The 56374-nt window shown below is 59.0% G+C and carries 55 protein-coding genes (2 of these 55 running past the window's edge); 17 read left to right on the top strand and 38 right to left on the bottom strand.

The genetic code is table 11. From position 1 onward, the window contains the following. Positions 1 to 389, bottom strand: partial view of a carbohydrate ABC transporter permease gene (locus tag G6L97_RS14920; RefSeq protein ID WP_003517909.1) — the 5' portion only. Its footprint begins 493 nt before the window's first position; only the first 389 of its 882 coding nucleotides appear in the window; the start codon lies at positions 387 to 389; its stop codon lies off the left edge, out of view. Between the two features lie 211 nt (positions 390 to 600). Between G6L97_RS14920 and G6L97_RS14925 the strand changes: the two genes are divergently transcribed. Then, on the top strand, positions 601 to 1527 hold the full coding sequence (locus tag G6L97_RS14925; RefSeq protein WP_019566472.1) for an AraC family transcriptional regulator: 927 nt from the start codon (positions 601 to 603) through the stop codon (positions 1525 to 1527). A 29-nt stretch (positions 1528 to 1556) separates the two neighbouring features. Here G6L97_RS14925 and G6L97_RS14930 read toward each other — a convergent pair whose 3' ends face one another. The 8 genes from G6L97_RS14930 to kduI form a co-directional block, all read right to left on the bottom strand. Beyond that, positions 1557 to 2837 carry a TRAP transporter large permease gene (locus G6L97_RS14930; RefSeq protein WP_097100252.1) on the bottom strand — a complete coding sequence of 427 codons (1281 nt, stop codon included), beginning with the start codon at positions 2835 to 2837 and terminating at the stop codon, positions 1557 to 1559. Further along, positions 2838 to 3359 (bottom strand): TRAP transporter small permease, encoded by a 522-nt coding sequence (locus G6L97_RS14935; RefSeq protein ID WP_013761414.1) that lies wholly within the window; start codon positions 3357 to 3359, stop codon positions 2838 to 2840. It lies immediately after the preceding gene. 77 nt (positions 3360 to 3436) lie between these two features. Next, positions 3437 to 4414, bottom strand: a complete 978-nt coding sequence (locus G6L97_RS14940) for a TRAP transporter substrate-binding protein (RefSeq protein WP_174003205.1) — start codon at positions 4412 to 4414, stop codon at positions 3437 to 3439. Positions 4415 to 4560: 146 nt separating this feature from the next. Beyond that, positions 4561 to 5439 (bottom strand): amidohydrolase family protein, encoded by an 879-nt coding sequence (locus tag G6L97_RS14945; RefSeq protein ID WP_174003208.1) that lies wholly within the window; start codon positions 5437 to 5439, stop codon positions 4561 to 4563. Further along, positions 5436 to 6572 carry a D-galactarolactone cycloisomerase gene (locus G6L97_RS14950; RefSeq protein ID WP_111842051.1) on the bottom strand — a complete coding sequence of 379 codons (1137 nt, stop codon included), beginning with the start codon at positions 6570 to 6572 and terminating at the stop codon, positions 5436 to 5438. The genes G6L97_RS14945 and G6L97_RS14950 overlap by 4 nt, the downstream gene beginning before the upstream one ends. Before the next feature lie 24 nt (positions 6573 to 6596). After that, the gene (gene kdgD / locus G6L97_RS14955; protein ID WP_003517921.1) at positions 6597 to 7508 is read right to left on the bottom strand and encodes a 5-dehydro-4-deoxyglucarate dehydratase; all 912 of its coding nucleotides are present in this window, start codon (positions 7506 to 7508) and stop codon (positions 6597 to 6599) included. Between the two features lie 113 nt (positions 7509 to 7621). After that, on the bottom strand, positions 7622 to 8365 hold the full coding sequence (kduD, locus tag G6L97_RS14960; protein ID WP_065663049.1) for a 2-dehydro-3-deoxy-D-gluconate 5-dehydrogenase KduD: 744 nt from the start codon (positions 8363 to 8365) through the stop codon (positions 7622 to 7624). After that, entirely contained in the window at positions 8362 to 9186 is an 825-nt protein-coding gene (gene kduI, locus G6L97_RS14965; protein ID WP_003517924.1) for a 5-dehydro-4-deoxy-D-glucuronate isomerase, read from the bottom strand. The genes kduD and kduI overlap by 4 nt, the downstream gene beginning before the upstream one ends. Positions 9187 to 9361: 175 nt before the next feature. On the opposite strand from kduI, the gene G6L97_RS14970 reads away from it, so the two are divergent. From G6L97_RS14970 to G6L97_RS14980, 3 genes are all read left to right on the top strand, one after another. Continuing rightward, complete coding sequence (locus tag G6L97_RS14970; RefSeq protein WP_065705287.1) at positions 9362 to 10159, top strand: NAD-dependent epimerase/dehydratase family protein; 798 nt, start codon at positions 9362 to 9364, stop codon at positions 10157 to 10159. A gap of 134 nt (positions 10160 to 10293) precedes the next feature. Beyond that, entirely contained in the window at positions 10294 to 11031 is a 738-nt protein-coding gene (locus tag G6L97_RS14975) for a FadR/GntR family transcriptional regulator (RefSeq protein WP_003517927.1), read from the top strand. Between the two features lie 41 nt (positions 11032 to 11072). After that, positions 11073 to 11390 (top strand): cupin domain-containing protein, encoded by a 318-nt coding sequence (locus G6L97_RS14980; RefSeq protein ID WP_003517929.1) that lies wholly within the window; start codon positions 11073 to 11075, stop codon positions 11388 to 11390. A gap of 12 nt (positions 11391 to 11402) precedes the next feature. Here G6L97_RS14980 and G6L97_RS14985 read toward each other — a convergent pair whose 3' ends face one another. The 6 genes from G6L97_RS14985 to G6L97_RS15010 form a co-directional block, all read right to left on the bottom strand. Further along, positions 11403 to 12635, bottom strand: a complete 1233-nt coding sequence (locus G6L97_RS14985; RefSeq protein ID WP_111800392.1) for a M24 family metallopeptidase — start codon at positions 12633 to 12635, stop codon at positions 11403 to 11405. A 352-nt stretch (positions 12636 to 12987) separates the two neighbouring features. Then, positions 12988 to 14991: an aldo/keto reductase gene (locus tag G6L97_RS14990; RefSeq protein WP_112154406.1), complete on the bottom strand. Its 2004-nt coding sequence runs from the start codon at positions 14989 to 14991 to the stop codon at positions 12988 to 12990. Positions 14992 to 15028: 37 nt separating this feature from the next. Further along, on the bottom strand, positions 15029 to 16114 hold the full coding sequence (locus tag G6L97_RS14995; protein ID WP_112154405.1) for an ABC transporter ATP-binding protein: 1086 nt from the start codon (positions 16112 to 16114) through the stop codon (positions 15029 to 15031). 13 nt (positions 16115 to 16127) lie between these two features. Next, positions 16128 to 16964, bottom strand: coding sequence for a carbohydrate ABC transporter permease (locus G6L97_RS15000; RefSeq protein WP_111803012.1), 837 nt, complete (start codon positions 16962 to 16964; stop codon positions 16128 to 16130). Next, positions 16961 to 17821, bottom strand: a complete 861-nt coding sequence (locus tag G6L97_RS15005) for a carbohydrate ABC transporter permease (protein WP_065688896.1) — start codon at positions 17819 to 17821, stop codon at positions 16961 to 16963. Before G6L97_RS15005 ends, G6L97_RS15000 begins: the two co-directional genes overlap by 4 nt. A gap of 78 nt (positions 17822 to 17899) precedes the next feature. Next, positions 17900 to 19171 (bottom strand): ABC transporter substrate-binding protein, encoded by a 1272-nt coding sequence (locus G6L97_RS15010; RefSeq protein ID WP_035199351.1) that lies wholly within the window; start codon positions 19169 to 19171, stop codon positions 17900 to 17902. 93 nt (positions 19172 to 19264) lie between these two features. On the opposite strand from G6L97_RS15010, the gene G6L97_RS15015 reads away from it, so the two are divergent. After that, positions 19265 to 20155, top strand: coding sequence for a helix-turn-helix domain-containing protein (locus tag G6L97_RS15015; protein ID WP_080801135.1), 891 nt, complete (start codon positions 19265 to 19267; stop codon positions 20153 to 20155). On the opposite strand, the gene G6L97_RS15020 is transcribed toward G6L97_RS15015, so the two are convergent. Next, positions 20152 to 21006, bottom strand: coding sequence for an AraC family transcriptional regulator (locus G6L97_RS15020; RefSeq protein WP_013761429.1), 855 nt, complete (start codon positions 21004 to 21006; stop codon positions 20152 to 20154). The genes G6L97_RS15015 and G6L97_RS15020 overlap by 4 nt on opposite strands. Before the next feature lie 123 nt (positions 21007 to 21129). On the opposite strand from G6L97_RS15020, the gene G6L97_RS15025 reads away from it, so the two are divergent. After that, positions 21130 to 22326: an MFS transporter gene (locus G6L97_RS15025; RefSeq protein ID WP_003517947.1), complete on the top strand. Its 1197-nt coding sequence runs from the start codon at positions 21130 to 21132 to the stop codon at positions 22324 to 22326. 88 nt (positions 22327 to 22414) lie between these two features. Continuing rightward, positions 22415 to 23311: a LysR substrate-binding domain-containing protein gene (locus tag G6L97_RS15030; RefSeq protein ID WP_003517949.1), complete on the top strand. Its 897-nt coding sequence runs from the start codon at positions 22415 to 22417 to the stop codon at positions 23309 to 23311. Positions 23312 to 23335: 24 nt separating this feature from the next. On the opposite strand, the gene G6L97_RS15035 is transcribed toward G6L97_RS15030, so the two are convergent. The 10 genes from G6L97_RS15035 to G6L97_RS15080 all read right to left on the bottom strand — a co-directional run bounded on the left by G6L97_RS15035 (position 23336) and on the right by G6L97_RS15080 (position 33697). Beyond that, positions 23336 to 24616: a TRAP transporter large permease gene (locus tag G6L97_RS15035; RefSeq protein WP_003517952.1), complete on the bottom strand. Its 1281-nt coding sequence runs from the start codon at positions 24614 to 24616 to the stop codon at positions 23336 to 23338. 3 nt (positions 24617 to 24619) lie between these two features. Further along, on the bottom strand, positions 24620 to 25171 hold the full coding sequence (locus tag G6L97_RS15040) for a TRAP transporter small permease (protein ID WP_003517954.1): 552 nt from the start codon (positions 25169 to 25171) through the stop codon (positions 24620 to 24622). A 141-nt stretch (positions 25172 to 25312) separates the two neighbouring features. Next, positions 25313 to 26308 (bottom strand): DctP family TRAP transporter solute-binding subunit, encoded by a 996-nt coding sequence (locus tag G6L97_RS15045; RefSeq protein ID WP_127966332.1) that lies wholly within the window; start codon positions 26306 to 26308, stop codon positions 25313 to 25315. A 21-nt stretch (positions 26309 to 26329) separates the two neighbouring features. Continuing rightward, the gene (locus G6L97_RS15050) at positions 26330 to 27232 is read right to left on the bottom strand and encodes an NAD(P)-dependent oxidoreductase (RefSeq protein WP_111800388.1); all 903 of its coding nucleotides are present in this window, start codon (positions 27230 to 27232) and stop codon (positions 26330 to 26332) included. Positions 27233 to 27244: 12 nt separating this feature from the next. Then, positions 27245 to 27547 (bottom strand): putative quinol monooxygenase, encoded by a 303-nt coding sequence (locus G6L97_RS15055; RefSeq protein WP_003517960.1) that lies wholly within the window; start codon positions 27545 to 27547, stop codon positions 27245 to 27247. Between the two features lie 17 nt (positions 27548 to 27564). Next, the gene (locus G6L97_RS15060; protein ID WP_035199360.1) at positions 27565 to 28923 is read right to left on the bottom strand and encodes an NAD(P)H-dependent oxidoreductase; all 1359 of its coding nucleotides are present in this window, start codon (positions 28921 to 28923) and stop codon (positions 27565 to 27567) included. Positions 28924 to 29185: 262 nt separating this feature from the next. Continuing rightward, a complete protein-coding gene (locus G6L97_RS15065) occupies positions 29186 to 30199 on the bottom strand; it encodes a LacI family DNA-binding transcriptional regulator (protein ID WP_019566487.1) in 1014 nt (337 codons plus the stop codon). 116 nt (positions 30200 to 30315) lie between these two features. Beyond that, positions 30316 to 31326, bottom strand: coding sequence for a D-altritol 5-dehydrogenase (locus tag G6L97_RS15070; RefSeq protein ID WP_174003211.1), 1011 nt, complete (start codon positions 31324 to 31326; stop codon positions 30316 to 30318). Positions 31327 to 31342: 16 nt separating this feature from the next. Continuing rightward, the gene (locus tag G6L97_RS15075) at positions 31343 to 32113 is read right to left on the bottom strand and encodes a galactitol 2-dehydrogenase (RefSeq protein WP_025595922.1); all 771 of its coding nucleotides are present in this window, start codon (positions 32111 to 32113) and stop codon (positions 31343 to 31345) included. Positions 32114 to 32383: 270 nt separating this feature from the next. Further along, the gene (locus tag G6L97_RS15080) at positions 32384 to 33697 is read right to left on the bottom strand and encodes an ABC transporter substrate-binding protein (protein ID WP_013761438.1); all 1314 of its coding nucleotides are present in this window, start codon (positions 33695 to 33697) and stop codon (positions 32384 to 32386) included. A 311-nt stretch (positions 33698 to 34008) separates the two neighbouring features. Here G6L97_RS15080 and G6L97_RS15085 point away from each other — a divergent pair, with 311 nt between their 5' ends. The 5 genes from G6L97_RS15085 to G6L97_RS15105 all read left to right on the top strand — a co-directional run bounded on the left by G6L97_RS15085 (position 34009) and on the right by G6L97_RS15105 (position 39082). Then, on the top strand, positions 34009 to 35016 hold the full coding sequence (locus tag G6L97_RS15085) for a tagatose kinase (RefSeq protein ID WP_174003213.1): 1008 nt from the start codon (positions 34009 to 34011) through the stop codon (positions 35014 to 35016). Next, the gene (locus tag G6L97_RS15090) at positions 35013 to 36290 is read left to right on the top strand and encodes a D-tagatose-bisphosphate aldolase, class II, non-catalytic subunit (protein ID WP_174003216.1); all 1278 of its coding nucleotides are present in this window, start codon (positions 35013 to 35015) and stop codon (positions 36288 to 36290) included. The genes G6L97_RS15085 and G6L97_RS15090 overlap by 4 nt, the downstream gene beginning before the upstream one ends. A 71-nt stretch (positions 36291 to 36361) precedes the next feature. Beyond that, positions 36362 to 37234: a carbohydrate ABC transporter permease gene (locus G6L97_RS15095; RefSeq protein WP_013761441.1), complete on the top strand. Its 873-nt coding sequence runs from the start codon at positions 36362 to 36364 to the stop codon at positions 37232 to 37234. Between the two features lie 12 nt (positions 37235 to 37246). Continuing rightward, positions 37247 to 38071 carry a carbohydrate ABC transporter permease gene (locus tag G6L97_RS15100; RefSeq protein ID WP_003510506.1) on the top strand — a complete coding sequence of 275 codons (825 nt, stop codon included), beginning with the start codon at positions 37247 to 37249 and terminating at the stop codon, positions 38069 to 38071. A gap of 12 nt (positions 38072 to 38083) precedes the next feature. Next, positions 38084 to 39082 carry an ABC transporter ATP-binding protein gene (locus G6L97_RS15105; RefSeq protein WP_272438485.1) on the top strand — a complete coding sequence of 333 codons (999 nt, stop codon included), beginning with the start codon at positions 38084 to 38086 and terminating at the stop codon, positions 39080 to 39082. Between the two features lie 10 nt (positions 39083 to 39092). Here G6L97_RS15105 and G6L97_RS15110 read toward each other — a convergent pair whose 3' ends face one another. The 9 genes from G6L97_RS15110 to aztA all read right to left on the bottom strand — a co-directional run bounded on the left by G6L97_RS15110 (position 39093) and on the right by aztA (position 48374). Further along, positions 39093 to 40169, bottom strand: a complete 1077-nt coding sequence (locus tag G6L97_RS15110; RefSeq protein WP_025595914.1) for an ABC transporter ATP-binding protein — start codon at positions 40167 to 40169, stop codon at positions 39093 to 39095. Between the two features lie 4 nt (positions 40170 to 40173). After that, the gene (locus G6L97_RS15115; RefSeq protein WP_003510396.1) at positions 40174 to 41004 is read right to left on the bottom strand and encodes a carbohydrate ABC transporter permease; all 831 of its coding nucleotides are present in this window, start codon (positions 41002 to 41004) and stop codon (positions 40174 to 40176) included. Positions 41005 to 41007: 3 nt separating this feature from the next. Beyond that, positions 41008 to 41952 carry a carbohydrate ABC transporter permease gene (locus G6L97_RS15120; RefSeq protein ID WP_097100229.1) on the bottom strand — a complete coding sequence of 315 codons (945 nt, stop codon included), beginning with the start codon at positions 41950 to 41952 and terminating at the stop codon, positions 41008 to 41010. A gap of 152 nt (positions 41953 to 42104) precedes the next feature. Then, positions 42105 to 43364, bottom strand: a complete 1260-nt coding sequence (locus tag G6L97_RS15125) for an ABC transporter substrate-binding protein (protein WP_003510621.1) — start codon at positions 43362 to 43364, stop codon at positions 42105 to 42107. 37 nt (positions 43365 to 43401) lie between these two features. After that, complete coding sequence (locus tag G6L97_RS15130) at positions 43402 to 44574, bottom strand: PLP-dependent transferase (protein WP_003510623.1); 1173 nt, start codon at positions 44572 to 44574, stop codon at positions 43402 to 43404. After that, positions 44571 to 45263: a FadR/GntR family transcriptional regulator gene (locus G6L97_RS15135; RefSeq protein WP_003510624.1), complete on the bottom strand. Its 693-nt coding sequence runs from the start codon at positions 45261 to 45263 to the stop codon at positions 44571 to 44573. The genes G6L97_RS15130 and G6L97_RS15135 overlap by 4 nt, the downstream gene beginning before the upstream one ends. Positions 45264 to 45686: 423 nt before the next feature. After that, positions 45687 to 46670 (bottom strand): zinc ABC transporter substrate-binding protein AztC, encoded by a 984-nt coding sequence (aztC, locus tag G6L97_RS15140; protein WP_003510626.1) that lies wholly within the window; start codon positions 46668 to 46670, stop codon positions 45687 to 45689. Positions 46671 to 46699: 29 nt separating this feature from the next. After that, positions 46700 to 47566 (bottom strand): zinc ABC transporter permease AztB, encoded by an 867-nt coding sequence (gene aztB / locus G6L97_RS15145; protein ID WP_003510628.1) that lies wholly within the window; start codon positions 47564 to 47566, stop codon positions 46700 to 46702. Next, positions 47559 to 48374 (bottom strand): zinc ABC transporter ATP-binding protein AztA, encoded by an 816-nt coding sequence (gene aztA, locus G6L97_RS15150; protein ID WP_065702999.1) that lies wholly within the window; start codon positions 48372 to 48374, stop codon positions 47559 to 47561. Before aztA ends, aztB begins: the two co-directional genes overlap by 8 nt. Positions 48375 to 48732: 358 nt before the next feature. On the opposite strand from aztA, the gene zigA reads away from it, so the two are divergent. Continuing rightward, positions 48733 to 49938 (top strand): zinc metallochaperone GTPase ZigA, encoded by a 1206-nt coding sequence (gene zigA, locus G6L97_RS15155; RefSeq protein WP_003510636.1) that lies wholly within the window; start codon positions 48733 to 48735, stop codon positions 49936 to 49938. A gap of 83 nt (positions 49939 to 50021) precedes the next feature. On the opposite strand, the gene G6L97_RS15160 is transcribed toward zigA, so the two are convergent. The 3 genes from G6L97_RS15160 to G6L97_RS15170 all read right to left on the bottom strand — a co-directional run bounded on the left by G6L97_RS15160 (position 50022) and on the right by G6L97_RS15170 (position 51935). Continuing rightward, positions 50022 to 50459 (bottom strand): YqaA family protein, encoded by a 438-nt coding sequence (locus tag G6L97_RS15160; RefSeq protein ID WP_003510639.1) that lies wholly within the window; start codon positions 50457 to 50459, stop codon positions 50022 to 50024. Positions 50460 to 50553: 94 nt separating this feature from the next. Then, positions 50554 to 50832, bottom strand: a complete 279-nt coding sequence (locus tag G6L97_RS15165) for a hypothetical protein (protein ID WP_174003223.1) — start codon at positions 50830 to 50832, stop codon at positions 50554 to 50556. Next, on the bottom strand, positions 50829 to 51935 hold the full coding sequence (locus tag G6L97_RS15170; RefSeq protein ID WP_174003224.1) for a CobW family GTP-binding protein: 1107 nt from the start codon (positions 51933 to 51935) through the stop codon (positions 50829 to 50831). Before G6L97_RS15170 ends, G6L97_RS15165 begins: the two co-directional genes overlap by 4 nt. A 355-nt stretch (positions 51936 to 52290) precedes the next feature. On the opposite strand from G6L97_RS15170, the gene ugpB reads away from it, so the two are divergent. From ugpB to G6L97_RS15190, 4 genes are all read left to right on the top strand, one after another. Further along, complete coding sequence (gene ugpB, locus G6L97_RS15175; RefSeq protein WP_174003538.1) at positions 52291 to 53601, top strand: sn-glycerol-3-phosphate ABC transporter substrate-binding protein UgpB; 1311 nt, start codon at positions 52291 to 52293, stop codon at positions 53599 to 53601. Positions 53602 to 53669: 68 nt separating this feature from the next. Further along, entirely contained in the window at positions 53670 to 54551 is an 882-nt protein-coding gene (ugpA, locus tag G6L97_RS15180) for a sn-glycerol-3-phosphate ABC transporter permease UgpA (RefSeq protein WP_003510646.1), read from the top strand. Positions 54552 to 54561: 10 nt separating this feature from the next. Then, entirely contained in the window at positions 54562 to 55410 is an 849-nt protein-coding gene (gene ugpE / locus G6L97_RS15185; RefSeq protein WP_003510648.1) for a sn-glycerol-3-phosphate ABC transporter permease UgpE, read from the top strand. Continuing rightward, positions 55410 to 56374 carry the 5' portion of a sn-glycerol-3-phosphate import ATP-binding protein UgpC gene (locus G6L97_RS15190; RefSeq protein WP_013761452.1) on the top strand. It continues 97 nt past the right edge of the window, so only the first 965 of its 1062 coding nucleotides appear in the window; it begins with the start codon at positions 55410 to 55412; the stop codon falls past the right edge of the window. The genes ugpE and G6L97_RS15190 overlap by 1 nt, the downstream gene beginning before the upstream one ends.

Here is a 56374-nt window from a genome sequence, read left to right on the forward strand (position 1 = left end):
AGCCCTTCGCTGGCGAAGATGTAGCGCCACAGCACCGCAATCGCGATCGAACCGCCGAGGATGGACGGAACGTAAAAGGCGGTGCGGAAAAAATTGATGAATTGCAGCTTGTAATTGAGTATCGCTGCGATGAACAGCGCGAAGGCAAGCTTCAACGGCACCGTCAGAAACACATAAAACAGGGTGACGTTCAGGGATTTCATGAACGTGCGATCACGGGTGAAAAGCCGCTCGTAATTGGCCAGTCCCGCCCATGTGGGGTCACTCATCAGGTCGTAGCGGGTGAAGCTGAGATACAGGGAACCCAGAAACGGGATCGCCGTGAAAACCAGAAGTCCGATGATGTAGGGCGTCAGATATCCCAGCCCGAGGAAGCGATTAGATTTCATGACGCTCCTCCCCCACCCCGGAAAGGCGCGGATAACAGAATACAATTTCGTGCAAGTGATTCTCCCGGAACGGCTGACGGCGGGCGCATGATGGCGCGATTTCTCGCCGCAGCCGATCTCCTCCCTCATTGATACGGCGCGCATTAGCAGTTTGTGAGGTGACAAAACCAAATTTCCGAGCCAAGGTGAATTAACAAAGACGAGGAAAAAGATGGACGAAATCGAAGGTGGTATTCTCTCGTCCGTTCCGCCTGCGGCGCTCACGCTTAATCTCACGCGCGCCACGATCAAGATGGAGCACTCCCGCACCTGGCAGATCGACAAATCCAATCAGGTGGACGATCTCATTATCTGCCTGGAGGGTCGCGGGCATTATCTCGTGGACGGTGAAGCACGGGTGCTGGAGCCTGGCGACGCCATGCTGATTTTCAGGGGGCAGCATTTTATCGGCTGGAATGAACAGGCCGTCACCTATCGGGGAGTGGCACAGCATTTCACGTTGGATATTTACGGTCGTCACAACCTTGTCGCGCAGATGGACCTCAAGCCGAAACTTTCGCTGAGCCGCTGGCCGCTGCTGGAGCCGCTGGTGCGCCACTATCGGCAGAGCGCTCCGCCCTCCTCTGTCACGCTTGGCCAGCATCACCTGTTCATGGTGTTGCTGATCGCATTTATCGATGATGCATTTCTCGGATGGGTCGACCGTCCGAGTTTCCAGCCGGAAGGTGCCGAAGCCCTGGATCTGGCTGTCATGAAAGCGATCACGATGATTTCCGCCAATCCGCTCGACCCTGAAATCGCCGCAAGGGCGACCGACGCAGCCCCCTATAATCGCGACTATTTCCTGCGTGAGTTCCAGAAACGGGTGGGGCGCACGCCGAGGAAGTATCAGGAATTCAAACGCATGGAACGTGCCATGCATTTTCTTGAAGCCGGGCTTTCAGTTGCGGCTGCGGCGGCAGAAGTGGGTTATGGAGATCCCTATTATTTTTCGCGGATGTTCAAGCGCACATTGGGGTTGAGCCCCCGCGACCACATGAACAGGATACGCCGCAGCAGGCACGGCAATCTGATGGCGTTTGACGAGCACGAACAGCAGAGGCTGCTTGCCACCGAAATGCAAAAGGCCCCGGCATAGCGGGGCCTTCTTGCGATAAAGCTTTGGAACTACCGGAAAAGTGACGGCAACCAGAGTGAAAGCGACGGAATATAGGTGACGGCGAGCAGCACGGCTATGCTGGCGCCGAAGAATGGCCAGATCGTTCGCATCGCTTCCCGTATCGTTATGCCGCCAACCGCACATCCCACGAAGAGCACCGTTCCGACCGGCGGCGTATTGAGACCGATACCGGCGTTCAGGATCATCACGACACCGAAATGCACGGGATCGATGCCGAAGGCCTTCACGACAGGCAGAAGCACCGGCGTGGAAATGATGACCATAGGCGCCATATCCATGAAAGTGCCGAGTAAGAGCAGAATGACGTTGATGACCAGAAGCACGATAATCGGATTGTCCGAAATCGCGCTGATTGTCGCGATCATCAGTGTCTGTACCTGCAGAAACGCCATCAACCAGCCGAACGACGCAGCCGTGCCGATGACGAGCAGAACCATCGCTGTCGTACGAACCGCCCCCATCACCGCTTCCACGAAACCGCTCCAGTCCAGCTCACGATAGACAAGCATGGCAACAAGGAAAGCGTAGAGAACGGCAATGCAGGAGCTCTCCGTCGCGGTGAAGATACCCGAACGAACGCCGCCGAAGATGATGCCGATCAACAGAATGCCGGGAAAGGACGCCAGAAGATAATACATCAGCTTCGAAAAGCCGGGAAACGGCTCGGACGGGTAACCCTTGCGCCGCGCGACGATATAGGCGGTGACCATCAGGGCCGCAGCAAGCAGCAGGCCTGGAATGATGCCGGCGGTGAAGAGATCGGCCACCGAAACATTGCCACCCGCCGCGATCGAATAAAGTATCATATTGTGCGAAGGCGGGATCATCAGCGCGATGATGGCGGCGTTGACAGTGACGTTGACGGCGTAATCCCGGTCATAACCGCGCTTGGCCATTTGCGGGATCATCAGGCCACCAACGGCCGAGGCGTCGGCGACAGCCGAGCCGGAAATGCCGCCGAACAATGTCGAAGCGACGATGTTGACCTGCCCCAGACCGCCGCGCAGATGACCGACAAGACCGGCCGCAAAACGGATCAGACGATGGGCTATACCGCCGCGGACCATGAGGTCACCCGCGAAGATGAAGAACGGGATCGCCATCATCGCAAACACGTTCATGCCGGAGTTCATCTGCTGGAAGACCACGACGGGCGGCAGGCCGAGATAAAGAACGGTGGCGAAGGAGGCAATGCCGAGGCAGAACGCAATCGGCGTACCGATCAGCATCAGAAGGGTGAAGACACCGAAGAGGATTGTGTAAGCCATTTACGCGGCCTCCTGCACAAACACATCCGCCGCGATTTCCTCGCCGATGACGAGATCGATAAAGCGTTCGGCTGCAAACAGCGCGATCAGAAAACCGCCACCGATCAGCGGGAAGAAATCCATGCCGCCCGGCCATCCAAGAACAGGGATCGTCGCCGTCCATGTTCCGGCAGAGAGGACGGTTCCGTACCAGCACATGCCAACCCCGAAAAAGAAGATCAGTGCCAGACTGGTCAGGTCCATCGCCGCCTGTATGCGCGGCGGCATCATATAGCGCAGAATATCCAGCCCCAGATGCACGCTTTCACGCACGCCCACCGCCGCCCCCAGCATGATGAACCATGACATGAGGTGAAGCGACAGCGGCTCGGACCAACTTGGTGAATCGTTCAGGATATAACGGGCAAACACCTGCCAGCCGACGATAAGGGTCATGGCGACCATGCCGACGCCGGCGATGTAAAGTGACGCACGGCTGAGCGCGCCGAGAAATGGGCGGATCGCCCGCATGAAGTTTCGCATTTGCCTTCCTCCTCCAACCTCAGACCAATGACGACAAAAGAAAACCGGCCCTGTTGCCAGAGCCGGTTTTCCCTATGTCACTTGACGGCTTTTACCCGCTCAAGAAGGTCTTTCATTTTCGGATCGGTGACGAACTTGTCGTAGACCGGCCCCATCGCGGCGGCGAACTCTTCCTTATTGACCTTGATGACGTTGGCGCCACCGGCGCGTACTTTTTCTTCCGAGGCCTTTTCGCGCGCACTCCACAATTCACGCATCTTGCCAACGGAATCCTTGGCTGCCTGACGCAGCAGCTTCTGATCTTCCGGCGACAGCTTGTCATAGGAAATCTTGGAGATGACGAGGATTTCCGGATTGAGGGAATGTTCCGTCAGCGAATAGTTCTTCGCCACTTCATAGTGACGGGCGGATTCGTAGGACGGCCAGTTGTTTTCCGCACCATCGACAACGCCTGTATCAAGCGAGGAGTAAACCTCGCCCATCGGCATCGGCGTAGGGTTGGCGCCAAACGCCTGCATCATCGAGATCCACAGATCCGATTGCTGCACGCGGATTTTGAGGCCCTTCAGGTCCGCCAGTTTTTCGATGGGCTTCTTGGTTGTGTAGAAGGAACGCGCACCGGAATCGTAAAAGGCAAGACCGATCAGGCCGTGCGGTTCGAAAGCTGCCAGAACCTCATCGCCGATCGGGCCGTCTACGGTATTGTGCATGTGTTCCGTCGAACGGAACAGGAAAGGCAGGCCGAGAACGGTGGTTTCCTTGACGAGATTGTTGAAAGGCGCAGCGTTGACGCGGTTCATGTCGATGACGCCGAAGCGGGTCTGCTCGATGGTATCCTTCTCACCGCCGAGAACCGAATTGTTCATGACCTGCACCTTGATGCGGCCATTGGAGCGTTCCGACAGAAGTTCGCCCATATATTTCACGGCTTCAACCGTCGGATAACCGTCGGGATGAATATCGGCCGAGCGCAGGGTGATTTCCTGCGCCTTGGCGGAAACGCCTGACAGCGCGATCCCCATCGCGATGCACATCATGCTTGCAATCTTTTTCATTTCTTCCTCCTCCGTTGTAACAGCGGCCCCACCCCTCCAAGGCTAACGGACCGAATTTTTCACGCCCATCCGGGCCGGCATGCAAAGACCTTTCATCTGCAAAGGATGATGGGGACCTCCGTTTCCCCAACCATCCCGAATTGAAACTACACCGCCTTGAGTGGCGGCAGCTTGAACAGGGCTTCTGGATTTTCTACCAGCGCTCGGTGACGGGCCGCATCGTCCGGCAGCCAGCCGAGTGTGAGCTCCGCAAGGCGGGCATCATCCGGATAGGCAGCCGTCTCGCGGACCGAATTGTGCGGCCAGTTCGTCCCCCAGACGATCCGCTCCGGCGCATGGGCAGCGATACGGCGCGAAAAGGCCGCAACATCTTCATAGGGCCAGGCGTCGCGCGAACTTTCATAAACACCGGCAAACTTGAACCAGAGATTGCCGCGATCGATGAGCTTCAAAAGTGCCGCCATCTCCGGGCCATCCGTGTCGATACCCCTGAAGAATTTACCATGGTGGTCGAAGACCCAGCGCGAGCGGATTTTTTCAAGACGCGGCAAATGATCGAGAAGCCCATTGCCGTCGAACTGAACTGCCACCATCCAGTCGGCAGCATGGGCACGCTGATCCACCGCTTCCAGTTCCGATAGGCTCACCGCGCCGCCAGGCAAATCCATGATACGGGCGCCCACGGCACCGGCAGCGGCAAGTCTTTCCATGTCCTTTTCAGTCGTGTTCTCATCGATAATCACCACCGCGCGGGCTGCCTCGCCCATTTCTGCCACGCAGGCCAGCGTGTTGCCGTTATCTCGCTGTTGGGCGTTGCCCTGGGTGATGATGACGCGGTCGATGCCGAGCCATTGCATGAGCTGGCGATAATCCTCAGGCCGCGGCAGCGCACCCGGCGGCAGGCCCGGCCCACCCGGCAAGGCTGGATAACCGGGCAGATACATATGCATCTGAGTATCGACCGCCCCTTTTGGGAATGCTGGCTGCGGCGGTGTCCCGCTTAGTTTTCTGACAAGTTCGCTCATGGCTGTGGCATCCTGAATTCAACGAGTGCGTCGCGGTTGATCTCGATGCCCAGACCGGGACCATCGGGAATGGCGACGACACCGTTCACCGCCTCTATCGGCTGTTGCAGCACGGCCTGACGGAACGGATTATGCGTCCGATCGAACTCCATGATCGGCTCGATGGGGTTTACCCGCACCGGATCGGGCACCATCGCGGCCATGAACTGCAGGGCAGCGGCGATCTGCACGCCCGTGCCCCACACATGCGGCACAATGCGCACGCCGTGCAGCGTGACAAGCGTGGCAATCTTCTGCGTTTCGGAAAAGCCGCCGCAACCGCAGAGGTCTGGTTGGAGAATATCCACGGCACCGGCGGAAAGCGCCTGCCACATGCCGTAACGCCCGTGCCAGGTCTCGCCTCCCGCAACCGGGATTGGTTGGCCCGCCCGCACGCGGGCATAGGCATCGAGCTGCTCCGGAACCACCGGCTCCTCGAACCAGTCGATGCCGTATTCAGCCGCACGATTGCCGAGCGCGATGGCTTCGGTAACGGTATAGCCGTGATTGGCGTCGATCATCAGCCGCATATCCGGCCCGATCGCTTCGCGCACGGCGGCAATGACCGCAAGATCCTCCTCGATGCCGAAACCGATCTTGATCTTGCAGGCGTGAAAACCCTCTGCACGGCGCTCAGCCATCTCATTGGCATTGTCGGAGATGCGGTCGACCCCATCACGCTTGAAGCTGCCGGTGGCATAGGCGCGCACGCTTTCGCGCCAGCGCCCGCCGAGCAGCATGGAGATGGAGGTGCCGTAATGCTTTCCCTTGATATCCCACAGCGCGATATCGATACCGGACAGGGCTGTAATGCTGAGGCCGCGCTGGCCCTGGTCGCGCAGGGCATTGTAAAGCACAGCCCAGATCTTTTCGGTCTGGCGGGGATCCTGGCCAATAAGCCAACCGGAATAGGCCTGAACCACGGCGGCGTTCGGTCGCGCCGGACCGAGGCATTCGCCCCAGCCGACTGTCCCGTCATCGCATTCGATTTCGACCAGAACGTGGGCACGCCGGTCAAAGCGCATGGATGCGCTTTCAAACGGCGTGGCCAGCCGATGTTCGAGCAGATGCGTGCGCACCGCTGTGATCTTCATCGTTCCCCTCCCGTTATACCTTGATCACACCTTGCGCTTGTGCGTGCCGATCAGGGCATCGAGCATGCCGATTTCCTCATTCGTCAGATCCTTCAGCGGCGCGCGCACTGGACCCGCATCAAAGCCCTGCAGGCGAACGCCAGCCTTGATGGCGGAGACAGCGTAACCCTTGGCGCGATTGCGGATCGCCATGAACGGATAGAAGAATTCCGTCAGGATGCGTTCGCAGGTGGCGCGCTCGCCGGCCCGCAGCGCCGCATAGAACTCGTTGGCAAGGCCCGGCACGAAGTTGAAGACGGCCGAGGAATAGGTGGTGAAACCGGCGCCGAGATAGGCTTCGGCAAACAGTTCCGCCGTCGGCATGCCGCCGAGATACATCAGGCGGTCACCCATCTTGGCGGTGATCTGGCGAACGAGACCGATATCACCGGTGCCGTCCTTGAAGCCGACGAGGTTCGGGCACTCATCGCAGAGACGCGCCAGCGTATCCGCCTGAAGCACCGAATTGTCGCGGTTATAAACCATGACGCCGATGCCGACCGACTGGCATATTTTCTTGATGTGCGCGTAAAGGCCTTCCTGCGGCGCATCGATGAGGTAATGCGGCAGAAGCAGGATGCCATCAGCACCGACTTTTTCTACCGAGCGTGCGATATCAACCGCAACTTCGGTGCCGTAGCCGCAGCCGGAAACGATTGCCGTTTCACCGGCCACTTCCTTGGCAGCCGAAACGATAGCAGGGATTTCATCCGGCTTCAGCGAGAAGAACTCGCCCGTACCGCCGGCGGCAAACAGCACCGGCGCCTTGTAACCGGCAAGCCATTCGACATGCGCCCTGTAGCTATCGGCCGCAAAACGACCCTCGGAATCAAAATGCGTTACCGGGAAGGAGAGCAGGCCGGAGCCAAGCGCCGCCTTGATTTGTTCAGGGTTCATAATCCGTATTCCTCTGCAAGTTCACTGACTGGAAGCCACCTAAACCGCTTGCCGCATATTTGTCAACAAGTCATCATACAAGTTATATGATGAATTTTGAAAACCGGCGCACATTAGCGCGCCAGCCAGCCACCATCGACATTGAGGATGGCGCCATGCACGTAGTCGGCCGCCGGCGAGGCGAGGAAAACCGCCGCCCCGGCGATGTCTTCAGAATGCCCCCAGCGGCCTGCCGGGATACGCTCGAGAATGGCCTTGTTGCGGGCAGCATCCGCCCGCAACGCCTCGGTATTGTTGGTTTCGATGTAACCGGGCGCAATGGCATTGACGTTGATGCCCTTCGCGGCCCACTCATTTGCCAGAAGCTTGGTCAGACCCGCAACGCCATGCTTCGCCGCCGTATAGGACGGTACGCGGATGCCGCCCTGAAACGACAGTAGCGAGGCGATATTGACTACCTTGCCCGGACGACCTTTCGCCAGCAATTCCTTGGCGAAGGCCTGCGTGGTGAAAAACAGCGCCTTGAGATTGACGTCCATCACCTCATCCCAGTCGAGTTCTGAAAACTCCACGGAATCGGCGCGGCGAATGATGCCGGCATTGTTGACGAGAATATCGAAATCGGCGTCGGCAAAGCTGTCCCTGGCGGCGAGTGGATCGGCAAAATCAATCGACAATGCGGCGGCCTTGCCGCCGTTCTTCGCGATCATGTTCAGCGTCTCGTCCGGCGCGCGGCGGGCGGCGCAGACAACTTCCGCGCCGGCCGCGGCGAGGCCGACGGCGATTGCTTGACCAAGCCCCGTATTGGCACCCGTCACCAGCGCCTTACGCCCTTGAAGCGAAAAGGGATTTTTCATTTCAGATCCCCCGGCTGGATGAAGTCCATGTCGGTATAATCGACATTGTCTCCAGCCATGGCCCAGATGAACGTGTAAGAGCCGATGCCAGCGCCGGAATGGATCGACCAGGGCGGAGAAATGGCACCCTCTTCGTTGGAAATGAAGAGATGCCGCGTTTCCTGCGGCTCACCCATCAGGTGCAGAACGCGCGACTTTTCATCCATGCCGAAATAGAGATAGGCCTCCATGCGGCGATCATGAATATGCGACGGAATGGTGTTCCAGACGGAGCCGTCCTCTAGCGTCGTATAGCCGAGCACGAGCTGGCAGCTTTCCATGACCAGCGGGTGGATGAACTGGTTGATTGTGCGCTTGTTGGAGGTCTCGGTCGCACCAAGCTTGACCTCCTTGCTGTCGGCAAGGCTGACGAGCTTTGCCGGCAGGCTGCGATGCGCCGGGCATGAAGTGATGTAGAACCGGCCCGCGCCATCGAAGGTCACCGCACCGCTTCCCGCACCGAGATACAGAACGTCGCCACGATTGAGCGTATACGTCTCGCCACCAGCGTTGACGGTGCCGGTGTCTCCGATATTGACGATTCCCATCTCGCGCCTGTCAAGGAACGACGGCGTCTTGGTTTCCTCGACCTTGTCCAGCATCAGCGGGGCACCATCAGGCACCGCGCCGCCCATGACGAAACGGTCGTAATGGGTATAGATCAGCCTGATTTCGCCGGAACGGAACATGTCGTTGGCGAGGAAATGCTTGCGAAGCCCATCGGTATCGAGCGTTTTTGCATATTCCGGGTTGACGGCCTGCCTTGTTTCGACGGTCAGCATCAAACTCATCCTTCATGATTGTTGCGTATAGGACATAATATATGTTATCCGCTTTTTGTACGATCTGTATGACAAGGTCAAGAGGAACCTGGATATCTCGACCACGCCGGAGACGTTGAATGGGGTTTCCCGCAGCCTCGATGATCCGCAGTCCATTCGTTTAGGGAGAATTGCAATGAAACGGCTTCTTGTTACCGGTGCGGCTGGCCAGCTCGGCCGCGTCATGCGCAAGCGCCTCGCACCCATGGCCGAGATATTGCGTCTTGCCGATCTTTCGCCGCTCGATCCTGCCGGGCCGAACGAGGAATGCGTGCAATGCGATCTGGCCGACGCCAGCGCCGTCGATGCGATGGTCGCCGATTGTGACGGCATCGTCCATCTTGGCGGCATATCGGTGGAGCGGCCTTTCGAGCAGATCCTTCACGGTAATATCATCGGGCTTTATAACCTCTATGAGGCGGCCCGCGCCCATGGGCAGCCGCGAATCGTCTTCGCCAGCTCCAATCACACGATCGGTTATTATTCCCAGACAGAGCGGCTTGGCCCCAACGTTCCCTTCCGGCCGGACGGTCTTTACGGCGTGTCCAAATGTTTCGGCGAAAGCCTCGCCCGCATGTATTTCGAAAAATTCGGCCAGGAAACGGCGCTGGTCCGCATCGGCTCCTGCACGCCGGAACCGCAAAATCACCGTATGTTGTCGACCTGGTTTTCGCAGGATGATTTCGTATCGCTGATCGAGGCGGTTTTCCGCGCGCCGGTGCTCGGCTGCCCGGTCATCTGGGGCGCATCGGCCAATGACGCGGGCTGGTGGGACAATTCCCACCTCGGCTGGCTTGGCTGGAAACCGAAGGACAACGCCGAGACTTTCCGGCAGCACATTGCCGAGACAACACCGCAACCAGACCCTAAAGATGCGGTGGCGCGTTTTCAGGGCGGCGTTTTCATCGACAATCCGATCTTCAAGGCGACGTGAAATGCCATTCGGGACCGACAGGCATGATAACCGGTCTTTCCTGCGCGTGCAGCGGGATTGCAAGCCGGACCGCGAATGACGTATCGAGGAATACCGGACGCTAACCTGCACCCTTTTTTAGAACGGCGATGACAATGACAAAAGCGATAACCTCCGAACCGGCAGCTCCGCAAGCCAAGACGCTTGTGGTGAAGGTTTCCGAGGAGCTCCGCAGCCAGATCGCCAAGGGCCGTTATAAGACAGGCGAGCGCCTGCCTTCCGAAGCGCAGATGACGCAGGAATTCGGCGTAAGCCGCACCGTGGTGCGCGAGGCCATCGCCTCACTGAGGTCCGACGGGCTGGTCGAGCCGCGTCAGGGTGCGGGCGTCTTCGTGCTGGAGCCAGCGCCTGTCGAGCGACGGCCGTTCCATAATGTCGATCTTGCCCGCGTCTCGTCCCTGATCGAAATGCTCGAACTGCGCACCGCCGTGGAAGGTGATGCCGCCGGTCTTGCGGCCGTTCGCCGCTCCCCGGCGCAGGAGGAGAAAATCATCGAAGCCTTCGATGCCTTCCGCGCCAGTGCCGCCAAGGGCATTCCGACAGCAGAGGCCGACTTCGCTTTTCACCTGGCCGTTGCCGACGCAACCAACAATCCGCGCTTCAGCGAGTTTCTACAGGTGCTTGGCCCAACGCTCATTCCGCGCCGCGCCGTTGCCGAAAACGGCAAGGAAACCGTGCTTTCACCCGCTGACCTCAACCGGCTTGTCGGTGAGCACGAAGCGATCCTGATTGCGATACAGGACGGCGACGAAGAGGCGGCAAGAAGCGCCATGCGCCACCACCTGAAAAGCAGCCAGACGCGTTACCGCGCCATGCTGCGCGCGCCGCGCTGAATTTCAAGCTTGAACGACATCGCATGACCGAGGAGAACGACATGCAGCAGCTTCCGACATTCCCCACCGTTTCACCCGACGATGGTGTTGAACGCACCGTGCTTTCCGAAGCGCCGGAGCTGATGGTGGTTTCGTTCCGCTTCAAGACCGGCGCCGAAGGCAAGCTGCACAACCATCCGCATGTGCAATCCACCTATGTCGCCAGCGGCAGTTTCCGCTTTTACCGCGATGGCGAAGCCTACGACCTGCAGAAAGGCGACAGCCTCATCATTCCCGGCCATGTCGAGCACGGCTGCCTCTGCCTGGAAGAGGGCGAGCTGATCGACTGCTTCACCCCGCGCCGCGACGACTTTCTCTGAACCTGGCCGGCCTCAGGCCCGGGACAAATCCCGCAGGGTGCGTGGCAGGCTGTTCATGCACTCTGCCCCTGCTGTGGTAACGAGAAACTGGTCCTCGATCATCAGCGCGCCTAGACCTTCGCCGTAAAACGGCGCTTCAAGTGCCACGACCATGCCCGGAAGAATGACCTCCTCATTGTCATGGGAAAAAAACGGCCATTCCTCGATGCCCACGCCGCCGCCGACGGAATGGCCGAAATGACCGCGATAATATTCGCTGAATCCGTCTTTGCGCATCGAAGCAAGCATGGCGGCGTGCACCGCACCGAATGTATTGCCGGGACGAATCGCTTCCAGCCCGCTGGCAAAAGCTGCCTCCAGCGCTTTGAAAATATTGGCCGCGAGCGGAGAGACCGCACCCCATGAAAACGTCCGCGCGCCATCCGACGAATAACCATCGACCAGCGTGCCAACATCGGCCTTGATCAGGGCACCGGGCGCGACGACCGCCGTCATATCCGACAGGGCCGGACCGACCGATATATAGTCCCAATGGCCGCTAAGCGAAAAACCCGACTTCAGGGCATGCGACTGAGCGCCGGCTTTCCACGCGTTGGAAAGCTGGCTGAGCGCCAAGCCCGGCCGCACGGCCGCCGCCATCTCGACCAGCCCGGCCTCAGCGGCCGCTGCGGCCCGCCTGAGAAGTTCAATCTCGCGCACGGATTTCACCGCACGCAGACGTTTCAGCACCGTCGAGCCATCAACCCAGGTCACAGCGGGCGTCACCTCACGAAGAGCCGAAAAATCGGCGGCCGGCATGAATTCGAGATCGGCACCGATACGCGCCGCAGACAGCCCGCGTTCCTGCAGAAGGTCGGCCAGCAAAACAAAGCAGGCGGCGCGATCGAATGTCTCCGGCCTCTGTCCGCCGGAATTGTTTCGGCGATAGGCACCGTCTACCTGCGAGACGTTTTCGACACCCGACATATCGACCATATCGATCCAGATGCGATGCCGGCGCAGATCGACATCAGGCGCGGCCTTCTCGACAAGAGGTGCGGCGTGATCGCTGACGACGGCGGCAAGCCCGGACGCAGCATCGGCTGGGACAAGCGCAATCGCCGACCCCGCCCTGCCCCACATCGTCGCAACACCGGCATTTGCTCCAACCGCATAACGGAAGGCTTCGGGCTGGAAAAGCACCAGCGCATCCATGCCCGCCTCACCCATCAACTGCTGCGCACGGCCTCGATCGATATCGCCCATAAGAACCTCGGTAGATTGTTTCACCCGCCGTGTTTTCAGGCGGGCGCAATAATATCAAGATCCCGATTTATCAGCGGCTGCTGAGAGAAAGAAGCAGGAAAACAAGATAAGGTAGGAGGTTGGGGATAGTCCTCCTATAAAACAGTGCTTTAGCACCACCACAGCATCCGCATTCCGTCACCCTGACGAGGTCGGGGGTCCAGCACGGTCAATTCCTTCATTGCAAAAGGCTCCGGCCACGGCGCTGACACACCGTGGCTGGATGCCGGGTCAAGCCCGGCATGACGCAGGAGAGGTAGCCGACTTTATCATCCATCCGGAGACCGCGGAAAACCCGCCGCCTCGTGTCGCGTCACGCCTCCAGCCACTTAACCTGCTCGGCCGTCAGCTTGATATCCAGCGAAGAAAGGCTGTCCTCCAGTTCGGCAATGGTGCGCGGCCCGATCAGCGGAATGACCGGGAAAGGCTGGGCGATGACATAAGCGAGCGCGATGTGGATCGGATGGCGGCCGAGTTTCCGGGCAAGCTCGATCGCCCGGTCGCGGCGGTCGAAGTTGCGGTCGGAATACCAGACGCGGACGATTTCCTCGTCATCTCGCTTGTCCCGCCCCGCCCGGTCGGTGAAGAAGCCACGCCCCTGGCTCGACCAGGCGAAATTCGGGATCTGGCGGGATTGGAGCCATGCCTTCCACTCATCATCCGATGCCGCCACACACCCCGCCCAGATGGGATCGAGCATCTCGGCAAGCGAGAAATTGTTGGAAAGTGCGCCCGGAGCCTGTTTGCCGTTCTCTTGCGCATAGGCGGTGGCCTCGTCCATACGCTCGCGCGTCCAGTTCGATCCCCCGAAAATGCCCCGAATGCGACCACGCCGGACTTCGGCATCCATCGCATCGACAAATTCGCCGACCGGCACGTCGGGATTGTCACGATGCATGAAATAGACATCGACATAATCCGTCTTCAGACGCTCCAGCGACTGGTTGAGCTGCTTGGCGATCATGTCCGGATAGCAGAGGGGCGAATGCGCGCCTTTGCCGATCAGCACGATTTCTTCGCGCGGCACGTTGCGGCTGGTGTGCCAGTCACCGAATATGGCTTCCGTCTTGCCGCCGCCATAGACATAAGCCGTATCGAACAGATTGCCGCCCGCCTCATAAAAGGCATCGAGCGTCAGGGACGCGGAGGCGAAATTGGGGAAGAACTCGAAACCGAGCGCAACCACCGAAGCGGGTTTGGTGAGGCCGGGTATGTGCCGCTTCGGAACCGCATTGCCTGCCACGACCTTGCCACCGGCAATATTCGTGATGCGAGAGGTTGCTTTTTCGACGCTGTATTCCAGGCCAACGGCGGCACGCCACTGGTCCATGACACGTAGATTGCCGAGACTGTCGGCCCAGCCCATGCCGGGCGCGCCGAATTCCTGCTTGCCCTGCCTTATCGCCTCACCTGCCGCATCGACTTCGAAGGAATAGAGCCAACGGTCTTCCGGCAATTCGATGGTTTCGACATTGTCGCCCCTGAAAATATCGATCCGGCCGGTGCCACCCTTGTGGCCGGCGGCGAACCAGAAATCCTTGACTTCGATACGGCCTTCCGAACCGATGATGCGCAGCACATTGTCCTGGCCTGCCATGATCGAGCAGGAGACTTCGGCAACGATACCGTTCGAAAATTTCAGAACGGCCGAAGCCCATTCATCGACGCCCGACTGGCCGAGATGGGCCGCACCTACAATCTTTTCGGGTTCAGCAAAGGGTTTTCCATCGACTGCACCGGCAATCAGCCGCACCATGGATACGGGATAACCGCCGACATCGAGAATGCCGCCGCCTGCCGTCTCATTGGAAAACAGACGATGATCGGCACGGAAAGACCCCATGTTGAAACCGAAACTGGAGCGGATGATGCGGATATCGCCAACGGCGCGGTTCCTGATCAACTCCACCAGTTTTGCCGTCTGCGGATGCAGGCGGTACATATAGGCCTCGCCCGCAAAGACATCAGCTTTTTTCGCTTCGTGGAAAATGGCGTCGGCGTCATAGGCGGAAAGCGCGATGGGCTTTTCCACCAGCACGTTTTTGCCCGCACGGATCGCCTTGATCGCCCATTCCGCATGGCCGGTATGGGGCGTGGCGATATAGACGGCGTCAATATGGGGATCGGAAAGCAGCGTATCGTAACCATGGATGATGCGCGCGCCGGGAAAGGCGTCAGCAAGGCCGGGCTTGTCCGGATTGCGGGTGGCGATAGCCTCGAGCTTACCCGTGCGGGAATGGGCAATGCCGTCCGCAAAGGTCTTGGCGATGGTGCCCGGGCCGATAATGCCCCAGCGGATCGGTTGGTCGGTCGTCATGAAATCCTCGTCTTGACTTGCGTGCTTGGGAAAGGGTTCAGCGCAGGCGATTGCCCTGACTGTCGAAAAGAAATGCCTTGCGGGCGGAAAGACCGACCGTCAGCCGGTCACGATTGGCGACGTCTCGCGATTCCGACCGCTCGATGACGAGTTGCTCACCGCCTTCCGTACGGGCATAGACATAGCTGGTATTGCCGAGGTGCTCGGCGACATCGACGTGGACGGTGAGATCGGCATCGCCCTGCCCGACATCAGCAAAATGTTCGGGCCGGATACCGAGCGAGACCTTGCTTCCCTCATCGAGCCGGTCCTTGATCGGCAGGGTCAGCCGCACGGCAGGATCGCTGTCGAGCGACAGCGTAACGCTTTGTCCGCCTGTACCGATGACGGTCGCCTCCAGAAAATTCATCTTCGGCGAACCGACGAAACCGGCAACGAAACGGTTGGCGGGGTCGTCATAAAGATCGAGCGGGGCACCAACCTGTTCGATATTGCCCGCCCTCAAAACCACGATCTTGTCGGCCAGCGTCATCGCCTCGGTCTGGTCGTGGGTGACATAGATCATCGTGGTACCAAGCTGCTTGTGCAGCCGCGAGATTTCCACCCGCATCTGCACCCGAAGTTCCGCATCGAGGTTCGACAAGGGCTCGTCGAACAGAAAGACCTGCGGTTCGCGCACGATGGCGCGACCGATGGCGACACGCTGCCGCTGCCCGCCGGAAAGCTGCTTTGGCCGGCGTTCCATCAACTCGTTGATCTGCAGGATTTCGGCGGCGCGGCTGACACGCTTTTCCGTGTCGGCCCTGGGATTACCGTTCATCCTGAGGCCAAAGGACAGGTTTTCGGCAACCGTCATGTGCGGATAAAGCGCATAGGATTGAAACACCATGGCGATGCCTCGATCGGCCGGATCGGCATCGTTGACCGTTCTGCCGCCGATACTGATATCGCCGTCCGATATATCCTCCAGCCCCGCGATCATACGCAGAAGCGTTGATTTGCCACAGCCGGACGGGCCGACGAAGACCACGAACTCGCCATCGGCAATATCGAGATTTGCACCATGGATGACTTTCAGCGCACCGTAGCGCTTTACGACATTCTTGAGCGAAAGTTCCGCCATGCGGTCTCTCCCCTTACTTGACTGCCCCGGCGGAAATGCCGGCGATGAAGTGGCGCTGCAAAGCCACGAAAACGATGAGAATGGGTGCGGTGAGCAGAACTGCACCGGCCATGATGCCACCCCATGACACTTTGGTGAGCCCGATGAGGGTGCCAAGTGCCACGGGTGCGGTCATCATTTCCGGACGGGAGTTGATCAGCAGCGGCCAGAGATAATTATTCCACGAAGCGAGGAAGAGGATGATCGACAGCGCCGCCATGGTGGGGCGCGCCAATGGCAGGGCAATGCGCAGGAATATCTGCCATTCCTTGACGCCCTCGACCCTTGCCGCATCGAAAAGCTCCGTTGGCATCATGGAAAAGGATTGCCGCATGAACAGCACGCCGAGCGAGTTGAACAGTGGCGGCACGATGAGTGCCACCCAGGTGTTGGCGAGCTTGAATTCGCGCGCCACCATGATGAATTGGGGAATGACGACAACTGCAAAAGGCAAGGTGATGGTGCCGAGAATGATGGCGATCACCACCGAGCGTCCGGCAAAACGATAGCGCGCCAGCGCCCAGCCCGCCATGGAGGTCAGAAACACCGAGAGAGCCGTATAGATGACCGCAACGGTGATCGATATGAACATCGCCCGCAGGAAGTTGGTATCCGCCTGAAGGTTTTTGAAGTTCTCGATGAAATTGGTGGACGGGACGAGCACGATGTCGGGGCTGAAAATGCCAAAATCAGGCATTGTCGAGAACACGAACATCATCCACAGCGGAAATAGCCAGATGAGGGCAAGCGGCGTCAGCGTCGCATGCAGCGCGATCTTCTGCCAGAGAAGCGATCTGGATTTCGATCTCATTTCGGCTCCCTCCCGACCCAGAGATTAAGAAGCGAAATGGCGATGGCGAGCGCCGCCATGGTGTACGCGATGGCCGAGGCGTAGCCGAAATTGAGCGAAGTGAAGCCCTGCCGGTAAAGGAACAACCCCAGCGTTTCCGTACCGCCGCCCGGCCCACCCCTGTTGGTGATGAGGAAAGGCTCGGCAAAAAGCTGCATGGTGCCGATGACGGACAGGACCACGCAGAAAAGGATGATGGGTTTCAACAGCGGCAGTGTGATGTGGAAGAACTGCTGCCGCTTGTTCACCTTGTCCAGTGTCGCCGCCTCATAGACATCGCTGGGGATGGATTGCAGGCCGGCCAGAATGATGATGGCGTTATACCCCGCCCAGCGCCATGTGACGGCGATGATGACCAGCGCCATGGCCGCATTGGCATTGTCGAACCACGAGATGGGCGAAAGGCCAACGGAAGTGATGAGCTTGTTGATGATGCCGAAATCGGCACTGAACATCAGCCGGAAAACTGCCGCATAAGCGACTTCTCCGACGACGACGGGTGCGAAGAAGGCAAAACGGTAAAGCGGGCGTACCTTCAACAGTGGCGAGTTCAGAAGTACCGCCATGACGGTCGCAAGCGCGATCATGACAGGCACCTGAATGACCAGAATGATCAGCGTATTGTAGAGCGCATTATAAAACGCCGGATCGGAGACCAGCCTCCCCCAGTTCATGGAGGGCGCAAACCGCCAGGGATTGATGCGGGTGTTCTGAAACGACAGCATGAACGAGCTGACGATCGGCCAGACCCAGAACGTCGCGAAAATCAGAAGATAGGGCGCAAGGAACGCATAAGCGATCCTGTTCCTTGACGGCATGACGACCTCCAGATGCGATGGTTGGAAAGCTTGGAGAGGCCGGTCCTGCTAAACCGCAAGGCCGGCCATCCGAGAGCTTCATTCCGCGACCGGCAGCCCCGTGGCCGTTTCGATCTGCTTTGCGGCATCGTCGAGAGCTGCTTTCGCATCGGGATAACCACCCGCGAAATATTTGGTCTGCGTCGCCTTGTAGATCGCATCTGCATCCGACTGGAACGCGGTGCCACGGCTGGGCACGATTTTCGGCAGGGTCGCCAGAATATCGGTCCAGACCGCCTGCCCACCCCAATAGGGCTGCTTTTCCTTGACGAAAGGATCATCGATGGCGGAGAGAAGCGAGGGAACGAGGCCGAAGGACTTCAGCATCGTCACCTGCCCCTCATTGGTGGTCAGCGCGTAGTCGATGTACTTCCAGGCGGCTTCCTTGTGCTTGGACGCCGAACTTATCGCCAGCGAAGAGCCACCGAGATTGGCTGCATGCGGACCGTCAGGCGTAAGGCTCGGCATCATATAGACACCCCACTTGCCCGAAAGACCGGGAGAGCCGGAGCGAACCGTGCCTTCATACCAGGCGCCATACATCTGGCTCGCGGCCTTGCCGGCAGTATTGGCCTGAATCTTCTCATCCCAGATCGCAGCCGTGATGATGCCGGCATCCTTCATCTGCTTGATCTTTTCAAGCGTCGCGACACAGGCAGGTTTGTTGATGGTGATGTTCTGGCCGTCGGTCGAAAAGTAACCGCATCCCTGCTCGTTGGCGATCATGCGGAACCACTCGCTGTCGCCGTTGAAGTCGGCCTGCGCCATCACGGTGCCGGGATTGGCGGCCATGACCTTCTTGCCAGCCGCGATGAAATCATCCCAGCTTTTGATGGTGGCCGGATCGACAGCAGCCTTTTCGTAGAAATCGCGCCGGTAAAAAACGGCCACCGGACCCGAATCCCAAGGCACCGCATAAGCTACGCCATCGACCTCCAGTTCCGTGCGCTTAAAGTCAGGAAAAAGCGCCTGTTTTTCAGGCGTATAGCCAAGTGCAGTCAAATCCGTGAAACAATCCGGGAACCGGCTCCAGAACAGTTCCGCCTCGAAATTTTCGACCGTTACAATATCCGGGAGGCCGTCGCCACCCGCTGCGCAAGCCGCCAGCGTCTTGTCGAAAACTTGATCGTTTCCAAGGTCTTCAACAACAATCTTGATGTCAGGATTTTGCTTGTTGAACCCTTCGACAGTGGATTTAAGCGCCGATGCGGCGACATTCCAGCTCCAGATGGTTAAGGTCTCGGATTGCGCCATTACCGGCGCTGCAAGGAGCACCAGAGCCGTCGACGCGCCAAGAAATTTAAAGCACATTGAAAACCTCCCTTTTTTCAATTGCCGTTCTTTAGCGAACATGGGCACATTACCGGCGGCAGGAAATCTGTCTCGTACAAAGGGAACATCGATTTGGCGGAAAGTAAGATTGCGGAAAGAGCCTTCTACCAGCCGGGTGCAAGCAGCATCGAAGGCATGCCGACCACGCTCCAGCTTTTTTACAACCACCCGCCCATCATGCTCAGGCCGCACTGGCATGCGCAGGTGGAGGTGAACTATGTGATGTCGGGATCCGTACATTACCGGATGGGCGACCACGACCTTTCGCTCGATGCCGGCCAGATGTGCATTTTCTGGGGCGGCCAGCCGCACCAGATGGACCGTTCCTCCGATGATTCGATTTATGCGGGCGCGCATCTGCCGCTCGTCCATTTTTTCCGCATGCGGCTGCCGGCTGCGGTTTCCAGCCTGCTGATGGGCGGCGCAACGATGGTGAGTGCGCACACGGACCGGGCCGACGAGGAAAATTTCGGCCGCTGGTTCCGTTACGTCACTTCGGGTGATCCGGCCAAGGCGCAGCACGCGGTGGAGGAATTGCTGCTGCGGGTGGAGCGCATGTTCCTCGAGCCCTATACCGTCATATCCTCCGCCGTCAGCGGCAAACGGGAAGAGAACGACGAGAGCATGGCGCCCTCAATCGGCGTGGTGCGCATGTGTGATTTCATTGCCGCCAATTTTCTAGACGACATCGACGCGACCGAAATTGCCCGCGCCGCCTCGCTTCATCCGAAATATGCGATGAACCTGTTTCGCAAATCCACCGGGATGACGCTGATCAAATATCTGACCTTGCTCAGGCTTTCCCGCGCCCAGGCGATGCTGATGAACGGCAAGGACAATATTTTGCAGATTGCCATGGAAAGCGGCTTCGGCTCCGTCAGCGCCTTCAACAAGGCGTTTCGTCAGATCGCCGGCATGTCGCCTTCCGATTTCCGCCGCGATATGCGCGCGACGGCGGCTTAATTTTCCGCCTCTTCAAAATCGGAGTAGCCGGCACTGCGCTGGCCTGCCGCCTTGCGATAGGCGCGGGGCGAATTGCCGAGCATTCGCCGAAACATGGTGGTAAAAGCCGGAATATTTTCATAACCGGCATCCAGCGCCACATTGGTCACCGCCTCGCCCGCGGCAAGCCTCGGCAAAGACGCAAAAATGCAGGCCTGCTGACGCCAGGTGACAAAACTCACCCCCAACTCTTTACGAAATAACCGCGTAAAGGAGCGCCGGCTCATGCCCATGGCGGCGGCCCAGTCATCGATTTCCACTCTGGCCACAGGCTTTTTCAGGAACTCGCGGCAAAGACCGGCAAGACGCTGATTATCGGGAAAGGGTAATCCCAGCGGGCGTTCCGGCAGACGGTTTACCTCATCAAGCAGAAGCGCCCGCACCAGTCCCTGCCGGTGAAAAGCGGCAGGTTGCAACTCCTCGCCCAGCAATTCCGAAATCAGGCTGGAGGCAAGGGCGGTAATTTCCACCACCCTTGGGGCCCCGGCTTGAAACAGATCGGGGTGAACGTAGATCGAATGCATCTCCACCGTTGAGATGATCTCAGCCTCATGTTTCAGCCCGGCTGGAATGATAAGCCCGTGACCGGGCGGTATCATCCAGCGCCCGGCGGCGGTGCTGACCAGCACGACGCCCTGGCGTGCGCACCATATCTGCACCCGACCATGGCTGTGGACCGGGGTACGGTGTCCTGTCGGATAGGCACGGTGAAGCGCCAACACCGGCTCGTTGGTGCCATCGATCAATTTCAGGCTGCGCTCATGGTCGTCATCCGCCAGACGGGCGGGTTTTAGCGATTTGATTTTTGCCATTTGGCCCATTCACAAAGAAACTCGTCCAGAACACGAAAGCAGGCCAGAAACAATATGAATAAAAGCGGGAAGAAATAAAGACACGTTTCCCGTCTCTCGCGGGGAATCTGGAGAGGATACATCATGGCCACCGTCACCAGCACCGGGTTCAGCCCGCAACGCACGGCGTTTTCAATTATTGCAGCAGCCAGCTTCTGCCACATGCTCAACGACATCATGCAATCGCTACTGACGTCGCTTTATCCGCTGCTGAAGGCCAATTATGCGCTCGACTTCATGCAGATCGGGCTGCTCACCTTCGCCTTTCAGGTCACGGCATCGCTGTTGCAGCCTGTCGTCGGCATGGTGACCGATCGCTGGCCCATGCCTTTCTCCCTGCCAGTCGCCATGCTCTCGACCTGTGCCGGCCTCATCACGCTCGCATTCGCTCACAGCTTCGAGGTGCTCGTAATCGGCGCCTGCCTGATCGGTGTCGGCTCAGCGATCTTCCATCCGGAGGCGTCCCGCGTTGCCCGTCTGGCATCCGGTGGTCGCCACGGTCTGGCACAGTCCTTCTTCCAGGTTGGTGGCAATACAGGCACGGCCATCGGCCCGCTGCTGGCCGCCTTCATCGTCATCCCGTTCGGTCAAGCCAGCCTCAGCTGGTTCTCACTGATCGCGCTGATGGGCTTTGCCGTCTTGTCCTGGGTCGGCGTCTGGTATACCCGCCACCGCCGCGCGAATGTCGGCAAGGCTCCGGCCAGCCGCGCACTTCCGCTGGCACGCGGCACCGTGATGATGACGCTTGCCGTGCTGGTGGTTTTGACCGCCACCAAGAACGCCTATCTCGCCAGCCTTTCCAGCTATTTCACGTTCTACACCATCGAGAAGTTCGGGCTGGGCGTGCAGGATGCGCAGGTTCTGCTGTTCCTCTTCCTTGGCGCTTCTGCGGCGGGCGTTTTCTTCGGTGGCCCGATCGGCGACCGCTTCGGCTCGCGCGTCGTCATCTGGTTTTCGATCCTCGGCGTCATTCCCTTCGCGCTGATGCTGCCCTATGCGAACCTGTTCTGGACGACCGTTCTCGTCGTCGTCATCGGCTTCGTCTTCTCCTCCGCCTTCTCGGCAATCGTCGTGTTCGCGCAGGAACTGGTACCCGGGCGCGTTGGTCTCATCGCCGGCATGTTCTTCGGTTTCGCCTTTGGCTTCGGTGGCATCGGGGCCGCGGTTCTCGGGATCTATGCGGATAAGGAAGGCATCGAGTTCGTCTATCGCATCTGCTCCTACCTGCCGCTGCTCGGCCTGTTGACGGTGCTTTTGCCAAAGTTGCCGAGCCACCGGTAAAGACCCTACGCTCTCAAGCGTTTCGTCACGGCAGTCACCTGTGATAATCACGGTGACTGCCGTAATTCGTTGAGCGAAGACCAGCCACATGCAGATACCGATAAAATCGATCCTCGTCTTTCATGCTGCGGCAAGGGCGGGCAGCATTTCGCGGGCGGCGGAAGAGCTGAGCGTTACGCCTTCAGCCGTTTCCCAGCAGATCCAGTTGCTTGAAGGCCAGCTTGGCACGACGCTGATGGCGCGGACCGGCCGCAAGGTGACGCTGACGGAGGCGGGCGAGCGGTACTTCTCGATGATCACTGCACAGATCGAGCAGATCACCGATGCCACCGACAGTATTCGCGGCTTCCGCTCGGTGACCACGCTGACAATCAGGGCAACCCCGACCATTTCCAACAAATGGCTGCTGCCGCGTCTCGGCTCCTTTCTGGAGGAGCATCCCGAACTGGAAGTGCGCCTCGACGGCACCAACGAGCCGACCGATTTTTCGCAGGAGCTTGTCGACATAGAGCTGCGCCATGGCGATGGCCGCTGGCCGGGCCTGTTTGTGGAAGGGCTCGTGGAAGAGGAGTTCCTGCCGGTCTGTTCACCGGATATGCCCGGTGCCGGTACATTCCTGCCCGAAGATTTGCAGAACCAGCGGCTTATCCACTCGGTCAAGGCGCAGGCGCAATGGAACCACTGGTTCCCGCTTTCCGGCGTGACGGCTGAAAAGCGCTGGCGTCGCGTTCTGTTCGATCGCAGCCACATGGCCATCGACGCCGCCGTTCTGGGCATCGGCGTGGCGCTGGAAAGCACGTTGATGATGGAGCGGGAACTGCAACGCGGAATGCTGATCCCGGCCGTGGCCGATGCGCCCCGCATCAAGCTCGTCACGCAATGGATCGTTTGCCCGCATTCCCACCTGCGTCAGAGAAAAGTGACGCTGTTTCTGGAGTGGATGCGAAAACAACGCGACGAGTGGCGTGCCCGTCGCGTTGTCTGATGCTTCAGGCTTCCTGTTTCAGTCTCAATAAAGACCCATCAACCGTATCGGCCCGAGCGTCAGCACCGGGAAAAGCACGAGTGCGAATATGGCGAGCGTCAGCACCGTCATCGGCGCCAGCGAACCACGAATGACGTCTTCGATCTTCATGTTCGCCACCTGTGCTGCCGCGAACAGGCAGACCCCGACCGGCGGCGTCACAAGGCCAAGTGTCAGCGTCATGACAGTCACGATCAGGAAGTGGATCGGATCGATGCCCAGCGCCTCCACCGGCGGCATCAGCACCGGAATGAGGATGAACATGGCAGGGATAGCCTCCATGAAGATGCCGATGATCAGCAGAAACACGAAGATCACCAGCATGCCCGACATCGGCCCAAGGTTCATCGCCTTCAAAAGCTCGGCCACCTGTTCCGGCAGGCCGTCGAAGGTGAAGACCCAGGCGGCAAGCTGCGAGGTGGCGGCGATGAACAGGATGGTGCCGGAAATGCGCGCCGTGGATATCAGTATTTCCGGCAATTCGCGAACCGGCAGCGTGCGATAGACCAGCACACCCAATACGGCCACATAAACAACCGCGATGGCCGCGGCTTCCGTCGGCGTGAACAGGCCGCTGGCGATACCGATGATGAGGATCAGCGGCGTGAGCATCGGCAGGATGGCGCGAAGGCCGGTGACGATAACCAGACGGAAATTGAAGGGCGTCGGCGGATTGTAGCCGTAATGCACCGAATAGAAGTGGTTAAAGACAAGAAAAGCGAAGGCGATGAAGAGGCCAGGCACCAGACCCGCAATGAGCAGCGTGCCGATCGACACATTGGCGATGGAACCGGCAATCACGATCAGGATCGACGGCGGGATGATGGAAGAGAGCGTGGAGGTGCAGAGCGTCATGCCGACGGCATAACCCTTTGGAAATCCGTGTCGCTCCATGGCCTTGATTTCGATTGCGCCCACAGAGGCGATATCGGCGACTGAGGAGCCGGAGACGCCGGAAAAGATGACCGACGAAATGACGTTGACGTGGCCAAGCCCACCGGGAAGCCAGCCGACCATCGCCTCGGCGAAATCGAAGATGCGCTCTGCCACACGCCCGCGCTCCATCACCGTACCGACCAGAATAAAGAGTGGCACGGCGACGAGAAGGAAAGAGTTCATCGACGAGAACATCGTCTGCGACAGAAGGTCCATGGGCATGGAGGTGAAGAGCCACAGCGTGCCGACACTGGCGAGCGCCAAAGCGATGGCGAGCGGCACACCCAGCATGCTGAGACCGAAAAAAGCGATGAGAAGAAAGACCGACATAGCTCAGTGTCCTGCTGAAATAGAGATATCGGCGTGGGCGATCTCGTCCGCGGGGATACCGATCTCGGGGAGCGCGATCAGGTCCCGCCTGCTGCGCAGCGATTCGATGATGGCCAGCACGGCGATAACGGCCGAGACAGGCAGAACCATGCCGATGGTCCACATCGGGATGGGCAAGGTCGCGGCGGTCTCGTTCATCATGATCTGCTGGCGCACCAGGGTGAAGCCCGTCCAGCCCATCATGCCGAAGAAAAACACCGAAGAACCGACATAGATCGGCACCGCCAACCGCCTGAACAGGCGGTGGAACAGCACCAGAAACACCACGACCCGCGCGCTTTCAACAGTGCGGAAACCGGCGGCAAGGCCAAGGAACACCATCCAGATGAAGAGAAAGCGTGTCGCCTCCTCGGTCCAGGGGAGCGGGCTGCCGATGAGGCGGCCAATGACCTGGAGAAGAACGACGACAAGAATACCGAAACAGGCCGCCCCGGCGGCGACATCAGCGATGACCTTGACGATGGTGCCGAGCACCGACGGTTTCGTATCGCGCATGACAATACCCTTCCACTGCTGAAACCGGATATCCGGTAAAACGAATGCCACCCTGCCGCTGCGGCAAGGCAACCCTTGCTGACGATGGGAGCGGCCGGGTTGCTAATCGGTGCAAGCCCGACCCTCCTTTCACTGGCGGCGTCAGTTCGTCTTGAGGAAAGCCTGCGTCTTGTCGAAAAACGCCTGATCTTTCACGAGGGCGGAGAATTTTGCCGAAAGACCAGTCGCGACAGCCACGAAAGCCTTGCGCTCTTCATCGGTCAGCGTGTTGACCTCCATGCCGTTCTTCTTCAGCGTTGCGAGCGACTTGTCGATATCGGCAGCATCGTTCTCGGCTTTCCACAGCTCGGTTTCCGTGGCCGCGTCCCTCAACGCCGTCTTGAAGCCCTCGTCGAGGCCTTCGAAACGGGCCGGGTTCATGCCCAGCACCCAGGCGTCAGCGATGTGGTTGCTGATCGTCAGGTATTTCTGCACTTCATAAAGCTTGGCGCTGACAGGCACGTTGACCGGATTTTCCTGCCCGTCGACGACTTTCAGCTGGAGCGCGTTATAGACTTCCGCAAAGGCCATCGGCGTCGGGGCAGCACCCATGGCGCCGAAGAATTCGACCCAGAGCGGATTGTTCGGCACACGCAGCTTCATGCCCTTGAGATCGGCAGGCGATTTGATCGGCGCCTTGGAGTTGGTGATCTGGCGCAGTGGCCGCGACCAGAGATCGAGCCCGAGAATGCCGATCTTGCTCAGATCGCCGGAAAGCTCCTTGCCAAGATCGCTGTCGAGATAGACGCGCAGCTGGTCGATATCGCGGAACTGATAGGGAATGGCGATGGCCGTGAATTTCGGATTGAACGTTGCGTAAAGCGATGTCGAGTTCAAGAGCATGTCGAGCGAACCGCCGGCCAGCTGCTTGACGCCCGCCGAAGGATCGCCGCCATAAAGCGTGCCGTTCGGAAACACCTTGATCTTGAGTTTGCCGTCAGTCTTTTTCGAAACAATCTCGGCGAACTTGTTGGCCGCGAGCGTGATTTCCGACGTATCGGAGTCCGGCGTCGAAAGCGTGAGCGTTTCCGCCTGCGCGATCGATGCAACCAGCATGGTGGCGGCGAGAGCCAGCCCGTAAAGTTTTGAAATTTTCATGTGTTCCTCCCTTTGTTGTCTCTAAACAGTTTCGAGCGTTCCTCCGAACGCATTCATGCGTTTAACTTCAAGGATCACACCGCTGTGATCAAGTTCGCCCGCACCATGCTCGACCATGGAGCGGAACAGCCGGTCAACCTCCTCGCCGACCGGTAATTTCAGGCCACGGCTCTTGGCGAAAGCAAGCGCCGTGGACGTATCCTTCAGCTGATATTTCGCCGGCCCGCCGGGGCGGAAATCGCTTTCCACCATGCGTTTGCCGTGCTGGCGGAAGACGGTGGACTCGGCAAAACCGCCAAGCAAAGCCTGGCGCACCTGCGCCGGGTCGGCTCCCCCCGCTTCAACCAGCGTCAAAGCTTCCGCTACGGCGCAGATCGTCGAGGCGACGATCAGCTGGTTGGCCAGCTTGGCCAATGAACCGCAACCCACCGGACCGACATGGGTGACGCGGCCGAGGCAATTGAGGAGTGGCCGCAATGCGTCCACATCCCGCTGCTCACCGCCGGCCATGATGGCGAGCGTTCCCTCAGTCGCCCCTTTTTCGCCCCCGGAAACCGGTGCGTCGACATAAGCGACGCCATGAGCCTTTGCCGCCTCCGCCTGTTCCCGTGCGCTGTCGACGGGAATGGAACTCATCACCAGCAGAAATGCACCAGGCTTCATGGTGGAAACGACACCCGAGGCGCCGAGCAGAACCTCGTCGCAGACCGGCCCGGAACTCAGCATACAGAGCACGACATCGGCTTCGGCTACAGCTTCGGCAGCCGTGGCCGTCGGCTGCACGCCCTTTACCGCCAGAACCGCAGCTTTTTCAGCACTGCGGTTCCAGGCCTTGACGGAAAAACCGGCCTCCGCCAGACGCGCCGCCATGGGTGCACCCATGATGCCCGTTCCGATGACAGCGATTTCGCGGATGTCCTGCATTTTTTCCACCCTTCAAAGCCATTGCCGGTTGAGGAAACGCACCGGCAACTCTTCTTCGATGAGGGCGGGAAACGCCTCGCGAAACCGGTCGAGATGGGGTGTTTTCAGATGGTCGTCGAAAGCTTCGCGGCTGTCATAGACCTCATAGAACACCACGTTGTTTCCGGATTCCGGCCGCACCACATCGAATTGGCGGCAACCCGGTTCATCCTGAACCGAATGGGTGGCATCATCTTGCGCTGCGTTAAGAAAGGCATCCATCGCGTCAGGCTTGACCCGGAATTCCGCGATTACCACGAAAGCTCCATTCGGCATGTCCCGTTCTCCGTCCATCACGCCGCAGCGTCTTTTTGCGGACGGAACTGGTTTTCCATGTCCTGGCGAAGCTTCACCACATCCAGGTCGCTCACCAGTTCCACATCGTCGAAGCTGACGATCTGGTCCTTCCTGATGGCGCGCTTCAGCTTGACATTATGGGCAAGGCCGATCGGCAGCGCCTTGATGTCGAGGCTGCGGGTGGCAGGGATGGCATTGGCCCAGACCGCGTAACCGCCCTCGCCGTCAAGCATTTCGCCGGGCTGCATGTCCTTCTTGGCCGTCGCAACCGCATCGCCGCGGAACTCCTTCGAGCAACCGGTGGCCTCGTTGCGCAGCACCGCGGACAGCACACTGATCGAGGTTTCCAGACCGATGATATGGAACGGACGCCACATGGAGGCGTACCAGCCCGAAGGATCGGTCAGCAGTCCATATTGCTTGAAGCAGGCGCGGGCATATTCGTTATGCGCCTTGAAGGTGACGAAAACGCCGTAACGGATGTTATTAAACACCTCGCGACCATCCGGCTCCTGGCTTGCGGCAATATCCACGAGACCGGAGCGCGACATGCGGCCGCCATCGGCAGCGGGGCGAAAGACGCGGGCGAGATCGTGCAGGCCGGCGGGCGGGAAGGCCAGACCGTCATCCGGGCAATCCAGCCCCGTGCCGTTTGCGACCGCCGCCATTTCGATGGCCGCCTTGGTGCCGTCGGTAAATGAATTGTACATTTTCGGATTGAAGTCGCCCTTGGCCACTTCCTCGTCAGTCCAGCCGAAGTAGCTCCAGACCGTATCAGGCGTCGAATACCGGTAACGCGGCTCGAAATTCATCCCCTTGCCGGCGGAAACGACCTCGAAGCCGGTGGCGCGTGCCCAATCGACCAATTCGCAGATCAGGGCCGGTTGGTCACCGTAAGCCATGGAGTAGATAAGACCCTTGGCCCTCGCTTTTTCGGCCAGGATCGGCCCGACCATCACATCGGCCTCCACATTGACCATGACGACATGTTTGTTGTGGTCGATGGCTCCGAGCGCATGGCGCGCGCCAGCCAGCGGATGGCCGGTCGCCTCGATCACGCATTCAATCTCGCCGCAGGCGAACAGTTCGTTCACATCGTCAGTCACATAGGTCTTGCCGCTCTTCAGCGCATCGGCGCAGCTCGTCGCGTCATAACGCTCCTTCGGCCAGCCGACGCGGTCAAACGATTCCCGCGCCTTGCCGACATTGAGATCAGCGACGGCGACCATGTGGAAACCGGCGATGCGCTGCGCCTGCGCCAGAACCATGGAACCGAACTTGCCGGCACCGATGAGACCCACCCTGACGGGCTTGCCACCGGCTGCGCGCTGCGACAGAAGAGAATAGAGATTCATGTTTTGACATCCTTCGCTGGGGAAATTGCTGGCGAGAGTGCCCAGTCAGCCCGGCGAAGGCCATGCGATACCGAGGCTACGAAGGGTTAACCCTCGCGGCACCGAAGACATGACGTTTCTGCGTTCCTCCCGGATCCCGGCACACACTTGCGCCGGCTCCCGCGGTCGCCTCCCAAAGCAACCCTGGGAACAGAGTAGGAGCGTTCAAATATTAGTTCTATTTAGAAAAACAGATTTTTCTTTTAATTTTTCTAACAAACTATCAAGCTGATTTGCGCAGCATCAGATCGGCACTGAGGAGAATGCGCTCGCGCATCCGTGTCGTGTCATCCGCCTCTTCGTTCAACTTCTGCAGAAGAAGTTCGATCGATAGCCTGCCGATCTCGTTGTAATTCTGCGCCACCGTAGTAATCGGCGGGCAGGCATAACGCGAAAGCGGATGATCGTCATGGCCGGCGACCCTGAGATCGTAATCCGTGCCATGGCCGACCCTGATGCCCTTCTGGAAGGCGGCGGCGATGACCCCGAAGGCGATACGGTCATTGGCGCATAAAATAGTGCGCGAGGGCAAATGCCCTGCTCCATCCAGCAACCGGGTCGCTTCATCAAAGGCGAAACGCTCGAAATCCCAGGTTACGGTGCCGGGAACACCGATGACATGCGGCTCGAAACCAAGACGCTGCATCGCCTCCTCATAGGCCGTGCGGCGCGTTGCGGCGTTGGTATTGACCTGCGGCATGTCGAAGAAACAGGGCGGCTCGCCCGAACGGCAGAGATAATCCACCATCAGCCCGACGCTCTGGCGGTTGTCGGTGCCGACGAAGGCCGAGGTCTCGTCGAGTGGAGAATCGACATAAACGATCGGTATGCTGGCCGCCAGCTGCTCTAGCGTGGCGCGATGGGACTTGACGCCGAGCGGAGCGATGATGGCGCCCGCGACATTCATCGACTTGAAGGTGCGGATGGCCCGATCCTCGATTTCCGCCTTGCCGTCGGACGACAGCACGAAGGCAAGGAACCCCGCCTCGTTGGCGATGAGTTCGATACGGCTCGTCAGCGCCATGTAGAACGGGTCGGTTGAGTTGGGAATAATGATGCCGATGATATTGGAGCGGCGGCGGTTGAGGTTGACGGCGAAGATATTCGGTCGGAAGCCCGATTTCTTCAGCGCATCCTCGATGGCATCCCGCGTCTTCTTGCGGACCGAGGCCGGATCATTGAAGTATTTCGAAACAGTCGGGCGGGAAAGGCCGACGAATTCCGAGAACTCTTCCATCGTCCTGATAGATTTGGCCAAAGTGCTTGCCCCCATGAAATATTACATGTGGTACTCTATATCGACCGGCCTTCGCACGAAAAGCCGGTCGAATACGGTTATCAACGCCCAAACGATCATTCGGCTGCAAATTGCACTTTCATCGTGGCCGGATCGGACGGCTTTTTCATAAAGAACGGCAGCATATCCGAAAGCGGCAGCCGGTGCGACACCAGCCGGGCCATGACATCGCCATCCGTTTCCAGAATGGCAAGCGCCTGCGGTATGTTGCGGTTCAGCGAATGTGAGCCGACAAGCTTCAGCTGCCGCCGGAAGATTTCGAAAGGCGCAACCGAGATACGGGCATCCGGCGCGCAGACACCGAAAAACAGCGCCGTGCCGCCATCCGCGACCAGCGGGATCATTGCTTCCGCAACAGCTGCGATGCCGGTCGCATCCGCCACGAAATCGAACGCCTTCTGTTGGCGCAGCAGCGCCTCAGACCCGGAAACCGCCGTCTGAAGTCCAAGACTTTCAGCGAAGTCCAGCCTGCTTTCGTTGATGTCCGCAATCGTCACCGTCGCAATGCCTCGTGATTTCAGCGACAGGGCGAGCAGCAGGCCGATGGGGCCGGCGCCAAAAACAAGCGCATTGCCCGGCACCGACCCAATCTCGCCAATACCCGCGCTCTGCATGCCGTTGACGACGCAGGCGAGCGGTTCGGCAAGTGCTGCCACGTGATATGGCATGGAACCTATGCCATGCAGTTGGTCGGCGCGCACCACGCTGAATTCCGCAAAACCGCCATTGTGGGAAACACCATAGGCCTTCAGCGTGCTGCAAAGGTTGGTAAGCCCTTTCCTGCAACTGGGGCAGGTGCCGCAGGGCAGATTGGGATTGACGACAACCCTGTTGCCGACCTTGATGCCTGTGACATCTGCCGCCACCGCCGCGACTTCACCGGCATATTCATGGCCGGGAATGACGGGAAAGGCACCGTCACCGTAGCGCGCATGCAGCACGTCGATATCGGTATGGCACAGCCCCGAAGCCTTGACCCGGACAAGGGCATGCCCCGGTGGTAGATCGGCGACGGGCACGTCCGTAAGGACGGCTCGTCCCTTCTCGACGAATTGAATCGCACGCATGGTCATCTCCGGCTTTTCAGCTCATCCAGTTGCCGCCGTCGACATTATATGTCTGGGCGAGAATATAGTCGCTGTCTGAAGAGGCGAGGAAAACTGCAAGGCCCTTGATGTCATCAGGCGTGGCGAAACGGCCGATCGGCACGGATTTGGCCACCGCCGCCTTCTTCTCACCCGGCTTCAAGCCTTCCCATTTGGCGAAATGCGCATCGACCACTTCCCAATGCTCGCCATCCACGACACCCGGCGCAATCGCATTGACGTTGATGCCGTGTTTGACGAGCGCCAGCGCCGCCGACTGCGTGGCGGAAATGATCGCCGCTTTGGAAGCGCAATAAAGCGTCACGAGCGCCTCACCGCGCCGACCGGCCTGGCTCGCCATATTGATGATCTTGCCGCCGCGCGCACGCGCGATCATGACATTGGAGACGGCCTTCATCATGAAAAGCGGCCCCTTGAGATTGATGTCGAAAACCCGCTCGTAGCTTTCTTCGGTAATGCCGTTGATCGGCGCCATATCGAAGATCGCGGCATTGTTGACGAGAATATCGATGCCGCCGAATTCCTCATCGACCGCCTTTACAACCGCATCGATCTGACCAAGGTCAGTCACGTCCAGACGGATGGCCTTGGCGGATGGGCCTATAGCGGCTGCAGAAGCGGTCGCCCTGGCAATATCGATATCGGCGATGATGACCTTTGCACCCTCATCGGCGAAAGCCTGCGCAAAACCAAGGCCGATGCCGCGGGCGGCGCCGGTAATCAGCGCGACCTTGTTCTTCAATCTCATGTCGATCTCCGTGATGCATGGCGGGTAATGGATGAACTCGGCCATGCGCGTTTGTGTTAGATGCGATTTTCTCACTCCCCTCATTCCTGTGCTTGTCACAGGAATACAGCCGACGCGCGTCTGCGTGGCGAGAGAGTCCTTTTCAGCCCAAGGGCTTGGGCTGACTGGATTCCTGTGACAAGCACAGGAATGAGGGCGGCGGGTGCGCCAGCCCCACCCATGCCGCCCGCCGCCAAAGTGACGAACGGGCGGCACGCCGGGAGGACGCGGCTACTTGATGTAGCCCGCGCGGGTCATGTCACGCTCGACCTGTTTCTGGGCGCCTTCGAGCGCCGTATCGACGGTCTGCTGGCCGGAGAGTGCTGCCGCAATCTGCTGGCCGACAACCGTGCCGATCGACTGGAATTCCGGTATGGCGACGAACTGCACGCCGGTATAGGGAACCGGATCCTTTGTCGGCTTCGACGGATCGGCGGACATGATGGCTTTCAGCACCGTATCCGCAAAGGGTGCGGCTTTCTTGTATTCTGGCAGCTCATAGGTGGATTTGCGCGTACCGGGCGGCACGGCGACCCAGCCTTCGCTTTCGCCGACCGTCTTCACATAGTTCTTCGAGGTCGCCCATTTAACGAATGACTTGGCGGTTTCGAGCTTCTTCGTGGTGTTCGGAATTGCAAGGTTCCATGACCACGACCAGCTCGATCCGTTCGGCGTTGCCTCTACCGGAGCACGCGTGAAAGCGGTCTTGTCGGCAACCTGGCTCTGTTTGGGATCGTAGATACGTCCCGCAGCCGAAGTAGCGTCGATCCACATGGCGCAATGGCCGGATGCGAACAGCGTCTGGTTCTCGTTAAAGCCGTTGGTCGCCGCCCCGGGCGGGCCGTAGGAGGTCATCAGCGCAACATAATCCGAGATCGCCTTTTTCCACGGCTCGCTCGTCAGCTGCGGCTTCCAGTCCATGTCGAACCAGCGTCCACCATAGGTATTGATCATGGTGCCGAGGAAAGCCATGTTCTCGCCCCAGCCCGGCTTGCCGCGCAGGCAAATGCCATATTGCTGTTTCGACTTGTCCGTCAGCTTGGCCGCGAAGTCCTTGATCTGGTCGTAGCTCGGATTATCAGGCATTTTCAGGCCGGCCGCGTCGAACAGGTCCTTGCGGTAAAGGGTGAACGAGCTTTCGGTATAAAACGGCACCGCGTAAAGCTTGCCGTCCACCGTCAGGCCTTTTTTGATCGGATCGAGCAGATCGGCGTAATCGTAATCGTCGCCGAGATCATCGACCGGAGCCAGCCAGCCCTGCTTGCCCCAGATTGGCGCTTCGTAACCGCCGATGGTCATGATGTCGAACTGGCCGCCATTGGTGGCGATATCGGTGGTGACGCGTTCGCGCAGAACATTCTCTTCCAGCACGATCCAGTTGATCTTGTTTCCTGTTTCCTTCTCCCAGGCGCTGGAAAGCTTCTGCATGATGATCATGTCGCCATTGTTGACGGTGGCGATGTTGATTTCTTCCGCCTGCGCAAGTCCGGCCAAAAGGCCCGCTCCAACCACAGACGACGACAGAATTCCAATGAATTTGCTCATGAGACCCGCTCCTCCTTTACGGATGTCCACGCATAACAATACATGCGTAAATTTTTATCTCGCAAAATCGCGCCATTTGTCAACATCCAAAAATAAACTGTGACGTGAGCACTCTTGGATATATTGCTATAACTCGCTGTTTTAAAGTTGATAATGTCATCAAAAATAATTACATGATCCGCTTTACTTGCTGCATCGCAACAAAAACATCATCAAAAAATATCTTGACGCGCGTAAATTTTAACTGATATCCGGAAAATAACAGAGCCGGGACGCCGGGGATTTTTACCCACCGGAAAGGTGGGAGCCGAATGCATATGGAGGAGATGATGAGGCAGGTATCCGCACTTGCGCCGCACGCGAAAGGCCCGACCATTACGGCGGGTGAAATCCTCGTGGAAATCATGGCGACGACAGTGGGCGACGGCTTTCTCGAGCCGCAAACGCTGATCGGCCCCTTTCCAAGCGGCGCGCCCGCCATTTTCATCGATCAGGTCGCGCGTTGCGGCGGCAGCGCCGGCATTATCGCGGCTGTTGGAGATGACGATTTCGGCCGCCTCAACATCGAGCGGCTGCGCCGTGACGGCGTGGACATATCGGCCATCGCCATCATTGCGGACCGGCCGACCGGCAGCGCTTTTGTCCGCTACAGGGAAAACGGCGCACGGGATTTCGTTTTCAACATCGCCCATTCCGCAGCGCGCGAAACGCACATGACTGATAAGGCGCAGGCCCTCATCGAACAGGCCGGCCATGTGCACGTCATGGGATCGGCGTTTGCGATTACCGGTATCGGCGAGATCATTCTCGAGGCGATCAAAAGCGTCAAGGCGCGCGGCGGCTCGGTGTCTTTCGATCCGAACATCCGCAAGGAACTGGTGCAGGGTAACGAGGGCCGCAAGCTGATCGACGATCTCCTTGATGTCACCGACCTTCTGCTGCCTTCCGGCGAAGAACTTCAAGCTGCCTCCGGTCTGGATGACGAGGACACAGCGATAGAAAAGCTCCTCGCCTCCGGTATCGGCGAAATCGTGCTGAAGCGCGGCGCGCAAGGCGCCAGCCACTTCAGCCGCGCCTATGGCCGCATCGACGCCCCCGGACTGACGGTCTCCGAAATCGATCCGACCGGCGCCGGCGACTGTTTCGGCGCAACTTACCTCACCTGCCGCCGCCTCGGCATGCATCCCGAAAGAGCGCTCGCCTATGCCAATGCATCCGGCGCGCACAACGTCATAAAGCGCGGCCCCATGGAGGGCGCTGCCAGCCTTGCCGAACTTGACGCCTTCATGACCGCGCTATTGTCGGAGGAAGTCCTATGACTGCCATTCTGGAAATCCTCGCCGCCGCGCGCCGTGCCGGCAAGCCCGCAGGCATCACTTCGGTCTGCTCTGCCCACCCCGTTGTCCTGCGCGCCGCAATCCGCCGCGCCGCTGCCGGTCAAACAGCCGTGCTGATCGAGGCCACCTGCAACCAGGTCAATCATCTCGGCGGTTATACCGGCATGACGCCGCGCGACTTCGTTACCTTCGTCAACAGCATTGCGCAGGAAGAAGGACTGCCCGGCGAGCTCCTGATTTTCGGCGGCGATCATCTCGGTCCCAATCCCTGGCGCAAGGAGAAAGCCGAGGACGCGCTGACAAAAGCAGCCACCATGGTCGAAGCCTACGTCACAGCCGGTTTTCGCAAGATTCATCTGGATGCGTCGATGGGCTGCGCCGGTGAGCCGGCCGCACTGGATGACGTGACCATTGCCAATCGTGCGGCAAAACTCGCGGCTGTCGCCGAAAAGGCAGCCGCCGAGGCGGGGCTGCCAAAACCGCTTTACATTCTCGGCACCGAAGTGCCGGTGCCGGGCGGCGCCGATCACGTGCTCGACACGGTGGCGCCCACCGAGCCGCAGGCGGCGCGCATGACCATTGACCTGCACCGTGAGATATTCGCGCAGCACGGTCTTTCCGATGCGTTCGAACGGGTCATCGCCTTTGTCGTGCAGCCCGGCGTGGAATTCGGCAGCGACAATGTCGTCGCTTACAATCCGGATGCGGCCACGGCGCTCAGCGCCGTACTGGACGGCGAACCGCAACTGGTCTTTGAGGCACACTCGACGGATTATCAAACGAGAGCAGCGCTTGGCGCCCTTGTGCGCGATGGATATCCGATCCTGAAAGTCGGTCCGGGGCTGACCTTCGCTTACCGCGAAGCACTCTACGCTCTCGATATGATCGCATCCGAGATGGTCGGCGGCTATGGCGACCGGCCGCTGGCGCGGACCATGGAACAGCTGATGCTCGGCGCGCCCGGCGACTGGCAGGGTCATTACCATGGTGATGACATCACGCTCAGATTGCAGCGTCACTACAGCTACAGCGACCGCATTCGCTATTACTGGACAAGGCCCGAGGCGCTCGCAGCCGTTTCCGCCTTGCATAAGGCGCTTGACGGGAAGACAATTCCCGAAACCCTGCTGCGCCAATACCTCGGCGAGCTGCCGCTCGCCACGGTTGCAGGCAAGGATATGGAGGAGGTTCTGATCGCCGCGGTGGATCAGGTGCTAGCAACCTACCATGCGGCGACGGGCGAAGGTCGCTGCTAAGACAATCGTCAAGTTAAATTCGGATGTCCCGGCGGGGACGTTGCGGGTATCGGTCATGGAGGGGACTACCAATGGCAACACGAAACACGAGCGGTCTGGCGCGGGTTATGCTTGCGCCTTCGGTGCTGCTTTTGCTGGTGTGGATGATCGTGCCCCTGGCGATGACGCTGTGGTTTTCGTTCCAGAACTACAATCTGCTCAACCCTGCCAATGTCAGCTTCGCGGGCCTGTTCAATTACCAGTATTTCTATACCGATCCGGCCTTCTTCCAGTCGATCTTCAACACGCTTGCCATCGTCGGCGGCGTGCTTCTGATCACCGTCATCGGCGGTATTGCGATTGCGCTTCTGCTTGACCAGGACATCTTCGGTCAGGGCATCGTGCGCATCATGATCATCTCGCCCTTCTTCGTCATGCCGCCTGTTGCGGCGCTGGTGTGGAAGAACATGATCATGCATCCCGGTTACGGCGTGCTTGCCGATCTGTCCCGCTTCTTCGGCCTGCAGCCGGTCGACTGGTTCGCGCAGTTTCCGCTGCTCTCCATCATCATCATCGTCGCCTGGCAATGGCTGCCCTTTGCCACGCTGATCCTGCTCACCGCCCTCCAGTCGCTCGATGGCGAGCAGAAGGAAGCGGCCGAGATGGATGGCGCCAACTTCATCAACCGCTTCATCTACCTGACGCTGCCGCATCTTGCCCGCGCCATCACCGTCGTCATCCTCATCCAGACGATCTTCCTGCTCGGCGTTTACGCGGAAATCCTCGTCACCACCAATGGCGGCCCCGGCTATGCCTCGACCAACCTTGCCTTCCTCATCTATCGCACGGCGCTTCTGGGCTACGACGTCGGCGGCGCATCGGCCGGTGGCATCATCGCCGTCGTGCTCGCCAATATCGTCGCCATCTTCCTGATGCGCGCCGTCGGCAAGAACCTCGACCGTTAAGGAGAAGCGATCATGGCCCGCAAGACAACGACACGCGCAAAGATCGGCTTCACCATCGCGGCATGGGCCGTGGCGTTGCTGCTGTTCTTCCCGATCCTTTACGCCTTCCTCACCTCGATCAAGACCGAGCCGGAGGCGATTGCAGGCTTCAGCCTCATTCCCTCGGGCACGCTCGAAAACTACATCACCGTGCAGACCCAGCGCGATTACTTCAAGCCGTTCATGAACTCGGTCGTGCTGTCGCTCGGCTCGACGATCATCGCGCTCATGATCGCCATTCCCGCCGCCTGGGCCATGGCATTCTCGCCGACCAAACGCACCAAGGACATTTTGATGTGGATGCTCTCCACCAAGATGATGCCGGGGGTGGCGGTGCTGGTGCCAATCTACCTGATCTTCCGCAATGCCGGCCTGCTCGATACCCGCATTGGGCTGACCGTCATGCTCACCTTCATCAACCTGCCGATCGTGGTGTGGATGCTTTATACCTACTTCCGCGAAATCCCCGGCGAGATCCTGGAAGCAGCCCGCATGGATGGTGCCTCGCTCTGGAACGAGATCGTGCATGTACTGACCCCAATGGCGGTTCCGGGCATTGCCTCGACGCTGCTCCTGAACGTCATTCTTGCCTGGAACGAATCCTTCTGGACCATCCGGCTGACGACCACCAATGCGGCACCGCTGACGGCCTTCATCGCCTCCTTCTCCTCACCGCAGGGGCTGTTCTGGGCCAAGCTCTCGGCCGCCTCGATGATGGCGATCGCCCCCATTCTCGTCATCGGCTGGTTCTCGCAGAAACAACTCGTGCGTGGCCTCACCTTTGGCGCCGTGAAATAAGGAACGACAATAATGGGCAGCATTTCCCTTCAGAACGTGTCCAAGCTCTTCGGCGAGGCAAAAGTCATCCCGTCGATCGATCTCGACATCCATGACGGCGAGTTCGTCGTCTTCGTCGGCCCATCCGGCTGCGGCAAGTCAACGCTGCTGCGCCTGATTGCCGGGCTGGAAGACGTCTCCGGCGGCAGAATAGTCATCGACGGCAACGATGCCACCGAAAAGGCCCCGGCCGAGCGCGGCCTTGCCATGGTGTTCCAGTCCTATGCGCTCTATCCGCATATGAGCGTCAGGAACAACATCGCCTTCCCGCTGAAGATGGCCAAGCTCGACAAGGCCGTCATCGACAAGAAGGTCGACGATGCCGCCCGCATCCTCAACCTCACCGATTATCTCGAACGCCGGCCCTCGCAACTGTCCGGCGGCCAGCGCCAGCGCGTGGCCATCGGCCGCGCCATCGTGCGCGAACCGAAGGCGTTCCTGTTTGACGAGCCACTCTCCAACCTCGATGCGGCGCTGCGCGGCACCATGCGGCTGGAAATCTCCGAGCTGCACAACACGCTGAAGACGACGATGATCTACGTCACCCACGACCAGGTGGAAGCCATGACCATGGCCGACAAGATCGTGGTCCTCAACCGCGGCAATATCGAGCAGGTCGGCTCGCCGATGGAGCTTTACCGCTCGCCCGCCAACCTCTTCGTCGCCGGCTTCATCGGCTCGCCGCGCATGAACCTGGTGACCGGCGATTACGCCCGGCAAAAGGGTGCGACCACCGCCGGCGTGCGGCCCGAGCACCTGACGCTGTCGAAAGAAACCGGGCTGTGGCAGGGCAGGGTCACGGTCGCCGAGCATCTCGGCTCCGACACCTTCCTCCACCTCGACGTCCCCGGCATCGGCCCCATCACCGCCAGAACCGACGGTGAATTCGAATGCAAACACGGCGATACCGTCTTCATCACACCAGATGATGCCAAAATCCACAGGTTCGATGACAAGGGCATCGCGATATGACGCCTTAAGTTCAGGCCTCGTCGATCCTGACACCGTTTCGGTCAAAAACATGAAGCCGTTCCTGCGGGAAACCGACCCGCATGGACTTGCCCGGCTGCAACAGCGCCCGATCAGACGAAAACAGCTTGAAGGGCAATCCATGCACGGTCAGGTGCAGGATGATGCCGAGACCCGTCGGCTCGACGAGATCGACGGTCGCCTCGACAGCACCATCCGCAGGCGAGACGGTGACATGTTCCGGCCGGATACCGAGTGTGACCGGCTCACCATCGGCAAGCTTCACGTCGCGGCCGAGTTCGAGGCGTGTGCCATCGCCGAGCACGACGAAACTACCGCCATTCTCCCGTCCGAGCCGTCCTTCCAGAAAATTCATGCCCGGCGAACCGATAAAACCAGCGACGAACAGATTGGCTGGGCGATCGTAGAGATCGAGCGGTGCGCCGATCTGCTGCACATGGCCGGCATTCATCGCGACGATACGGGATGCTAGCGTCATCGCCTCGATCTGGTCATGGGTGACATAAACCGAGGTGGCGCCGAGATCAGCATGCATGCGCTTGATTTCGGCCCGCATCTGCTCGCGAAGCCGTGCATCGAGGTTGGAGAGTGGCTCATCGAACAGAAAAGCCTTAGGCTGGCGCACGATGGCCCGGCCCATGGCGACGCGTTGGCGCTGGCCGCCGGAAAGCGCCTTCGGACGGCGCGCCAGATAGGGATCGAGACCGAGTTTCGCCGAAGCACCGGCCACGGCCGCCGCGATTGTCTCCTTGGTGCTGCGGCGCAGGCGCAGGCTGTAGCTCATATTGTCGGCGACGCTCATATGCGGATAAAGCGCATAGGACTGGAACACCATGGCGATATCCCGGTCCTTCGGCTTGCGGTCGTTGACGCGCTCACCGTCGATGGTCAATTCGCCCGCTGAAATCTCCTCCAGACCGGCGATCATTCGCAGCAGTGTCGATTTTCCGCAGCCGGAAGGGCCGACGAGGACGATGAATTCGCCGTCCTCGATCTTCAGATCGACCCCGTGCAGGACCGCAAGGTCGCCATAGGTCTTGCCGACATTCTTCAGCTCGATGGAAGCCATGGGATTATCCTTTCACCGCGCCGGCCGTCAGGCCCTGCACGAGATAACGTTGAATGAGCAGGAAGAAGAGACAGGCCGGAATGAGCGCCAGCACACCCGCCGCCATCATCTGCCCGAAATCGACGGAAAATTTTGAAACGAAGGTCAACAGCCCGACCGGGAATGTGGCGCTCTGGTTGCCCGAAATCAGCATCAGCGCAAACAGCAACTCGCTCCACGCGGCGGTGAAGACGAATCCCAGCGTCGCAGCGATGCCCGGCAATGTCAGCGGCAGGATGATCTGGCGGAATGCCGTGAAGCGGCTTGCCCCGTCGATCATCGCCGCCTCTTCCAGATCCTTCGGAATACCGTCGAAGAATGACTGCATGAGGAAAGTGGCAAACGGCACGTTGAAGGCGGTGTAGACGATGACGAGACCCGTCAGGCTGTTGGTGAGGCCGAGCGGCGACAGCATCTTGAAGATCGGCGCGACCAGCATGACCAGCGGAAACATCTGGGTAATCAGCATCAGCGCCACGATCCAGTATTTGCCCTTGAAGCGGAACCGCGACAGCGCATAACCGGACAGTGACGAGAGCACCGTAACGGCAAGTGCCGTGGAGCCGGCAACGATGACGCTGTTCTTAAAAAATGTCGGGAAGGCACTGTTTTCTATGACATATCGATAATGATCCAGCGTCGCGTGCGACGGCCACATTCGCACGCCTTCGCTATAAAGCAGGTCATTCGGCGTGACCGAGACCTTGAGCAGCCAGAACAGCGGAAACAGCGCAAAGACGATATAGGCGAGGATCGCCAGGCGATGGGCAAGGGTGAGGAATATCCTTGATGTCATCGGTCAGTCCTTCTCGATAAGGCGTTGGCGCAGGAGCACGATGAGCATGGAATAGGCCAGAAGCAGCACCAGAAGTACCAGCGCGATGGCCGAGGCATAACCGAAATCGAGCCGCCGGAAGGCCTGCGTGAAGATGTAGCTCGCAACGATCTGGGTGCGGTCTGCCGGTCCGCCATTGGTCATAACGATGATGAGATCGGCAAAATTGGCGATCCAGACGGTGCGCAGCAAAACGGTGATGGCGATGGTGGGTGCGAGAAATGGGAGGGTGATGGAGGTGAAGCGCTGCAACGGGTTTGCCCCGTCAATGGAAGCGGCCTCGTAAAGATCACGCGGGATCGCCTGAAGTGCGGCAAGCAATGTGATGGCGAAGAAAGGAATGCCCCACCAGACATTGGCGATGATCGGCCCCCACATGGCAAGCTGCGGATCGGCAAGAATATTGTTGGGCGCGGAGAGAAGCCCGAGCGAGACCATCCAGTGCGGCAGCGGTCCTATGACCGGATTGAACAGCCAAGCCCAGTTGAGACCGGCAAGAAAGGTTGGCACGGCCCATGGCAGAAACACCAGCGCCTGGGCCAGCCCCCTGCCCGCGAACGGCTTGTCCAGCAGCAGCGCCAGAATGAGACCAAAGAAAAACTGCAGGAATACCGAAGCCCCCGTCCACCACAGCGTATTTTTCAGCGCCCGGTAAAAGGCCGCATCCTGCGACAGTGCCTCCAGATGTTTCAAGCCAACGAAACCGCCGGAAAAAGGATTGAGCAGCTGCACGTCGCGAAACGCATAGGACAGGCCGAGCACCAGCGGCACCAGCATGACGGCAACAATGAGCACGAGAACCGGCGCACTATAGAGCCAGGGTTCGGCCCAGTCGGCAAAACGCTGCATTGCCGGCTTGCCGACGCGGTTGCGCGCGGCCACGGGTCCGGCGCCATGGGCATAGGACATGATTGATCGCTCCTGATCGGACGGCGGGGCGGACAGGTTTTTCTAACGCTTCTGGCCAGCCGGTCCGCACGTTTTGAAATGGGGCCTGCCGTTTGGGACAGCCCGCAAGAACGGCCGCGCGGGTTCAAACCTCGCGCGGCCAACCGTGTGGTTTATTTGGAGGCGAGGAACTTCTGCTGCGCCTTCGTCATATAGTCAGCCCATTGCTTGGCGAGGTCTTCCGGTGAGATATCGCCAAGAAGCGCTTCCTGCGATGTCTTGATAACCAGTGAATCCTTGAAGAATGCGAATTCCTCAAGATAGGTCGGCATCTTCGTCGGCACGGCGTTCTTGTCCGCCAGTTCGTCGAACCAGCCCTTGAACTGCTCGCTGGCGTAGAAGGGGTCCTTCTCCGCCGACTTGTGCACCGGCAGCGCACCCGTCTTCTTGTTCCACTCGATATTGCCTTCCGGCCCTTCCAGCGTCTCGACCAGTTTCCAGGAGAGGTCCTTGTTGGCGGATGCCGACATGATCGACCAGCCGGCGAAACCGATGGTCGGGAAGGTCTTGCCGTCAGGTCCCTTCGGCATGGTCATGACGCCGAAATCTTCCGGCTTCATGCGCTGGGCAATGGCGATAAGGGCGTCCGGATCCTGATCGAGGAAAGCGCAGGTGCCGGAATAAAAGCCCGCGACGATCTCGTTGAAGCCCCAGTTGACGCTGTCTTTCGGCGCCAACCCGTTCTTGTAGAGATCGATCACATAGGTCAGGCCCTTCACCCAGCCAGGGCTGTCAAAGGTGGAGGTGCCGTCCTTGGTGAAGAACTCGTTCGATCCCGCCATGGACGCGCCGAACATGACCCAGCCGTTAAGTCCGCCCGGCCCGCCACGCAGGCAATAACCGTATTTGCCGGGAAGTGCTGCAACCTTCTTGGAGGCATCGGCGAATTCGTCGAGCGTCTTCGGCGGCTCCTTCACTCCAGCCTGTTCCAGCAGTTTCTTGTTGTAGAACATGGCCCGGAGATAAAAGCCGTAGGGAAGCATATAGGCCGTGTTCTTCACATCACGGCCGAGTTCCAGCGTGCGTTCACTCAGACCCTTGGTGTATTCCCATTTGGCGAGGTAGGGTTCGAGACTTTCGAGCATGCCGTTATTGGCATAAAGCGAAAGCCAGGTGTCGGGCATTTCCATGACATCAGGCACATCGCCGGCGGAGACCATCGTGGCGAATTTCTGGAAGGCCTCGCTCCAGGGCAGCGAGATGATCTCCACCTTGGTGCCGGGATTGGCAGTTTCGAACTTCGAGACGATGCCCTTCAGCGTTTCCGTCCGTTCGGGACTTGTAATGACCTCGACCAGTTTCAAGGTCGTATCCGCCAGCGCCGTTCCGGTCATCAGGGCGGTAAAGATTGCTGCTGCTACCAGTTTTTTCATGTCGTTCTCCCCTTTTTGTCGTCAGTTTTAAGACGCGTCAGACGGCCGAGGCCGCCTTGATCGCGGGTTCGAGATCGTTCCAGAGCGCTTCTGTGCCCTCCAGTCCGACATGCAGGCGCACGGAACGCGCGCTGATGCCGAACGTGTGGGCGGAGTTTGGCTGCGCCTTCTGTTCAAGCACCACTTCACCCGGGACGATCAGGCTTTCATGCCCACCCCAGGAAACACCCAGTTTGAAAAGTTTGAGGCGGTCGGCAAAAGCGCGCACATCCACCCCTTCCTTGAAAATGAAGGAAAACAGGCCAGACGTACCGTTGAGGCCGGGCGGCAGGCGGTTCGCCAATCCCGGATGGCAAACCTTTTCCACCACATCGAGCGCCTGCAGGCGGCTGGCAATATCCAACGCCGATGCCTGATGCGCCCTCATGCGCAGCGGCAGGGTGCGCAAGCCGCGGATCAGCAACCACGCATCGAAGGGCGACATCTTGCCACCGAGATAGGGATAGGTCTCTGCACGAATGCGGTCGATCATTGCCTTTGAACCGGCAACCACGCCGGAGACCACATCGCTGTGCCCGCCGAGATACTTCGACGCCGAATGCACGACGAGATCGACACCGAGCGAGATCGGCTGCTGGAAGACAGGGCTTGCCCAGGAATTATCGATGACGGTGACGGCGCCATGGCGCTTGCCGATCGCGGCGAGCGCACCGACATCATGGGCCTCCATCACCCAGCTGGTCGGGCTTTCCATGTAGAAGAGCTTCGCGCCGGGCATAGCCTTTTCAACCGCCGCCTCGTCGCGGCCGTCGACATAGACCACCTCGACATTCATGCGCTTCATGAAGGTGCCAAACAGGCGAAACGCATCGGGATAGACATGGCGCACCGCGACGATGCGGTCACCCGGCGAAACGAAGGAGAGAACGGTGGAGGAAATGGCCGACATGCCGCTGGCGAAGCCAAGCGCATCTTCCGCGCCCTCAAGCTTTGCCAGCATTTCCTCAAACATCCTGACGGTCGGGTTGAGCCCTCGCGTATAGACCGGCCGCACCTTTTCGCCGCGATAGGTGGAAACCATTTCGTCGTAGCTGGAAAAGGTGAAAAGCGAAGTCTGCACAAGCGGCGGGACCACAGCTTCGAAAGCGTGGGTCTCGTCATGGGCGACGATCAGAGAGGCGGGATCGAAGAGATCGTTGCCTTGGTTCATTTCGACATGTCCTTGATATCCTCCTCGACGACAGCGAGGATTTTCAGTGTTTCTTCACGGGCGGTCTCCGCATCGCCGGCGGCGATGGCGTTGAACAGCGTGCGGTGAAAAGGGAAGGAGCGGCTTGCAAAGTCCGGCCGGTCGAAAGGCTTCAGCCAGAAACGTTCGAAACCTTCGCGCATCTGCTCGAGCAGCTGCTTGAACAGCGAATTATGCGTGGCGTCATAGATGGAGAGGTGGAAGGCAAGGTCGGCCTTGCCGGACGTGCCTTCAGCCAGATGCACCCGCTCCATCTCATCGAGCCGCGCTTCCATCGTGGCGATATCCTCCACCGTGCGCCGGCGCGCCGCAGCCATCGAGGCCTCAACCTCGATGCCACGCCGGACTTCCAACGTCATCAACAACGCATCGCGCAGGCTTTCGGCATCGATGGAGATAGGCATATGGACGGTTGCGGCGGAAATCGGCTTTAGCAGATAATTGCCACTGCCCTTGCGGCTGTCGATAACGCCCAGCGCCTGAAATTTACGGATGACCTCGCGAATGGTGGAACGGCCGACACCCAGCGCCACCATCAGCTCTCGCTCGGCCGGCAACCGATCTCCAGCCTTCAGTCCCGCCCTCTCGACGTAATCGGAGAGTGCCGCCTCGACCTGGCGCACACGGTCGCTGGGTGGAATAGGCTGCATCAGTTCGCGGCTGAATCTATTCAAGACTTACCCTTTGAATTGGTCTGACATCTTACCATTTCAAACGGTTGATCGATTGTCAACGGGGAACGCAAGCAGCCTAAACAGGGAGATCACATCCCTGTTGAACCGCGTATTCGGGGAAAAATAGAAGGAAATTAGAGATTTGGGCGTTGGTAACGCTGGAGAAGGCTTACCGGCTGGGCAAAATTTGCGAGACGGCACAATCGACCGTAGGGCCTAGGACAGAAGGAAAAAACTTCTCCTCCGTCGTGCTCGGGCCAATCGCGAGCATCTGCCAGCTATTGATTTTACGATACGTGACTGGATCCCCGGAACGGGCCCGAGGATGACATCGAGTGTGGGGATACGTTAGTCAGGTGTCTGAGGGTGGCTGGTGCCACCCTCGCCCGTTTTGTCTTCTTACTGGCTAAGCACGGCCGCCTTGATGGTATCGATGTTGTGGTTGACCATATCGATATAGGTTGCGGCCGGGCCGTCGGCTGTCGAGAGCGCGTCGGAATAAAGCGTTCCGCCAACTTTCAGGCCGGTTTCCTTGGCAATCTGGTCCATCAACCGCTTGTCGGTGATGTTTTCGACGAAGATCGCCGAGGCCTTGTCGTGCTTGATCTGATCCACCAGCTTGGCGACGTCGGCGGCAGACGCTTCGGAATCCGTCGAGATACCTTCCGGCGCCAGGAATTCGAGACCATAGGCATGCTCGAAATAACCGAAGGCATCATGTGAGGTGATGATGTTGCGTTTTTCCGGCGGAATGGCGGCGATCTCGGTCTTCACCTTCTCGTTCAAAGCCGCGAGCTTGGCGATATAGGCCTGTGAATTGGCGGTGTAAGTTGCGCAACCGGCCTTGTCGACCTCGCAAAATGCGCCGGCGATGTTCTTCACGTATATTTCCGCATTCTTGATTGACTGCCAGGCATGTGGATCGAATTCACCGTGATTGTGTCCCTCATGGTCATGCGCTTCCTCTGCCTTGTGGTCGTGACCCGCCTCTTCCTCGGCTTCCGGATGTGCGTGACCGGCTGGCTCGTCGGAAATCCTGAGGGGTTTCACGCCCTTGGTCAGTTCCACCACCGGCGCCTTTGTGCCGCTGGTATCGATCAGCCGCTTAAGGAAGCCTTCAAATGCAAGGCCGTTCACCAGCACAACATCCGCCTTGCTGACGGCAACGGCATCGGCCGGGCGCGGCTCGTAGACATGCGCGTCGCCGTCAGGTCCGACGATCGTGGTGATTTCGACGCGGTTGCCGCCGACATTCTTCGCGAAGTCGGCAATGATCGAGAAGCTGGCCACGACCTTGAGTTCAGCCGCAGAAGCCTGCGCCATCAGGACTGGGGAAAGGGAGAGAAGGCTTACGCAGGTAGCAAGACGTAGGGTTTGGAACATGAAGGGTTCTCCTTTTTTCAAACGCTGTTTCAGGCCGTTCTGTGACGACCGGAACCGAGAAGATCGCGAAGCACACCGCGTGTGCCGACGACGATGGACAGGACATAAATGACGCCTGCGGACAGGATGATCGCCGGACCTGATGGCAGCGACGCGTGATAGGACAGAAGCAGGCCTGCAAAACACGAGACCATGCCGATGCCGATCGAGATGAAGCACATTGGCGCGACGCGATTGGACCAGAAGCGGCTGGCGGCAGCGGGCAGCATCATCAGGCCAACCGAAAGCAGGGTTCCGAGCGCCTGAAACCCGCCGACCAGATTGAGGACGACGATGGCGAGGAAGAGGAAGTGCACGGGACTCCCCCAGTTGCTGACCGAGCGCAGAAACAGGGGATCGAGGCATTCCGCCAGCAGCGCGCGCCAGAAAACCATCATCACCGTCAGCGTTACGACACAGATACCGCCGATGAGGCCGAGCGCTTCATTGTTCAGTGCCAGCACCGTGCCGAAAAGCACATGCATGAGATCGACACTGGAGCCGCGCCAGGAGACGAGCAGCACGCCGAGTGCCAGAGAAATGAGGTAAAAGGCTGCAAGCGAGGCGTCCTCCTTCTGGATGGTGAAGCGCGAAACCGCACCGGCACCCAGTGCCACCAGAAGACCGACGACCAGCCCGCCGATGGTCATCGGCAAAATCTCCAACCCGTAAAACAGAAAGCCCACCGCCGCCCCCGGCAAAATGGCGTGCGACATGGCATCACCCGTCAGGCTCATGCGGCGCAGCATCAGAAACACCCCGACCGGCCCGCAACTGACAGCAAGGATCAAGGCACCGGCAAGCGCACGCTGCATGAAGACATACTGGATGAATGGCTCGATGAAGAAATCAGACATGGATATGCGAATGCGCCTGCGAGTGTTTGGGGAAATCCTGCGGCTTTTCCGCCAGGTCGGCGTTCACCGTCGCTGCTGCGGGTTCGCACCATGGGGCGTCGCCGTCCCATGCCTCGTGAAACCGTCGTGCCTGCTGCATCATTTCGGGCCTTAAAACCTCCCGTGTCGGGCCAAAGCCCACCAACCGTCTGGCAAGCAGAAGCGTTTGCGGAAAATGCTGACGCACCAGCTCGTAGTCATGAAGAACGGCCAGAACCGTGCGCCCCTCGGCAACCCATGCTTTGATCAGCACCATGAGATCGGCGACGGTGCGCTCATCGACAGCGTTGAAGGGCTCATCCAGCAAAATCAGCTGCGCATCCTGCAACATGGCGCGGGCAAAAAGGGCGCGCTGCATCTGGCCGCCGGAGAGTGAATCGATATTGCGTTTTTCAAAGCCAGAAAGTCCGACCGCTTCCAGCACATGAGCCATGGCCGCCCGGTCCGACTGGCGATGGCGAGCGAGCAGGCCGCGTTTGGGCCAGAGACCAAGCGCGACCAGATCGCGCACCTGTGCCGGAAAGGAACGGTCGAGTTCAGACTGCTGCGGTAGATAGGCGACGGAAACGCCTGGAGTAACCCGGCATTCACCGCCAAGTGGCTTCAAAATGCCGGCGATGCCCTTCATCAGCGTCGACTTTCCCGACCCATTGGCGCCGACCACCGCCGTGAGCGACCCTTTGGCAATATCGCCATCCAGATGATGCACCGCCGCGCGGCCGGCATATCCGAGTGTCAGATTTTTAAAGGCAAGGCACGGATCGTTCATCGATCCCTCCGGGGCATGATGTCATTTGATGACCCCCTCATATGTAATGTTATTACATTCGTCAAACGAATATGTAATGAAATAACATTAACTATCGGAAAGGTAGGTTCCATCTCACATTGGACGAAACCTCCAGGATCACCTCGGGGGTATGGTCGTGCCAGGTTCTGGATTCCCTGGACAAGCCGAAGGAAGCATCCGGCAAGCAATTTTTCTAAAGCCAGTTGACACGCTGCGCTTATGTAATGTTATTACGTTACAAACAACAAGCGAGGTGACCACTAGCCCCGTCGTTCTCTACCGCAAGTCGTGACGACGATGACTCCCACGCTACCACCGCTAATAAAACGAGGCCCGCATGTCGAAAAAACTTCCTGTCACTGTCCTCTCCGGCTTTCTTGGTGCCGGAAAAACAACGCTTCTCAACCATATTCTCGCCAACCGCGACGGTCTGCGGGTCGCGTTGATCGTTAACGACATGAGCGAGATCAATATCGATGCGGCGCTTGTGCGAGATGGCGGCGCCAATCTTTCGCGCACCGAGGAACAGCTTGTGGAAATGACCAATGGCTGCATCTGTTGCACGCTGCGCGACGACCTTCTGAATGAGGTACGCGCGCTCGCCGAACAGGGCCGGTTCGATTATCTGCTGATCGAATCCACCGGCATTGCCGAGCCGCTGCCGGTGGCCGCCACTTTCGATTTTCGCGATGAAAACGGTCGCAGCCTTTCCGATGTCGCGCATCTGGACACGATGGTAACGGTGGTGGATGCCGCCAATCTTCTCAACGACTACGGTTCCTCTGACTTTCTTGCCGACCGTGGTGAGACGGCAGGCGAAGGCGACAACCGAACCATCGTAGACCTCCTGGTCGAGCAGATCGAATTTGCCGATGTCGTCGTCCTCAACAAGATCGGCACTGCCACGCCGGATGAGCGGGACGCCGCCCGCAAGATCATCGTCGGGCTGAACCCGGATGCGAAACTCATCGAGGCCGATTTCGGCAAGGTGGAACTGAAGGAGGTGCTGGGCACCGGCCGCTTCGATTTCGCCAAGGCCGAAGAACACCCGCTGTGGTTCAAGGAGTTGCACGGTTTCAAGGACCACATTCCCGAAACCGAGGAATATGGCATCCGCTCCTTCGTTTACCGCGCCAGGAAGCCTTTCGATCCCGTGCTGTTCCAGCGTTTTATCGACCGCGCCTGGCCGGGTGTGGTGCGCGCCAAAGGCTTCTTCTGGCTGGCCACGCGGCCAGCTTATGTCGGCGAGATAAGCCAGGCCGGCGCACTGGTGCGCACCGGCAAGATGGGCCTTTGGTGGTCCGCCGTGCCGAGCGAGCAATGGCCGCGCGAGCAGCAGTTCCTCGACATGATGAAGCCCTATCTCGACCCGGTCTTTGGCGACCGCCGGCAGGAAATCGTCTTCATCGGTTCCGATCCCATGAGCGAAGCGCGCATCCGCGCGCAGCTCGATGCGTGCCTGATCGACACAGATGCCTTCACCCCGGACGCATGGCGACACCTGCCCGACCCCTTCGCCAGCTGGGACCGGCAGGCGGCTTGATTGGTTCTCAACTCAAACCTTTTTGACGAGCGGATGCCTCTTTCGCCTTCTCCCCGCCGGGGAGAAGGTATCGGCAACGCAATTCAAAGAAAATTCAGCGTCACCAGCGTCAGCACAAGATAACGCCCAACCTTGGCAATGGTAACAAGCAAAAGAAAAACCGGCAGCGGCTCCTTCATGATGCCGGCCGCAACCGTCAGCGGATCGCCGATCAGCGGCGCCCAGCTGAGCAGCAGCGACCACTTGCCGTAACGCCTGTACCAGTTCTGGGCACGTTGCAGCGCGGCTTCCCCCACAGGAAACCACCGCCGATGCCGGAAGCGTTCGATGCCACGGCCGAGCAGCCAGTTGGCGAGGGATCCGGCGACATTGCCAGCGCTGGCAACAGTAACCAGCAGCCAGACCGGCTGGGACTTCAAAAGAATCAGGCCGGCAAGTGCGGCCTCCGACTGCATGGGCAGGATTGTTGCCGCGACAAAAGCCGTCAGAAACAAACCCGCATATACCGCCAGATCGGCCATTCCGTACCCTTCACATCTAGCGAATCCCGCTGCTCCTGAAGTGCCGGATGACGACACCTGTCGTCAAGCGCCATGGCGTTCGATACAGATGGCCTTACGGCGGATTGGCGGCAACGGATCTGACGATATCATCACGCTCTATATCCAGCAGCGCCTGGTGAATTGATAATTGCCGGGTTTCGCCGGATGCGGACAAAACGAGGATTACCGTTTCCTTCGGTGGGCAATCCGGCTGTACGCAGGCAATCTCGTTGACGGAAACGATCTCGTCTTCGCGGAGGGCAAGCAGCTCCCGCGTCCAGTGTTTCACAAGACGGGCCTGAGAGACTATCGCAGAGCCGCTGCGTGCAAGCGGATTTGCTCTTGCCGTCATCGGGAAACCTTTCTTGCTGCCTGCGAGGCCAATGCCTCGAAAAGATCGCGGATCGGCTGCTGCGGCATATCCATGCCGATGAGGACAACACGGGTTGCACGGTTGCCATCCGGCCAGCTTTCCAGACGGCTCAGCGGATAAAGCCGGTGCTGCACGGCATGGGCGACCACTGGACGGTCCGGATCATCCGTCGCACCGAAAACTCCCTTGAGCCGTAGAAGACCGGAATGCACGTTGCTGGTGACGAGTTCGAGAAAGGTAACGATCGCCTGCGGATCGAAAGCCCCATCGAACGTCAAATCGAACGCCTCTACCCCCGCACCATGACGGTTGATATCGTGCCCGTGCGCGGCATGCAGGCTCAGCCTGTCGGCGGCAAGCCAGCCCGTCACGTCTTCCGGCTTGTTACGCAACGAATAATCCGCCGGCGCAAACAGCGACATCAGATTGAAGTCGCGCGCGTTGCGGTCATGCAGACGCGCGGCAGGATTGAGATCGGAGAGGCTCTCACAGCCCATCTTCGCCCCGTCAGTGAGATCGGTTTTGGTCAAAACAATGTGATCGGCAAAGGCAAGCTGTTTCCAGCCCTCGATGAAACTGTCGAGCATCGCTTGGCCGGAGGTAATGTCGAAAACAGTAACGACGCCGGAGAGATGAAAGTGGCGGGCGACGATATGGTCGCGCAGGCCGGCGGCAGGCGTACCGCCGGGAATCAGGCTGTTGATGATCGGCGCAGGATCGGCAAGGCCGGTGGTTTCAATGACGACACGAGATATTTCCGGCACCACCCCTTCCAGAAAGGCCTGATGCAACTCGTAAAGCGAGGTGCGGATATCGCTGGTGGCGGTGCAGCAGATGCAGCCGGTCGTGGTCCTGAAATAACGCTCCGAACCGGTGCGGACCAGGCCGTGATCGATGGGCACCGAACCGAATTCGTTGACGATGACGGCGGCACCACGCATTTCCGGTTCGCTCAGAAGCTCGTTCAGAAGCGTGGTCTTGCCCGCCCCCAGAAAGCCGGTAAGCAGTGTGACAGGCACCGTTCCGGTGGATGGGGTGACGGACGAGACGTCTTCTGGTGCAACCGCCTTCTTCCGCTTCATTCCGAACACATCCGCACCTTCAAGCAGCAAATCTTGGAGAGACTTAATACGTAATGTAATAACATATCAATACTCCTTGTTAGAAATTCCTCTTGAACATTGCCTCCGCAGACCGCTTCCGGTATCCCGTCCCGAGCCTTGCCCGCAAGCACACGAAAAAACCAAAGCGGACCCAAAATGGAATAATAAAACCGTTTCGTTCACTTTCGTTTTTTTCGTTCCACCGTCTATTGCATTTTCATTAGAGTTCGCTTTAAATCAGACCGCTAATACAGAAAAGCTCGCCCGCAGCTATATCGAGGAGGATAGGCTGCAATAAGGGGCTGTATCTTTTACTGTTTTTAAAATGGGAGGAATCGCCTTGAAAAAACTCAGCTACCATCTTGCTGCGGCATCTGCGCTTTCGTTTTTTGTCACATCGAACGCATTCGCCGCGACGGAAATTCAGTGGTGGCATGCCATGACCGGCGCCAATAACGAGGTCGTGGACGCGCTCGCGAAAGAGTTCAACGATAGCCAGACAAACTACAAGATCATGCCCGTCTTCAAGGGCACCTATCCGGAAACCCTGAATGCCGGCATTGCGGCATTCCGCGCCAAGCAGCCGCCGGCGATCATTCAGGTCTTCGACGCCGGTTCCGGCGTGATGATGGGTGCTGCCGGTGCAATCAAACCGGTGGCAGAAGTACTGAAGGAAGGTGGCTACACCTTCAACAAGGACGAATATCTGGCCGGCATCGTCGCCTATTATTCCAAGCCTGACGGGACCATGCTGTCCTTCCCCTATAATTCGTCCTCGCCGATCCTCTATTACAACAAGGATACCTTCCAGAAGGCAGGCCTTGACCCGGCAAATCCGCCGAAGACCTGGCCGGAAGTTTTCGAAGCTGCCAAGAAGATCAAGACAAGCGGCGCTGCCCAATGCGGCTTCACCTCAACATGGTTGACCTGGATCCAGACCGAAAACTTTGCCGCATGGAACAACGTCTCCTATGGCAGCAATGAAAACGGGCTGGGCGGCACCGATGTGAAGCTTGCCGTCAACGCGCCGCTCTTCGTCGAACACTTCCAGGCCATTGCCGACCTGGCGAAAGACGGCACCTTCCGTTACGGCGGGCGCACTTCGGAAGCCAAGCAGCTGTTCATGTCCGGCGAATGCGGCATCCTTACCGAATCCTCCGGCGGCCTTGGCGATATCATCAAGACCGGCATGAATTACGGTATCGGCCAGCTTCCCTATTACGAGGGTCATGGTCCGCAGAACACCATTCCCGGCGGCGCGAGCCTCTGGGTCTTCGGCGGCAAGAGCGATGCCGAATATAAAGGTGTGGCCGAGTTCTTCCATTTCCTTTCCCAGACCAAGATCCAGTCTCGTCTGCATCAGGTCTCCGGATACATGCCGGTAACGATCGCGGCCTATGAGGAAACCAAGAAATCCGGCTTCTATGACAAGAATCCCGGCCGCGAAACGCCGCTTCTGCAGATGATGGGCAAGCCACCGACAGAAAACTCCAAGGGCGTGCGCCTCGTGAACCTGCCGCAGGTCCGCGACATCATGAACGAAGAGTTCGAGGCGATGCTGGCCGGCAAGCAGGACGCGAAATCCGCACTCGACAAGATTGTCACGCGCGGTGATGCGGCCATCAAGCAGGCAACCGGCAACTAAACGATCCCTGCCCCCGCCCGCATCCTTACCCGGTGCGGGCGGTATTCCCATTTCATCAGGAGATCGCCGTGCAAAGCGTCGTATTCCCCAACAAGATCCTGCCCTATCTGCTGGTCGCGCCACAGATCATCCTGACGGTGATCTTTTTCTTCTGGCCCGCAAGTCAGGCGCTCTACCAGTCGACCATGCGCGAGGATGCCTTCGGGCTGAACAGCAATTTCGTCGGGCTGGCCAATTTTTCCGCCGTACTTTCGGATGAAAGCTATCTGAACGCGTTGCACGTCACGGTTATTTTCAGCGTCCTGACCGCACTCGTCTCGATGGGGCTGGCATTGCTTCTGGCAACGGCGGCAGACCGCGTGGTGCGCGGCAAGGGTTTTTACCGCACCATGATGATCATGCCCTATGCTGTGGCACCCGCCGTCGCTGGCATGCTGTGGCTGTTCATGTTCAATCCGGCCATGGGAACCTTCTCCTACATCCTGCGCCGCAACGGCATCATGTGGGACCCGCTGCTCAACGGCAATCAGGCCATGCTGCTCGTGGTCGCAGCCGCAGCATGGAAGCAGATCAGCTACAATTTCCTGTTTTTTGTCGCAGGCTTGCAGGCAATTCCGAAATCATTGCTGGAGGCGGCCTCCATTGACGGCGCACGCGGTTCGCGGCGCTTCTGGACCATCGTTTTCCCGCTGCTGGCGCCGACAACCTTCTTCCTGCTGGTCGTCAACACCGTCTATGCCTTCTTCGATACATTCGGCATCATCCACGCAGTTACTGGCGGCGGCCCTGCCAAGGCGACAGAAACACTGGTCTACAAGGTCTACAATGATGGCTTCGTTAACCTGAACCTCGGCTCTTCCGCCGCGCAATCCGTCATCCTGATGGTGATCGTCATTGCGTTGACCGCCTTCCAGTTCCGCTTCGTCGAGAAGCGCGTGCACTACGGCTGAGGATTTCCTGATGATTGAAAATCGCCCGGTCGCCCGCGTGATCGCCCATTTGATGCTGGTTCTCGGCATCATCATCGTGGCCTTCCCGATCTACTACACCTTCATCGCGTCATCCATGACGTCGAATGACATCATTCGCCCACCGATGTCGCTGCTGCCCGGCGACCATCTTGGTGAAAACTATACAGACGCCATGGTCGGCGGCGTCGAAAGAGTGGTCGGCGTCAGCCTTGAACGGCTGCTGTTCAACAGCTTCGTGGTGGCGCTCGCCATTGCCATCGGCAAGATCGTCATTTCTTTCCTGTCGGCTTTCGCAATCGTATTTTTCCGTTTTCCCTTCCGCATGGGCTTCTTCTGGATGATCTTCATCACGCTCATGCTGCCGGTCGAGGTGCGTATCCTGCCCACCTACAAGGTCATCGTCGACCTCGGGCTTATCGATACCTATGCGGGACTGACGCTTCCGCTGATGGCGTCCGCGACGGCGACGTTCCTGTTCCGGCAGTTTTTCCTGACCATTCCCGGCGAAATGGTCGAGGCGGCTCGTATCGACAATGCAGGACCGTTCCGCTTCATGCGCGATATTCTGCTGCCGCTGTCGAAAACCAATATCGCCGCTCTCTTCGTGATCCTGTTCATCTATGGCTGGACCCAGTATCTCTGGCCGCTGCTCGTGACCAACGATGCCAAGATGAACACAATCATCATCGGCCTCAAGCGCATGGTGGATTTCACCGACGCTTCGACGCCCTGGAATTATGTGATGGTGACGGCGATCCTCGCCATCATCCCCCCGATTATCGTTGTGGTGCTGATGCAGCGCTGGTTCGTCAAAGGTTTGGTGGAGACCGAGAAGTAATGGCAAAAATTGCGCTGAAAGACGTCCGCAAGGTTTACGGCGGCAATGTCGACGCCATCAAGGGCGTATCGATGGATATAGCCGATGGCGAGATGATCGTATTGGTCGGCCCCTCCGGCTGCGGAAAATCAACATTGCTGCGCATGATCGCCGGGCTGGAAAGCATATCGGGCGGTGAGATCGTCATCGGCGACCGCGTCGTCAACGATCTCGAACCGTCAGACCGTGATATTGCCATGGTGTTCCAGAACTACGCGCTATACCCGCATATGACAGTGCGGCAGAACCTCGCCTATGGCCTCAAGAACCGCAACACGCCGAAGGACGAGATCGACCGGCGTATCACCGAGGCAGCCAAGGCGCTGGAAATCGAACAATATCTGGAGCGCAGGCCGCGCCAGCTCTCGGGTGGCCAGCGCCAGCGCGTGGCAATGGGCCGTGCCATCGTGCGCAAGCCCGCTGCATTCCTGTTCGATGAGCCGCTGTCCAACCTCGATGCCAAGCTGCGCGTGCAGATGCGCGTCGAAATCCGCCGCCTGCAACGCTCTCTCGCCACCACCAGCGTCTACGTAACCCATGATCAGATGGAAGCCATGACGCTGGCCGACCGCCTCGTGGTGCTGAATGCCGGCCGCATCGAGCAGATCGGCACTCCGATCGAGCTTTACGAAAAACCGGCCACCACCTTCGTCGCCACCTTCATCGGTTCGCCCTCCATGAACCTCCTGCCCTACGGCACCCCATCGGCTAACGGTGCATCCGGGTGGTCGGTGAATGGATCAGGCGCGCTGCCGCAAACCACCGCAACACTGGGCATCCGTCCGGAAGACATCACGCTCGCGGAAACAGAAGCTCCCGATGCCGCTTTCACTGGCACCGTGCGGGTGGACGCCGTGGAACTGGTGGGCGCGGAAAGCTACGTGCATGGCTCCTTCACAGACGGCACCACCATCGTCTTCCGCGT

The organism is Agrobacterium tumefaciens (assembly GCF_013318015.2).
Classification (GTDB): domain Bacteria; phylum Pseudomonadota; class Alphaproteobacteria; order Rhizobiales; family Rhizobiaceae; genus Agrobacterium; species Agrobacterium tumefaciens.

What these genes read in the sequence shown, in the direction of transcription:
- G6L97_RS15075 (WP_025595922.1), bottom strand. Translation starts at nt 32,113, where the DNA reads ATGAGATTGAAGAACAAGGTCGCGCTGATTACCGGCGCCGCCCGCGGC.
- G6L97_RS15105 (WP_272438485.1), top strand. Translation starts at nt 38,084, where the DNA reads ATGGGCAGCATTTCCCTTCAGAACGTGTCCAAGCTCTTCGGCGAGGCA.
- G6L97_RS15110 (WP_025595914.1), bottom strand. Translation starts at nt 40,169, where the DNA reads ATGGCTTCCATCGAGCTGAAGAATGTCGGCAAGACCTATGGCGACCTT.
- G6L97_RS15125 (WP_003510621.1), bottom strand. Translation starts at nt 43,364, where the DNA reads ATGAAAAAACTGGTAGCAGCAGCAATCTTTACCGCCCTGATGACCGGA.
- G6L97_RS15115 (WP_003510396.1), bottom strand. Translation starts at nt 41,004, where the DNA reads ATGACATCAAGGATATTCCTCACCCTTGCCCATCGCCTGGCGATCCTC.
- G6L97_RS15120 (WP_097100229.1), bottom strand. Translation starts at nt 41,952, where the DNA reads ATGTCCTATGCCCATGGCGCCGGACCCGTGGCCGCGCGCAACCGCGTC.
- G6L97_RS14935 (WP_013761414.1), bottom strand. Translation starts at nt 3,359, where the DNA reads ATGCGAAACTTCATGCGGGCGATCCGCCCATTTCTCGGCGCGCTCAGC.
- G6L97_RS14990 (WP_112154406.1), bottom strand. Translation starts at nt 14,991, where the DNA reads ATGACGACCGACCAACCGATCCGCTGGGGCATTATCGGCCCGGGCACC.
- G6L97_RS15085 (WP_174003213.1), top strand. Translation starts at nt 34,009, where the DNA reads ATGCATATGGAGGAGATGATGAGGCAGGTATCCGCACTTGCGCCGCAC.
- G6L97_RS15010 (WP_035199351.1), bottom strand. Translation starts at nt 19,171, where the DNA reads ATGTGCTTTAAATTTCTTGGCGCGTCGACGGCTCTGGTGCTCCTTGCA.
- G6L97_RS15080 (WP_013761438.1), bottom strand. Translation starts at nt 33,697, where the DNA reads ATGAGCAAATTCATTGGAATTCTGTCGTCGTCTGTGGTTGGAGCGGGC.
- G6L97_RS14950 (WP_111842051.1), bottom strand. Translation starts at nt 6,572, where the DNA reads ATGAAGATCACAGCGGTGCGCACGCATCTGCTCGAACATCGGCTGGCC.
- G6L97_RS15070 (WP_174003211.1), bottom strand. Translation starts at nt 31,326, where the DNA reads ATGCGTGCGATTCAATTCGTCGAGAAGGGACGAGCCGTCCTTACGGAC.
- G6L97_RS15040 (WP_003517954.1), bottom strand. Translation starts at nt 25,171, where the DNA reads ATGCGCGATACGAAACCGTCGGTGCTCGGCACCATCGTCAAGGTCATC.
- G6L97_RS14930 (WP_097100252.1), bottom strand. Translation starts at nt 2,837, where the DNA reads ATGGCTTACACAATCCTCTTCGGTGTCTTCACCCTTCTGATGCTGATC.
- G6L97_RS15050 (WP_111800388.1), bottom strand. Translation starts at nt 27,232, where the DNA reads ATGCAGGACATCCGCGAAATCGCTGTCATCGGAACGGGCATCATGGGT.
- ugpE (WP_003510648.1), top strand. Translation starts at nt 54,562, where the DNA reads ATGATTGAAAATCGCCCGGTCGCCCGCGTGATCGCCCATTTGATGCTG.
- G6L97_RS15000 (WP_111803012.1), bottom strand. Translation starts at nt 16,964, where the DNA reads ATGAGATCGAAATCCAGATCGCTTCTCTGGCAGAAGATCGCGCTGCAT.
- kdgD (WP_003517921.1), bottom strand. Translation starts at nt 7,508, where the DNA reads ATGAACCCTGAACAAATCAAGGCGGCGCTTGGCTCCGGCCTGCTCTCC.
- G6L97_RS15025 (WP_003517947.1), top strand. Translation starts at nt 21,130, where the DNA reads ATGGCCACCGTCACCAGCACCGGGTTCAGCCCGCAACGCACGGCGTTT.
- G6L97_RS15090 (WP_174003216.1), top strand. Translation starts at nt 35,013, where the DNA reads ATGACTGCCATTCTGGAAATCCTCGCCGCCGCGCGCCGTGCCGGCAAG.
- G6L97_RS15005 (WP_065688896.1), bottom strand. Translation starts at nt 17,821, where the DNA reads ATGCCGTCAAGGAACAGGATCGCTTATGCGTTCCTTGCGCCCTATCTT.
- aztB (WP_003510628.1), bottom strand. Translation starts at nt 47,566, where the DNA reads ATGTCTGATTTCTTCATCGAGCCATTCATCCAGTATGTCTTCATGCAG.
- G6L97_RS15135 (WP_003510624.1), bottom strand. Translation starts at nt 45,263, where the DNA reads ATGCAGCCTATTCCACCCAGCGACCGTGTGCGCCAGGTCGAGGCGGCA.
- aztA (WP_065702999.1), bottom strand. Translation starts at nt 48,374, where the DNA reads ATGAACGATCCGTGCCTTGCCTTTAAAAATCTGACACTCGGATATGCC.
- G6L97_RS15170 (WP_174003224.1), bottom strand. Translation starts at nt 51,935, where the DNA reads ATGAAGCGGAAGAAGGCGGTTGCACCAGAAGACGTCTCGTCCGTCACC.
- G6L97_RS15060 (WP_035199360.1), bottom strand. Translation starts at nt 28,923, where the DNA reads ATGAATCTCTATTCTCTTCTGTCGCAGCGCGCAGCCGGTGGCAAGCCC.
- G6L97_RS15165 (WP_174003223.1), bottom strand. Translation starts at nt 50,832, where the DNA reads ATGACGGCAAGAGCAAATCCGCTTGCACGCAGCGGCTCTGCGATAGTC.
- G6L97_RS14985 (WP_111800392.1), bottom strand. Translation starts at nt 12,635, where the DNA reads ATGGGCGATATCGATCGAGGCCGTGCGCAGCAGTTGATGGGTGAGGCG.
- G6L97_RS14995 (WP_112154405.1), bottom strand. Translation starts at nt 16,114, where the DNA reads ATGGCGGAACTTTCGCTCAAGAATGTCGTAAAGCGCTACGGTGCGCTG.
- G6L97_RS14945 (WP_174003208.1), bottom strand. Translation starts at nt 5,439, where the DNA reads ATGAGCGAACTTGTCAGAAAACTAAGCGGGACACCGCCGCAGCCAGCA.
- G6L97_RS15095 (WP_013761441.1), top strand. Translation starts at nt 36,362, where the DNA reads ATGGCAACACGAAACACGAGCGGTCTGGCGCGGGTTATGCTTGCGCCT.
- zigA (WP_003510636.1), top strand. Translation starts at nt 48,733, where the DNA reads ATGTCGAAAAAACTTCCTGTCACTGTCCTCTCCGGCTTTCTTGGTGCC.
- G6L97_RS14925 (WP_019566472.1), top strand. Translation starts at nt 601, where the DNA reads ATGGACGAAATCGAAGGTGGTATTCTCTCGTCCGTTCCGCCTGCGGCG.
- G6L97_RS15130 (WP_003510623.1), bottom strand. Translation starts at nt 44,574, where the DNA reads ATGAACCAAGGCAACGATCTCTTCGATCCCGCCTCTCTGATCGTCGCC.
- G6L97_RS14980 (WP_003517929.1), top strand. Translation starts at nt 11,073, where the DNA reads ATGCAGCAGCTTCCGACATTCCCCACCGTTTCACCCGACGATGGTGTT.
- G6L97_RS15030 (WP_003517949.1), top strand. Translation starts at nt 22,415, where the DNA reads ATGCAGATACCGATAAAATCGATCCTCGTCTTTCATGCTGCGGCAAGG.
- G6L97_RS14975 (WP_003517927.1), top strand. Translation starts at nt 10,294, where the DNA reads ATGACAAAAGCGATAACCTCCGAACCGGCAGCTCCGCAAGCCAAGACG.
- G6L97_RS15100 (WP_003510506.1), top strand. Translation starts at nt 37,247, where the DNA reads ATGGCCCGCAAGACAACGACACGCGCAAAGATCGGCTTCACCATCGCG.
- kduD (WP_065663049.1), bottom strand. Translation starts at nt 8,365, where the DNA reads ATGAAAAATCCCTTTTCGCTTCAAGGGCGTAAGGCGCTGGTGACGGGT.
- G6L97_RS14970 (WP_065705287.1), top strand. Translation starts at nt 9,362, where the DNA reads ATGAAACGGCTTCTTGTTACCGGTGCGGCTGGCCAGCTCGGCCGCGTC.
- G6L97_RS15020 (WP_013761429.1), bottom strand. Translation starts at nt 21,006, where the DNA reads ATGGCAAAAATCAAATCGCTAAAACCCGCCCGTCTGGCGGATGACGAC.
- G6L97_RS15035 (WP_003517952.1), bottom strand. Translation starts at nt 24,616, where the DNA reads ATGTCGGTCTTTCTTCTCATCGCTTTTTTCGGTCTCAGCATGCTGGGT.
- G6L97_RS15055 (WP_003517960.1), bottom strand. Translation starts at nt 27,547, where the DNA reads ATGCCGAATGGAGCTTTCGTGGTAATCGCGGAATTCCGGGTCAAGCCT.
- kduI (WP_003517924.1), bottom strand. Translation starts at nt 9,186, where the DNA reads ATGCTGACCGTCGAAACAAGGCAGGCCGTCAACCCGGAATATGCAAAA.
- aztC (WP_003510626.1), bottom strand. Translation starts at nt 46,670, where the DNA reads ATGTTCCAAACCCTACGTCTTGCTACCTGCGTAAGCCTTCTCTCCCTT.
- G6L97_RS14940 (WP_174003205.1), bottom strand. Translation starts at nt 4,414, where the DNA reads ATGAAAAAGATTGCAAGCATGATGTGCATCGCGATGGGGATCGCGCTG.
- G6L97_RS15045 (WP_127966332.1), bottom strand. Translation starts at nt 26,308, where the DNA reads ATGAAAATTTCAAAACTTTACGGGCTGGCTCTCGCCGCCACCATGCTG.
- G6L97_RS15160 (WP_003510639.1), bottom strand. Translation starts at nt 50,459, where the DNA reads ATGGCCGATCTGGCGGTATATGCGGGTTTGTTTCTGACGGCTTTTGTC.
- G6L97_RS15065 (WP_019566487.1), bottom strand. Translation starts at nt 30,199, where the DNA reads ATGGAAGAGTTCTCGGAATTCGTCGGCCTTTCCCGCCCGACTGTTTCG.